General features: G+C 33.1%; 41 protein-coding genes (1 of these 41 running past the window's edge). 32 read left to right on the top strand and 9 right to left on the bottom strand.

Going from position 1 to position 57,671, the window contains the following annotated elements; genetic code table 11:
• From NH26_RS03170 to NH26_RS03265, 20 genes are all read left to right on the top strand, one after another.
• A partial coding sequence (locus tag NH26_RS03170) for a hypothetical protein (protein ID WP_206780196.1) occupies nucleotides 1-270 on the top strand: 270 nt, incomplete at its 5' end.
• Nucleotides 271-411: 141 nt separating this feature from the next.
• Nucleotides 412-1,242, top strand: coding sequence for a hypothetical protein (locus tag NH26_RS03175; protein WP_044225498.1), 831 nt, complete (start codon nucleotides 412-414; stop codon nucleotides 1,240-1,242).
• 53 nt (nucleotides 1,243-1,295) lie between these two features.
• Complete coding sequence (locus tag NH26_RS25780; RefSeq protein WP_262494260.1) at nucleotides 1,296-1,427, top strand: hypothetical protein; 132 nt, start codon at nucleotides 1,296-1,298, stop codon at nucleotides 1,425-1,427.
• Nucleotides 1,428-1,509: 82 nt separating this feature from the next.
• Nucleotides 1,510-2,145: a hypothetical protein gene (locus tag NH26_RS03180; protein WP_044225496.1), complete on the top strand. Its 636-nt coding sequence runs from the start codon at nucleotides 1,510-1,512 to the stop codon at nucleotides 2,143-2,145.
• A 200-nt stretch (nucleotides 2,146-2,345) separates the two neighbouring features.
• A complete protein-coding gene (locus tag NH26_RS03185) occupies nucleotides 2,346-2,879 on the top strand; it encodes a hypothetical protein (RefSeq protein ID WP_044225494.1) in 534 nt (177 codons plus the stop codon).
• 154 nt (nucleotides 2,880-3,033) lie between these two features.
• Nucleotides 3,034-3,498 carry a GNAT family N-acetyltransferase gene (locus tag NH26_RS03190; protein WP_044225553.1) on the top strand — a complete coding sequence of 155 codons (465 nt, stop codon included), beginning with the start codon at nucleotides 3,034-3,036 and terminating at the stop codon, nucleotides 3,496-3,498.
• Between the two features lie 457 nt (nucleotides 3,499-3,955).
• Nucleotides 3,956-4,489, top strand: a complete 534-nt coding sequence (locus NH26_RS03195) for a hypothetical protein (RefSeq protein ID WP_044225492.1) — start codon at nucleotides 3,956-3,958, stop codon at nucleotides 4,487-4,489.
• Between the two features lie 95 nt (nucleotides 4,490-4,584).
• Nucleotides 4,585-5,160: a YdeI/OmpD-associated family protein gene (locus NH26_RS03200; RefSeq protein ID WP_044225490.1), complete on the top strand. Its 576-nt coding sequence runs from the start codon at nucleotides 4,585-4,587 to the stop codon at nucleotides 5,158-5,160.
• 121 nt (nucleotides 5,161-5,281) lie between these two features.
• Nucleotides 5,282-5,905, top strand: a complete 624-nt coding sequence (locus NH26_RS03205; protein WP_044225488.1) for a hypothetical protein — start codon at nucleotides 5,282-5,284, stop codon at nucleotides 5,903-5,905.
• Between the two features lie 11 nt (nucleotides 5,906-5,916).
• Nucleotides 5,917-7,449: a S41 family peptidase gene (locus NH26_RS03210; RefSeq protein WP_044225486.1), complete on the top strand. Its 1,533-nt coding sequence runs from the start codon at nucleotides 5,917-5,919 to the stop codon at nucleotides 7,447-7,449.
• Between the two features lie 209 nt (nucleotides 7,450-7,658).
• The gene (locus NH26_RS03215) at nucleotides 7,659-9,917 is read left to right on the top strand and encodes an ATP-binding cassette domain-containing protein (RefSeq protein WP_044225485.1); all 2,259 of its coding nucleotides are present in this window, start codon (nucleotides 7,659-7,661) and stop codon (nucleotides 9,915-9,917) included.
• Between the two features lie 112 nt (nucleotides 9,918-10,029).
• Nucleotides 10,030-10,605 (top strand): Crp/Fnr family transcriptional regulator, encoded by a 576-nt coding sequence (locus NH26_RS03220; RefSeq protein WP_044225481.1) that lies wholly within the window; start codon nucleotides 10,030-10,032, stop codon nucleotides 10,603-10,605.
• A 73-nt stretch (nucleotides 10,606-10,678) separates the two neighbouring features.
• Nucleotides 10,679-11,767, top strand: a complete 1,089-nt coding sequence (locus NH26_RS03225; protein WP_044225478.1) for an SMP-30/gluconolactonase/LRE family protein — start codon at nucleotides 10,679-10,681, stop codon at nucleotides 11,765-11,767.
• Nucleotides 11,768-12,391: 624 nt separating this feature from the next.
• On the top strand, nucleotides 12,392-13,141 hold the full coding sequence (locus tag NH26_RS03230; protein WP_158021875.1) for a YARHG domain-containing protein: 750 nt from the start codon (nucleotides 12,392-12,394) through the stop codon (nucleotides 13,139-13,141).
• Nucleotides 13,142-13,327: 186 nt separating this feature from the next.
• A complete protein-coding gene (locus NH26_RS03235) occupies nucleotides 13,328-14,134 on the top strand; it encodes a ThuA domain-containing protein (protein ID WP_044225472.1) in 807 nt (268 codons plus the stop codon).
• Nucleotides 14,135-14,723: 589 nt separating this feature from the next.
• The gene (locus tag NH26_RS03245; protein ID WP_044225466.1) at nucleotides 14,724-15,239 is read left to right on the top strand and encodes a hypothetical protein; all 516 of its coding nucleotides are present in this window, start codon (nucleotides 14,724-14,726) and stop codon (nucleotides 15,237-15,239) included.
• Nucleotides 15,240-15,582: 343 nt separating this feature from the next.
• Nucleotides 15,583-16,791: a thioredoxin family protein gene (locus NH26_RS03250; RefSeq protein WP_084812045.1), complete on the top strand. Its 1,209-nt coding sequence runs from the start codon at nucleotides 15,583-15,585 to the stop codon at nucleotides 16,789-16,791.
• A gap of 483 nt (nucleotides 16,792-17,274) precedes the next feature.
• On the top strand, nucleotides 17,275-18,447 hold the full coding sequence (locus NH26_RS03255) for a dipeptidase (RefSeq protein ID WP_084812046.1): 1,173 nt from the start codon (nucleotides 17,275-17,277) through the stop codon (nucleotides 18,445-18,447).
• Between the two features lie 182 nt (nucleotides 18,448-18,629).
• Nucleotides 18,630-19,094 (top strand): hypothetical protein, encoded by a 465-nt coding sequence (locus tag NH26_RS03260; protein ID WP_044225463.1) that lies wholly within the window; start codon nucleotides 18,630-18,632, stop codon nucleotides 19,092-19,094.
• A gap of 26 nt (nucleotides 19,095-19,120) precedes the next feature.
• On the top strand, nucleotides 19,121-19,573 hold the full coding sequence (locus tag NH26_RS03265; protein WP_044225460.1) for a GNAT family N-acetyltransferase: 453 nt from the start codon (nucleotides 19,121-19,123) through the stop codon (nucleotides 19,571-19,573).
• A 79-nt stretch (nucleotides 19,574-19,652) separates the two neighbouring features.
• Here NH26_RS03265 and NH26_RS03270 read toward each other — a convergent pair whose 3' ends face one another.
• The 5 genes from NH26_RS03270 to NH26_RS03290 all read right to left on the bottom strand — a co-directional run bounded on the left by NH26_RS03270 (nucleotide 19,653) and on the right by NH26_RS03290 (nucleotide 42,232).
• Nucleotides 19,653-36,296 carry a PKD domain-containing protein gene (locus NH26_RS03270; protein WP_084812047.1) on the bottom strand — a complete coding sequence of 5,548 codons (16,644 nt, stop codon included), beginning with the start codon at nucleotides 36,294-36,296 and terminating at the stop codon, nucleotides 19,653-19,655.
• 208 nt (nucleotides 36,297-36,504) lie between these two features.
• Nucleotides 36,505-37,569: a PorP/SprF family type IX secretion system membrane protein gene (locus NH26_RS03275; RefSeq protein WP_084812048.1), complete on the bottom strand. Its 1,065-nt coding sequence runs from the start codon at nucleotides 37,567-37,569 to the stop codon at nucleotides 36,505-36,507.
• A 312-nt stretch (nucleotides 37,570-37,881) separates the two neighbouring features.
• Complete coding sequence (locus NH26_RS03280) at nucleotides 37,882-38,826, bottom strand: lysophospholipid acyltransferase family protein (RefSeq protein ID WP_044225454.1); 945 nt, start codon at nucleotides 38,824-38,826, stop codon at nucleotides 37,882-37,884.
• 72 nt (nucleotides 38,827-38,898) lie between these two features.
• Nucleotides 38,899-40,839: a DNA topoisomerase (ATP-hydrolyzing) subunit B gene (gene gyrB, locus NH26_RS03285; RefSeq protein WP_044225452.1), complete on the bottom strand. Its 1,941-nt coding sequence runs from the start codon at nucleotides 40,837-40,839 to the stop codon at nucleotides 38,899-38,901.
• Nucleotides 40,840-40,912: 73 nt separating this feature from the next.
• Complete coding sequence (locus NH26_RS03290) at nucleotides 40,913-42,232, bottom strand: tetratricopeptide repeat protein (protein ID WP_044225449.1); 1,320 nt, start codon at nucleotides 42,230-42,232, stop codon at nucleotides 40,913-40,915.
• A 154-nt stretch (nucleotides 42,233-42,386) separates the two neighbouring features.
• Here NH26_RS03290 and NH26_RS03295 point away from each other — a divergent pair, with 154 nt between their 5' ends.
• The 8 genes from NH26_RS03295 to NH26_RS03330 all read left to right on the top strand — a co-directional run bounded on the left by NH26_RS03295 (nucleotide 42,387) and on the right by NH26_RS03330 (nucleotide 50,530).
• Nucleotides 42,387-42,680, top strand: a complete 294-nt coding sequence (locus NH26_RS03295; protein WP_044225447.1) for a hypothetical protein — start codon at nucleotides 42,387-42,389, stop codon at nucleotides 42,678-42,680.
• A 135-nt stretch (nucleotides 42,681-42,815) separates the two neighbouring features.
• Nucleotides 42,816-43,619, top strand: a complete 804-nt coding sequence (locus tag NH26_RS03300; protein WP_052432103.1) for an OmpA family protein — start codon at nucleotides 42,816-42,818, stop codon at nucleotides 43,617-43,619.
• Nucleotides 43,620-43,664: 45 nt separating this feature from the next.
• The gene (locus NH26_RS03305; protein WP_044225444.1) at nucleotides 43,665-44,666 is read left to right on the top strand and encodes a tetratricopeptide repeat protein; all 1,002 of its coding nucleotides are present in this window, start codon (nucleotides 43,665-43,667) and stop codon (nucleotides 44,664-44,666) included.
• Between the two features lie 91 nt (nucleotides 44,667-44,757).
• The gene (locus tag NH26_RS03310; RefSeq protein WP_044225441.1) at nucleotides 44,758-45,534 is read left to right on the top strand and encodes an enoyl-CoA hydratase-related protein; all 777 of its coding nucleotides are present in this window, start codon (nucleotides 44,758-44,760) and stop codon (nucleotides 45,532-45,534) included.
• A gap of 69 nt (nucleotides 45,535-45,603) precedes the next feature.
• On the top strand, nucleotides 45,604-47,103 hold the full coding sequence (locus NH26_RS03315) for a lipopolysaccharide biosynthesis protein (protein ID WP_044225438.1): 1,500 nt from the start codon (nucleotides 45,604-45,606) through the stop codon (nucleotides 47,101-47,103).
• 8 nt (nucleotides 47,104-47,111) lie between these two features.
• On the top strand, nucleotides 47,112-47,546 hold the full coding sequence (gene dut / locus NH26_RS03320; RefSeq protein WP_044225435.1) for a dUTP diphosphatase: 435 nt from the start codon (nucleotides 47,112-47,114) through the stop codon (nucleotides 47,544-47,546).
• 19 nt (nucleotides 47,547-47,565) lie between these two features.
• A complete protein-coding gene (locus NH26_RS03325) occupies nucleotides 47,566-48,570 on the top strand; it encodes a sugar phosphate nucleotidyltransferase (RefSeq protein ID WP_044225536.1) in 1,005 nt (334 codons plus the stop codon).
• 193 nt (nucleotides 48,571-48,763) lie between these two features.
• A complete protein-coding gene (locus NH26_RS03330) occupies nucleotides 48,764-50,530 on the top strand; it encodes a tetratricopeptide repeat protein (protein WP_044225432.1) in 1,767 nt (588 codons plus the stop codon).
• 29 nt (nucleotides 50,531-50,559) lie between these two features.
• Here the strand turns inward: NH26_RS03330 and NH26_RS03335 are convergent, their stop codons facing one another.
• Nucleotides 50,560-51,600 (bottom strand): tetratricopeptide repeat protein, encoded by a 1,041-nt coding sequence (locus tag NH26_RS03335; RefSeq protein ID WP_044225429.1) that lies wholly within the window; start codon nucleotides 51,598-51,600, stop codon nucleotides 50,560-50,562.
• Nucleotides 51,601-51,923: 323 nt separating this feature from the next.
• On the opposite strand from NH26_RS03335, the gene ftsH reads away from it, so the two are divergent.
• The 3 genes from ftsH (at nucleotide 51,924) to NH26_RS03350 (ending at nucleotide 54,972) form a co-directional block, all read left to right on the top strand.
• Nucleotides 51,924-53,909, top strand: a complete 1,986-nt coding sequence (gene ftsH, locus NH26_RS03340; RefSeq protein WP_044225426.1) for an ATP-dependent zinc metalloprotease FtsH — start codon at nucleotides 51,924-51,926, stop codon at nucleotides 53,907-53,909.
• Complete coding sequence (locus tag NH26_RS03345) at nucleotides 53,902-54,126, top strand: hypothetical protein (RefSeq protein WP_044225424.1); 225 nt, start codon at nucleotides 53,902-53,904, stop codon at nucleotides 54,124-54,126. The genes ftsH and NH26_RS03345 overlap by 8 nt, the downstream gene beginning before the upstream one ends.
• Nucleotides 54,127-54,222: 96 nt before the next feature.
• Entirely contained in the window at nucleotides 54,223-54,972 is a 750-nt protein-coding gene (locus NH26_RS03350) for a phenylalanine 4-monooxygenase (RefSeq protein WP_044225422.1), read from the top strand.
• Between the two features lie 5 nt (nucleotides 54,973-54,977).
• Here the strand turns inward: NH26_RS03350 and NH26_RS03355 are convergent, their stop codons facing one another.
• From NH26_RS03355 to NH26_RS03365, 3 genes are all read right to left on the bottom strand, one after another.
• Nucleotides 54,978-55,406 carry a TlpA family protein disulfide reductase gene (locus NH26_RS03355; RefSeq protein ID WP_044225418.1) on the bottom strand — a complete coding sequence of 143 codons (429 nt, stop codon included), beginning with the start codon at nucleotides 55,404-55,406 and terminating at the stop codon, nucleotides 54,978-54,980.
• Between the two features lie 104 nt (nucleotides 55,407-55,510).
• Nucleotides 55,511-56,728 (bottom strand): bifunctional 3,4-dihydroxy-2-butanone-4-phosphate synthase/GTP cyclohydrolase II, encoded by a 1,218-nt coding sequence (locus NH26_RS03360; protein WP_044225415.1) that lies wholly within the window; start codon nucleotides 56,726-56,728, stop codon nucleotides 55,511-55,513.
• Nucleotides 56,729-56,903: 175 nt separating this feature from the next.
• The gene (locus NH26_RS03365) at nucleotides 56,904-57,173 is read right to left on the bottom strand and encodes a hypothetical protein (RefSeq protein ID WP_044225412.1); all 270 of its coding nucleotides are present in this window, start codon (nucleotides 57,171-57,173) and stop codon (nucleotides 56,904-56,906) included.
• A gap of 109 nt (nucleotides 57,174-57,282) precedes the next feature.
• Here NH26_RS03365 and NH26_RS03370 point away from each other — a divergent pair, with 109 nt between their 5' ends.
• Nucleotides 57,283-57,671 carry the 5' portion of a hypothetical protein gene (locus tag NH26_RS03370; protein WP_044225408.1) on the top strand. The gene runs 79 nt beyond the window's last position, so the window shows 389 of its 468 coding nt (coding positions 1-389); it begins with the start codon at nucleotides 57,283-57,285; its stop codon lies beyond the right edge, outside the window.

Raw genomic sequence — 57,671 nt, forward strand, 5'->3', positions numbered from 1 at the left:
TTGATGAACTGTAGCAAATTTGAGCTTGTAAATATTCAATCGACAGATAAAGTCAGGTTCAATGAGATTTTAAATGCTAAACTGGATGCAGGTTTTGATTTTGAAACTCTAAGAGAGAAGGAGATTCATAAATTGACTGATAAAGAATTATACTTTCTTATTGAAGAATACATAGAAAATGAAAAGAATTCAATGTATAATAAAGGAAGACGTTCAATTAAAAAATATCGGATTGAATTAGAAGAGGAATATGAAAAAAGGACTGAATAACGAGGCGACAACAATATATAAAAAATAATAGCCGAGATAGTAGTAAAATCAAGGGTCGTAACCCGCTTTAACTTTCTTGTAACTAGACAGGAAAGTGCCACGCAATTGTTACTATTAATATACTCACGTAACACAAATAAAATGAGACAGAAATACATATATATAATTCTAGTTGGACTTTTTTTAATTGCTTGTTCGATTAAACAGATACATAGAACATATATAGGTAACTGGTTTGAAAAATCTCTTGATTTCTCAGAGTCTATTATGTTTCATGACGATAACAATCTTTTTGATTTCATACTTGAATATAAATTTATTGGTTCAGGTGGATCAGACTTTAGACCAAAAGAATTTATTTGGTTGCGAAATTCAAATAACCTTTTTGACTTCTTTGAGATAACAAAGAAAATAGGTTTGCAAAGATTAATGAGTAAAGAACAGTATAATCGGATTCTTGTGGAGGAGGATTACTGGGGGAACGATTGGAAAGATAAATCGCTTAACATGATTGTTGATAGTTTAATTCTAACTTACAACTCAAAAAAAGATTCAGGTTATTATTATACAGATTTCTGGAAGAGACGTTGTTCAGAGCAAAATGACAAAATAGTTTTACAGATTTTAAAACAAACTGATTCATTTTACAATCTCGACAAGATTCAGTTTTCTGATAAAATAAATCGGAATGATTTGTATGAACTGATGTTATATAATGTGGAACTGAATGAGACAAAGGACAGTTTAGAATTGAGGTATTTAACTATAAATTATTTCGATTATCTTAAATCAAACGGACTTGAACATTCATCATACAATCTGATACATGAGACTTATCTAAATCGATATGTTCTTGATAAGAGAGATAGTCTTTTAAGGACTTTGAATTATGATACGATTCCAGAACAAAAGTATTGGGATACAAGAAATAATGCGAGTTGGATTAAAACATATATGGATAATGGACCATAAATTACGTTTACTAATAATTCGGGCTTAATTGAAGAAAGACGGTGGGTTGTACATTGAAAAATCAAATTGAAAATATGCTATTTGATTCTGATAATTATAAAAGAAGTCCTCATTATTCTGAGAAAGAAATTACTTTAGAACAAGCAGATAGTGTACTTTTAAGTTGGAATTTAAAAAGGTTATAATATCTACTAAACTCCAAGTCTCGGTCGACAGGACCTCACTCATAGTTTTGTATTGTATTAGGGATCAGCCACCAAATAAACAATGAAAGCATATTCAATCTTGATATTTCTCTTTTGTTTAATTTCATGTAATAGTGAAACTTATATTAAACTTGGTAAAGATTATAGAAAAACAATTCTTCAAATTAATATTGATACAATAGACAACTATAAAAGTTTATACAAGACAATAGATAGCTTATTATGTGATAATTATGAAAGTCAAATCCAACTCCTTATTAAGGATAAGAATGACAATTATAAAATTACTCTAGTAAATAGTTGCTCTGATGATATATTGTGTTTTAAATCTAAAAATCTTTTATTTATTAAAAACGATTCCATTTATAAATACAATATTGGAGTTTATGATTTAGATAGTTTAAGTAGTTTGATCATTTCTGATTTTACAAATAATGGATTAAACTCAAAATTAAGTGAATCTCCTCATAAATTTGTAATTTCAATCGCTCAGCCTAATTTACTGGATATGAAGATTTTTAAAGAGAGGTTATTAAAAATTCTTCATAGTTACATCCAAACGAAAATAGGTTTAGAAAACTTAAAAATAATGTTAGATGTAAACACCAATTATAAATTTGAAAGCATACCATATGAAGAAGATTCAATGTACTTAGAAATGGATTCTTTACTATGGGAATTTGAAAAAACACTATAACAACAGCTATACTCTATCCACCGGTAGACATGCCCACTAGTCGTAGTTAAAGCCATTCTGTTGTGTGTTTTTGATCCTATACCCCAGAAAGACCTTGATTTCTGAAGCTAACAGATATGATAAAATGTAGTAACACAATGAATTATAGAATAAAAATTCACCGTTAGTTAGGATGGCAAAATACGAAAGCCCGGACAAAAATGATAGAGAACAATTTTGATATAAAACTATTAAAACTTCATTGGACAAATGACGTTGATGACCCGACTGACCTTTGTGCACACGGACACGTTTTTGTGAAAATTGGAGACGAAATCGTTTCAGACAAAGACAGTTTAGAAGTGACCGTTAGTGCTACTGCCTTGTATTTAATGCGAACACTTAAAGACAACTATAAAAAAGATGACTATGCAAGTCAAATATTACCTTGCTGCGGACATTTTATTATTGCTGATGATGATAACGACTATGTGAATATTTGTGGTTGTCCGAGTGGTATTGACTGGACAATCATCCACACAGAGGACAATAAAATAAAACATATATCAGACAACGGTCAAGAAGCAATTATCGATAGAGAACAATACAAGAAATTGGTTTTGGATTTTGCGGACCAAGTGGAGAATTTTTACAAAACAAGTTCACCAAAGGCAATTCCGACTGACGACTTTGACAAGAAAGGTTACTTGACATTTTGGAAAGAATGGAAAAATTTACGAGACGAATATAAATAAAAACGTCACACAATAATGTGTATAAAACCAAGTGATTTATCGAGTTTTAGAACATTGAATCAGCTCAGTGTAACTTGACAAGTAAGAGCTTCGAATCACTTATGTTTCTTACACTAAACGTTAAGACAATAAAAAAAGGAATTTAGAAATAATGATGACAGAAATAAGAAACACGATTGAAAGCGACTTAGAAGGACTTAAAGATGTACTTGATTCAAGTGAACTTTTTCCTTCTGAATATCTTGATGAGATGATTTCGGACTATTTTAAGAATCCTGCAACAGAAGAAATTTGGTTCACAAATGTGTCCGATGGGAAAATTATTGGACTCGGATATTGTACGTCTGAAAAACTAACTGACGGAACATACAATTTGCTTGCAATTGCTGTTAGGAAAGACTTGCAAGGAAATGGTGAAGGTAAAAAGATGATTGGCTTCATTGAGAATCTTCTACTTGAAAAAGGACATAGAATACTAATTGTAGAAACGTCAAGCGACCCAGCATTTGAATTAACAAGGAAATTCTATGATCAACTTGGTTACAGAAAAGAAGCGACTATTCAAGATTTTTGGAAAGACGGAGAAGACAAGATCGTTTATTGGAAAAAATTAAAATAAAAGCTGCATATAATAATTAGAACTTATTTTGGTCTGAAAGACCTGAAATTAAGCCCGAGGATTATAAATTGAAGTCAGTTGGGTACTTAAGGAAGACTTTTTATTAATTTGAAAGGTCTTTTTTTGATTTCTTTTCTAATGCTATTTATCCAAAGAAACATGACCTCAGGAAGGTAAATGGAGTATATTTCTAAATACTTTCCTAAGCAAAATATAATTGATCAAGTAAAAAAGGGATCGAAAATTTTCATCAAAAGACATCACATTAACTTGATAAAAAAGACCATATCATTTATCTTGAAATTGTCTTTCAATCATCTAATAGCAAACTATTTTTTCTAATGAGGTTGGAAGTATTTTTTACAATTGATATGTGCCATATGGCCTATATCTGGAAAATTTGGATGGATAAACGCCATTGTGTTTATCCAATGTTTTAAAGCATTGAGCGCAGAAAATGAAAGAACTTTTAAAAAAGCTAAAACTTATAGATTATTTACATACAGAACTAATAATTCAACAGAATGACTTTGTAAATAAATTAAGAAATCATGTGGATGAAGGAAGTACAGGGATTTTCGCTGACACTTTTGACGTTTTTTCATCTAGCAAGAATGAATATAAAGGAGAAGTTAGCTTTAATGGATTTAAAATAAAAAGGAGAAGGAAATTCTTTGACACGAATATGAATATGGCTGTCGCTAACTGGACGTATAGTCAAAAAGAGGGCAAACTGATTATTAATACAGAAATAAATGGGTTTCATGGAATGGTGATTCCTTTTTACATTTTTTGCATCATCATTTATGGAGCCTTCATTGTTGGATTGTTGTCAGCTGATAAAATTGGTGGAAATGCCCCTGGATTAGCTTTACCATTCATTATCATACATGTTGCTTTTATGATGGGAATACCATACTTTATAATGAGAAGAGGTACTAAAAGGCTAAAACACGAATTAGCAAGAGAGTTCTTCTATTTAACAAAATGAAAACACTTTGGCTCAGTGCAAGATTGAAAGTTTATCGCTTTCTATTGTCCTATACTAAACGTTGTGCCTAATGATAAGCCGTCCAAGAAATCAAAATGAAAAATACAAAAGAAATAAATATAAAAAACAGACAAGAATGGAGAGAATGGCTTGAATTGAACCATTCAAAAAAGGATGCAGTATGGCTGATTTTTTATAAAAAAAGTTCTTCAAATTTTAACTTAAGTTGGAGCGAATCTGTTGATGAATCTCTTTGTTTTGGCTGGATTGACAGCACAAAAAAGACTATTGACAACGAGCGGTTTAAACAATATTTTAGCAAAAGAAAACCTAAAAGTAATTGGTCAAGAGTTAATAAAGAAAAAGTTAAAAATCTTATCGAGCAAGGATTAATGAGAGATGCAGGGTTCAAAAGTATTTCTATTGCAAAAGAAAATGGTTCTTGGACTATTCTAGATTCAGTTGAAAATTTAGAAATTCCAAATGAATTAGAACAAGCATTTAAATGTAATAAAGAAGCAAAAGAATACTTTGAAAATCTCTCGAAGTCTGAAAAAAAAATACTCTTATATTGGATAGTTTCAGCTAAAAGGGAAGAAACTAGAACCAAAAGAATTGTAGAGATTGTTGAAAATGGTAACATGCAGATGAAACCTAAACAATTTAGATAAAAACATCTTACAATACGGTTTACAGCAAATAGGGTGTTTTGTAGTAAAAGGTCTTGCATACTGTATGTTTTAAATTGGCCTTGAATGACAAGACGAATCATCTTAAACTAAAAATTAATATATGAAAGCATATTGTATAAGTGGTTTAGGAGCAGATCAAAGAGTTTATAATAACTTAGAAATCAAATATGAAAAGATATCTATAAGTTGGATAACTCCTTTAAAAAATGAATCGCTAAAAAATTATGCAATTAGATTATCTCAGAAAATAGATCAAGATGAAGAATTTATTCTTATTGGCGTTAGTTTTGGAGGTTTGATAGCGGTTGAAATTTCCAAAATACTGAAACCGAAATTTACAGTTTTAATTTCAACAATTGAAAAGTCATCAGAATTACCTTTTCTTTATCGTTTGGTAAGTAAGATGAATTTTGTGAAATACCTTCCATCAAAACTTTTTCATATGCCCTTCTTTATTGCCTCATTTCTTTTTGGGACAAAGAATCTATTATTAAAAGAGATCTTACAAGACTCGGATTTATCATTTACAAAGTGGGCAATAAACACGTTATTACATTGGAAAAATGAGACAAGTATAAATAATTGTGTTAAAATAAATGGAACATCAGATTTGATATTATCCTCATATGAGTCAGATTTTTATATAAAAAATGGACATCATTTTATGATTGTTGATAGGGCAGATGAAATATCAGAAATAATTAATACGTATACTAATCATTAAAAAAAATAAACATGAAATGTATAAACTTAATTTTAACTATTTTACTTCTAAATACTTTTTGTACTGAAGCCCAGAAACACCCTTTTGATGACTATTTTACAAGAGAACTAACTGTGGAACAACTTAATGAGGATTTGGATATATTGAAAATGGGATTGGAGAAAATACATCCTAGCTTAAACCAATATATATCAGAAAAGGAGTTTGCCAATTTGTTTGAAAATGAGGGTCTGCAGGTAGACTTGGATTTAAATGTACAGGAGGCTTACAGAAAAATATGTAAAATAGTAGCTAATGTAAAATGTCAACACACGATCGCCACACCACCGGATAACTTAGTCTATCGGATGCAAAAAAACGGAAAATTCTTCCCACTGAGAGTTTTTTGGGAATTTGATCCTGTAAGGGCTTTTGTGATTTTTGATTTTTCTAAAGAAGCTGATCTATCTCCAGGTACAGAAATATTCAGTATTAACGGAAAAAGTATTCAGTCTATTCATGATGAATTATTACCTTTTTTTCCTAGTGACGGTAACATATTAAGTAATAAACAGAGTAGATTGCAAGTTGGTGTTGACTTTCAGTTTTGGTATTACCTTTTGATAGAAAGACCCGATAGTTTTTTAGTTGAACTATCAGACAATAATAGACAGAGTTATACAAAAAGTTTTCAGGCGGTTACTTTTAAACAATGGACAAGAAATTACAGAAAGTATCTTTCCCAAAAGGATCCATTAGTTAGAGAATATACGGACTATTATTCTGCTAAAGAAAAGCTAAATAGGAAAGAACCAATTCGTTATAGATACCTTTCTGATAGTATTGCTCTTCTAACGGTGATGAATTTTGATGATTCTGAAAAGTTCAGTACAGTTATCCCTGAAGCATTTAGTGATTTTAATAAGCAAAATGTTCAAAACCTAATAATTGATGTTAGGTATAACGGTGGAGGAAACGATATTCTTGGTAGAAAACTATTTTCCTATCTGATAAACCAACCTAGTACTTATTTCGATTCACTTTATTCGAGTACAGGCATCTCCGATACTACATTTCTATTTAATAATACCGATAAAAACCGAGCTTGGTTTCAGTATACGTTACCATTGGTTGATAGTTTACCTGATGGAAGATTTGCAACAAAACCATCAATTAATGAAGGGTTATTGGTTCAACAACCAAACAAAGACAACTTTGAAGGAAATGTATATATTTTGATGAATGGCCGAAGTGCCTCTACCACAGCCGAATTTTTGGCCTCGGTACACTTTAATAAGTTAGCCACCTTTATTGGTGAAGAATCAGGAGGTGATTATCACGGAGGAAACGGAGGTGACTTTGCCAAATTAAAATTACCTAATTCTAATATTCATGTGCAAATACCACTGACCAATTATGTTATGAACAGTCAAGAAAAACAGTTTTATGGTCGTGGGACCCTGCCTAATTATCCAATCACTCCATCAATAAATGATTTTTTGATGATGAAGGACCCAGATTTGGAGAAGGCTTTAATGCTGATCGAAAAAGAAAAAAGAAGGTGATAATTAAGGTTTAGATTGTTTAGAATAATCAAAATTAAGCTCTATCTTGAATAAAAACATTAGAGTATTCAATACAGACTGTATAGAATTTCTAGCAGGCTTTTCATTTATTTGAAAGCTAAATGCAGTAAATATCCAAGCATCATTACATAAACGAAATGTAATAAAATAGGTACAATACAAGGTAGATTACGAATAAGAATCCCATCATGTCAAAAATCAAAATAAAAGGTGCTCGACAAAATAATCTTAAGAATATCAGTATTGACATCCCAAGAAATGAGATTGTTGTTTTTACCGGTTTATCTGGTTCAGGAAAGTCATCTTTAGTATTTGAAACAATAACAGCAGAAGCACAGAGACAGCTCTATGATACCTTTTCTACTTTTGCCAGAAGTAGACTCCCAAAATTTGATCAAGCCGATTATGATGCTATCGAAAACTTGTCTCCCGTAATTTTATTGGAACAAAAGCGAATTTCAGGCAATTCAAGGTCAAACGTTGGAACTCTTTCAGAAATTTCAAGTTTTTTAAAATTACTTTTCTCTCGGATTGGACAACCAGAAGTAGGTATGTCTAATCATTTTTCTCCCAACACACCAGAAGGAATGTGCCCCACGTGCGGTGGTTTGGGTAAACTAAACGATTTAGAGATTAACCAAATTATTGATTGGGACAAATCGTTAAAAGAAGGTGCAATTTTATTCCCAGATTTCAAAGTGAATTCATTGGCTTGGAAAATAATTGCCAATACAGGTTTTTTCGATTTAAACACACCTCTAAAGGAATACTCAAATGACAAAATTGATTTACTCTTTTATGCTGATGGGGAAAAGTTTCAGTTTGCAGGTGGAGAAGAAGGCATTGATGCAAACTTTAATGGGATTGTTACCAAAATAAAAAGAGGTTTTCTGAAAAAAGACTTTAACAGCTTATCGAAAGCTCGACAAAAGATTATCCAACAATTTGTAACTACAAAACCTTGCCCTTCATGTCAAGGAGCTAGGTTAAAGAAAGAGGTATTGGATTGCCGAATTAATGGAAAAAACATTTATGAATTAGGGAAACTTCAATTAACAGAATTACTTGATTTTTTCAATAGTGTACCCAATCAAACAGTTGAAACAGTCTTAGAACAATTGAAGCATCGGACAAAGAATTTGGTCAATATTGGCATAGGATATTTGAATTTAGAAAGAAGTACAGGCACTCTTTCTGGTGGTGAAGCACAGCGTGTTCAATTAGCCAAACAACTGGGCAATAGCTTAACAGAAATGCTCTATGTGCTAGATGAGCCAAGTGTTGGTTTACACCCAAGAGATGTAAAATTAGTAGCAGACCTTTTGATTGATTTAAAAGAGAAAGGGAATACCATTTTAATGGTTGAGCATGATCCAGATTTAATTAAGATAGCTGATCATGTTATAGACATGGGACCAAAAGCAGGACGTTTAGGAGGACAGGTGATTTTTCAAGGTAGTTATAATCAATTACTCCAATCAAACACCCTGACTGGTCAGTTTATGAAACAAAAAATTTATGTAAAAACTGAATTTAGAGCATGGACAGAGACCTTTGAGATTAAAAATGCCTCAGCAAATAACTTGAAGGGAATAGATGTTCAAATACCAGCAAAAATTTTTACTTGTATAACAGGAGTTGCAGGTTCTGGTAAAAGCTCTTTGATTCACAAGGAATTTTTAAAGATTCATCCAGAAGCGATTGTAATTGATCAATCTCCCGTCGGGAAATCTATTCGTTCTAATCCTGCGACCTATACAGGTGTTTTTGATGATATCCGAGATTTATTTGCTCGGTCTAATGAAGGAACAATTGCTTCCCTCTTTTCTTTCAATAAAGAAGGAGCCTGCGAAAATTGCAATGGTTTAGGTTATATCATGATGGATCTAGCCTTTATGGATCCAATTAAAACTACTTGCGAAAAATGTGGAGGACACCGATACAACAAACAAGTAGAATCATATTTGTTAGATGGAAAAACTATTGTTGATGTATTAAACTTAACAATTAGTGATGCACTTCAATTTTTTAAAGAACCGAAAATCTTAAAAAAACTTCAAGTTTTAGAAGAAGTTGGTCTTGATTATTTACAACTCGGTCAGCCTTTGTCAACTTTATCAGGAGGTGAATGTCAACGTGTGAAATTAGCCAGTGAATTACATAAAGAAGGTAACATTTATATAATGGATGAGCCTACAACCGGCCTGCACTTATCTGACATTTCCAAGATTATAGAACTGATAGAAAAGCTTGTAAAGAAAGGGAATTCTGTCATTGTAATAGAGCATAGTTTAGACATAATGAACAATGCAGATTGGATTATTGATATTGGACCTGAAGGAGGTAGTAATGGTGGGAAAATTGTATTTGAAGGCACTCCAATAAACCTTCAAAAGAAGAATAATGGCTATACTGCGAAGTATTTAAAAGAATACAATAAAAAATAAAATGGTATGCTATAATTAAGACTTAGTTTGGGCTGTAACTAATACTTAGAAAAATAGAGCTACTTGGAGAAACAGAAGATAAGTTAAAGACAATAAGGTGATAATTACTAAAATGGAAGAACTAAAAAACTATCTAAATCATATAAGCGTTTTAGGAGAGGAGACATTTAATATCTTACAGAATTACTTCGAACCTATTGAGTTGAAAAAACATGAGTTTTTCATTAAAGAAGATAGTTATGCTAAACAAATAGGTTTTCTACAAAAGGGAATTGTTAGAGCATTTTTTGTTAACAATGAAGGGAAAGAATATAATAAACAGTTTTTCGTTGGGCCATCTATAATCGGAGCATATTCATCGTTACTGACGAATCAACCTAATAAAATTGCACAACAAGCATTAACTGATTGTCAAATACTAGTAGCTGATTTTAAAAAGGTAGAAGCACTTTATGACAAGCATCATGATCTTGAGCGATTGGGTCGAAAAATAGCGGAGTATTACTTCTTAGAGAAAGAACAAAAGGAACTTGAAATGGGCTTGTTAGATGCCGACAAAAGATATGAGTTAATGAGAGAGAAATTTCCTAGCATAGAGCGTATCATCCCACAGTATTATATAGCATCATATTTAGGCATTTCTCCAACTCAGTTAAGTAGAATTCGAAAAAAATTAAGTCAACCTTAATTCGTTTACATATGTAAATGGAATCGAATATCTAATCCTTCAATTTTGTCAGGTAATTAAATCATAATTTATCATGACAAATAAGAATAAACTCTCAATCATAGTAGCAACATTCGCTTTTTCCTTTACATTATTTACTGGTTGCGCTATTCATCCGGTAGCTTGGACACCCCCTTTAAAGCCCCAGTTCGAAGGGAGTACAGCCTTAAACGAAAAACTAACAAAGGCTACACAAATAGATCTATTAGGATATTACGGAGCAGAAGAATTTGTTGCAGATAAACTAGGTAATCTTTATTGCGGTGTTCACATAGGAGAAAATGATTTCTCTTCAGGTGCGATTCTAAAAATAAAACCTGATGATTCTGTCGAAGAATATTTACAAACCGAAAACTGGGTTACCGGAATGCAGTTTGATAAAAATGGGGCTTTAATAGCCTTAATGAATGATGTTGGTTTGATCAGAATCAATCAAGATAAATCAATAGATACTTTACTGACAAAAACACCCGACGGTCAATCCATTCGAATGGGAACGGGTCTAAAAATTTCTTCTGATGGAATCATTTATTTTGTGAATATGTCCTCTACAGAGAAAACCTCTATGAAGTACATTAATAAATTGATTTTAGAAATGAAGCCTACCGGTGGAGTTTATGCTTATGATCCACAAAAAGGTATTACTACTACTTATTCAGAAGGTAATTATTTTGGAAACGGATTAGAAATTTCTTCTAATGAAGATTTTATATTGGTATCTGAAACGTCAAAGTATAGAATCTTAAAGTACTGGATTAAAGGGGACAAAAAAGGAGAGTCAGAAGTTTTTATGGACAACTTACCTGGCTTTCCAAACAATATCTCCAAAAATAATAATGGGAACTTTTGGTTAGGTTTTACCACAAAACGGAATGACCAATTGGATAAAATTCACTCTAAAGTAGGAATGAAAAAGTTTGTCTATGGTCTACCCACTTTCATTCAACCTCAACCGGAAAAATTTGGAATGGTGTTAGAAATTTCGGAGGAAGGTGAAATCATTAAATCTTTATTTGATACTAAAGGAAGTTATGTCTCTGAAGCAGGAGCTATTATAGGACATGAGGGATATTTGTATCTAGGCGGAGATGTTGTTTCGTATGTTTCAAAAATTAAAAATTAAAATAGAAAAAAGAGTTTAGTGTAGGGTTGTGAAATATGGCTAATAAATTTATTATATTATCAGTACACATTTTATGTTCCATATTAATGCAAGACTTAAGATCTCATAGTTTGTGAAGAACATTACAAGTTGGCTCCATTTAAGTTTGAAGGAGACATCAAAAAAGTAATTGTAGATTATACTAAATAAAAGTTTGCAACTCTTTCATATCACCTTAGGATTACTCTGATAGACTATTTCTAGGGTGATTTTTTATTTAGAATCCGAAATACTTATAATTTAACTTGTGTCAGTATATTCTAGTAGATTTTTTCATCTATTGATTTTCAAATATTTAAACTATAAATTAGTGCCATATTCAAAACAACGGATAGCAAACTATTTTTTAAAACTTTTGTGGATTTTTTATGGTATACGTCATTTCTCATTTAAAAAATGAATAGAATCATTTTACTAATTAAAGGTAATAATCAAGTCAAAATTATTACAGAACAAGTGGAAAAGTTTAGAAATGCTATTGAATATTGGTTTGAAAACAGAAGTTTCAAAATAAAAAAACGTGATATAACAATACCTTAGATGAAGAACTGCTTTAGGATACATCTAATGTTTGTAAAAAAATCGATGAAACATATATTTAATTTATTGATACTAATGGTCGCAGGTTGGTCTGTAGGATATGCTCAAGAGTCGAATTCGAATTCTGAAGCAAATTATATCCCGGCTGATTTTCCGAAAAACTATGTTGTGGTAGAGGAATGGATAAATTGTACAAAAGGAAAATATGTATTTAAGTCTACTAATGATTATATATTCATTCATGATTGTATTGGGGATAGTGAAATCTATGATTTAGGTAGATGGGAAAGAAAAGGTGATACGATTTTAATATTTATCACCCATACGATAGGAACAAGACCGATAGGTGAACCAACTAATCCTGAATATAAAAGTGCAGCGGTACCAGAGGATTACCTTACCTACAAGACTTATGTTCATTTTGAGTCTTGGGATGAAAAAAAGAAAATTATTAATGTGAATGACTTTCTACATTCTATGTGTACTATTAGTGAAGAAGAAAAGGCATCTCATATAAAAATTAATACAGATAATTATTTAATTCCCGGAGATTATAAATATGTTTCGTGTAAAATCCTGACGGAGAATGATATTAAGAACCATAGTAAGTCTGAGTTAAGGTTAATGAGAAATGAAGTATTTGCAAGATATGGCTATCGGTTTAAATCAGATGACTTGAGGATCTATTTTTCAAAAAAGGATTGGTATTTTCCCAAGTTGGATAAAGCTGACGAGTTTTTAACTGATATTGAGATAAAGAATATTGATTTAATTAAGAGACTTGAGAAACAATAATATTGTTAAAGTATTAAAGGTGAACCTAAAACCTTAATCAATTAGGTGTATAGAGTTTATGGAGAAAGACATCCACATAGTCGGTCAAAATATATAACGACACCTTATAAAATTGGATGGTGAAAAATTATAAACTGACCATAATTCACGTAGTTATTATACATTTTACTTCAACAAATTTAGGCTATGAATAGAAAAATACTTTTTACTTATACCATACTATTTATGAGTATGATTGCTTCATTTCAATCTCATGCTCAACAATTTCAAGTTTTATTAATTACCGAAACCTCAGGTTGGCATCATGAATCAATTGATGCAGGAGTAAGAGCCATTAATAAATTGGCTGCAACACATAATTTCAAAGCTGTAAGACAGCAAAATTCTGTTCCAATTACCCTTGAAAGGTTGAACCAATTTGATGCTGTCATTTTTCTAAGTACCTCTGAAGATATTTTTAATGAAAAAGAAAAGAATGCTTTTGAACAATACATTCAATCAGGTAAAGGTTATGTTGGAATTCATGGTGCTTCAAATACTGAATATAATTGGGAATGGTATACTAGACTAGTAGGTCGTATGTTTATTATTCATCCAACTGTTCAAACAGCACAAATAAATATCATTGATAAAAATTTCCCTGGGTTGGAGTCATCGCCAAGCAAAATGATTTTTACAGATGAATGGTATGAATTTACAGAGGCAAAAGTCGAAGGATTAAATTACTTGATCACGGTGAATGAAGAAACCTATAATCCTACTGCAGATTGGGGCTATAAAGAAGGTCATGGATATGTTAAAGGTAATGGCATGGGTGAATTTCATCCTATATCATGGTACCATGAGTTTGATGGAGGGCGATCATTTTATACTTCATTAGGTCATATTGATCTTATTTATGAAAACACATGGTTTTTAAATCATATATATGGTGGAATATATTATGCTGCTACTGGGAAAGGGATAAGTAAAACAAAGCAACCCTCAGAGTAATGTATAGGAGAGAAAGCTTTTGAAAAAAATCTATTTAAGTGTAATGGATTATTGATGGAAAGTTTATTTATACTTTAAAATAAAAAAGAATCTTTTGAGACTAAAATTTGGGGAAATCATACTTATCATGTTTTATAACCAGGATATTATGTAGTGGAATAATGAATATGAAGACTTAAATATTTAAATTAGTATGGTTATATGTCTTATGTTATATAACCATTCATAAAAATAAACGCCAAGAGGTTTATCCAATATTAGTATTCTTTAAAGCAACAGCACAGCAAATGGACTTTCAAAAATTTACACCTGCTCTAACACATATGATATTGAATCCTATAAAGTCAAAAAATACGGAATTATTAAAATTTGCTTTATATGATTTAGTTTTTATTGATATTTTAATCTTAGAACAGGAGTGGAAGTTCCCTCATGCAAGAAGCCGAAGTGAAAGTTTATACTTATATATATCCAGAGGAAATAAATTCAATCAATACACAAAAAAATACATCAAGATATTTTTATTGAACCATTCAAGATTAAGAATAAAAGGATACAGCTAGAGAGATTAATCAAAGAAGTATTTCCCATGTGTGGAAACGGTCAAGGATATAAAGCTTTACAATTAAGCCAAGAATTTAAATCATTCGGTATATTTTATCCAACATTTATTTTTAAGGATTTCAATATATTTTTTTTAAACGCTAAGGGCAGAGACCTAAAAAGTAAAATCAAGCTAAGTTTAGATCACTATAATACACGATTAAGATCTAAAGATTTAACAGCCAAAGAACTCAAAGAGATTCTTCAGGATATAGGTTCAAATATTTTTTTATTAGAAAATTTCAATGCTGATTTAATAGAAAAGTTAAATTTTAAGCTATCACTAGGCTCAAATGAGAAAGGTGCATTAGAGCATAATTTCAATTTTGAAAACATATATGATGTGATGTCACCGTCTTTATTAATGAATATGGATATAATAGAATCATTTTCTAGTTCCTTCGATCAAAATTTCCTTTTTGAGTCAGCTAATCATTATTCACCATTACCTTCTTCTGATGGTTATGACTCTAGTGATTTTGATTTTGGCGGAGATTTTTAACCCCACAACAATTATTTGTGCTAAACATCCAAAAAGTTTAGTCCTAACTGAACAAAGTTGGTGAGATATCCATTGTTGAAAGTATTGAATTTAGAGTAGACTTTTCATTGATATGAAGGGTCTTTTTTTCTTTACTTCAAAAGTGAATTTTATTTACTCATAAATTAAAACGAGAAGTATTAACTCTTGAACCATTACTTCTATAGCACCCTTTGCTGAATAGTTTAGTTGTTTTCTTGTTAAATTTAAATTGTTACTGTAACATTGTGGTACTCAACTAAAAACAGTAAGTCTCAATTCAATCAGACTCTCACAATTGTACTTATTTACAATCCAAACCAATATGAAAAACTTTCAAATACTACTATTACTATGCTTCATGTGTAGTTGTCATCAAACTTCAACAAATAAAGAAGACAATAATGCCACAAATGCACAAAAACTAATTGTTGTGGAACAAGATTATATAAAAGCCAAAGAATTAGCTTCCAAAGAAAGTAAACTACTTTTCATTGATTTTTACACCACTTGGTGTGCACCATGTAAACAATTAGACAAACTTGTTTTTGAAAATGACTCCATCAAAGAAATATTGAGTAATGATTATATTTTACTGAAATATGATGCCGAAAATGATACAGTTTTCCATTTATCCAAAAAGTATCATGTGAGTAGTTATCCAACTGCAATTGTCTTAAATCCAAAAGGCTATGTTGTAAACAGAAAATATGGGTTTCCTGGAAATGATTTTAGGACCTTAAGTCAAAGTGTATTGGAGTTTACAGAGCAAAGTGTCGCATTAAATAACCAAAATGAGTATATAAAAGGATATTCAAATACCATAAATAAGACCAAGTATCCTCAGTTTTATATCGATTTTGTGAATCGAACTAATATTAAACCAAAAACTTCTGATATAGTTAGTTTTATTAATAGCAAAGAAAATTTCTTTGTAGAAGAGGATTTTACCACACTATTTTACTTTGGTCGTAAAGCACCACCAAGTGTCGGAGATATCATTGCAAGAGATAAGGAAAGGTACTTTGACCTTTACGGAAAACAAGACGTAGAAGTACTTCTATACTTTATTGCATCAGCAAAATTTAATGAGGCGATCATAGAAAACGATCAAGAGAAATATAATCTTGCTGTAAAATTTACTAAAGAGACTCTTAGCCAAGATTGGATAGATGATATTTTACCTAGTTTTGAAATTGATTGGTTGAAATCTCAAAATAAGTGGCTTGAAGTCTTTGAAGTGTATGAAAAAAGGAAAAATAATGGAGATCTTAAAGAAGGAGAGATAAATTATATATGTTGGGATGTTTATAAAAAGTGTGATGATCAAGAAGTGATCACCAAATGTATTGATTGGATGAAAGAAGTTACTGATAGCAAACCTAATTATGCTTATTTAGATACCTATGCATTTCTCCTCTTTAAATCAGGCAATAAAAAAGAAACCAAAGAAATCGCTAATAAAGCTATTGAAATGGCTAAGCAAGAAAATGAAAATCCTAAGACATTAGAGGAATTGCTTGAAAAGCTATAAGTTTCAATTCAAAGTAGAACTTTATCTGACAAGAATTTCTTGACAATACGAATTTGCAAGGCTATTGATTCAATTAAATTAACGACAATGAGATTGAGTTTTCGGAGTAATTAGAAAATCTGAAACAAATTGACCATATGCTTTCTATCACTTTTTGATCATTCAACTCAAGATATTATCAAAAAATCTCAACGTATCTAAGATCCATATAAATGGTATTCAAAACTTTTATATAGCATTTGACTCAGTATTAAATGATACTCTAAATGCGATAAATATTTCAAATATTAAAAATTATAATGATTTTTATGTTCGTAGTAAAAAAGACAAGTATATTAAAGTCAATTACTCGAAATAAATTATATTTTTTACAATAATAACTAAACTCCACTTCTCGGCTGATGTGCCTCCTCGCTCTCAGTTTAACCATTATGTGGTATTAATTAAAAATAAAGACGCTTACATAATATTAAAAACTTAAAGATGAAAAATTATAAACTTGAAGTATTGTCACTATTTGCAATAGTTTTTACTGTAGCATCCTCTTTTTCACCGCTGAGTGAAGAAAGCAAAATCTGGAAAGCTACAGAAAAGGCCAAGAAATTTGTACATGAAACTATTGTCATTGGTTTTTTTGCAAGTCCTTATGGAGCAGGATGGACTGAAGATAAACATCTTCATGATTATCTAAATCGAGCAAGAGCAACAGGTATTACAGGACATGATATGACACTCGCTGCCGCGGGACACACTTGGGAGAATTTCATGAATGAAAATCAGAAATGGCGTTCAACTATGGCTCAAGATAAGGATAAATACATTTTTGTTCGAAGTGTGAGAGATATTGAAGAAGCACATAAAAGGGGGAATACTACTGCTGTGATCTGGAATTCGCAAACATCTACAATATTAGACGGTGATTTAGGTAAAGTGGCCACACTAAAAGAAATGGGTATCAGTAGTATGATATTGTCTTACAACGACTTATTCAGAGCAGGATCAGGATGCTTGGCCGAGTTTAACGGAAATACAACGGGTGTAACTTCTTGGGGCCTTTCAGTTATAGATGAAATGGTGAAGCACGGAATCATAGTTGATTTGAGTCATATGGGACCTATAATGACAAATGGCATTATGGATCATATGGACAAAAATCACCCAGGTGTTCCTTATGTTTTTACTCATTCATTACCACATGGATTATATAAAGACGAGGCTAATGCTACGCCTAGAGGGTGTTATCGAAACATTACTGACGAAGAGGCGATAAGAGCAGCAAAATCAGGAGGATACATATCTCCGACATTTACAGAATGGATGATGGATGGTGTTTGGCCTGAAGATATAACGCCTCAACAGTGTGCCGATATGATTGACTATTATGTAAAACTCGTTGGTATAGATCATGTAGGTATTGCCACTGATGATATGTTTACGACTAAACCTACTATGGACTTTGTGGCTAAGAATAGTGCAATGTATGCTGACGATGGTTATATGGTGGATGCTTTCAATAAAGGAGCATCTGGCTGTGGTGAACTGGCTAAAATATTACCTGCTATTACAGATGAACTTTGGAAACGAGGATATAAAGATAAGGATATCGCTAAAATTTATGGAGGAAATAAAATGCGTGTCTTTAACAAAGTATGGTAATCTCAATAATCTAATTCTAGCAATAAGTATGGTGCATATCCTTAGACATATGCACCATACACTGAACGTTGTGTATAATGTAAATGACCAAAGCGATTACAATTAATCTTTCAGTGGCCTAATTTTTTAAGAGATTGGAAGTGTTTATCTAATATTGTAGTCAATAAAAATTCGAGAAATACATGAGCCTTGAAGTACCAATAATTATTCTAATTCTAGCTATTCCTACTTATTTCATTTGTTTATGGGGATTGAAAAAACGAAAAGCTGGAACTGATAGTAACAGGAAATGGCTAGCTTTAATTCCTACATTCATTTTTAGTCCATTAATTTATGTTGGGCTAATAATGATATGGATTTTCTCAATATCATATTATCCAACTAACGACTTTAACCAAACAGAGTGGAATTCGAATGTCGAAGAAAGATATAAAATGTCTGAAGACATTATTGAAAGTAAAATATTGATAGGAAAAACTAATACTGAAGTAATTGAGATACTAGGAACAGATTTTTTATCCAATAATATTAGAAGTATTACCTACGAATTAGGTCACGTTCCTAGACTTTTTAATATCGATCCTGATTATTTAGAAATTAAGCTGGAAAATGGAATTGTAGTAAGCGTACACCAATATGAAGGGTAATAGAAAACTACCCTAAAAAATAAAACATGAACTTTGAATTAAAATATATAGATCATCAAGATGAACTTTATGATCAAGCAAAGAAAATAAGAATTGATTGTTTTTTTTCTGGTATGACGAATGCAGAAGAATTAATTAATGATGCGTATGAAAGGATTGGAAATCATCTAGTATTAATTAATAATAAGGGGCAAGTTATTGGAACTGGACGCTTTCATACAATGAATTCAATAGGGATAATCTCTCAAATGGCAGTTAGGAAAGAAAATCAAAAAACAGGAATTGGTGCTATACTATTGAATGAACTCATTAAAAAAAGTAAAGCTATTGGAATGAACCAAATTGAATTAAGTGCTAGAGAAACCGCGATCAGTTTTTATAAGAAAAAAGGATTCAAAACTTTGGGTGATAAATATCCTTCTATTAAAACAGGAATCATACATCAAAAAATGATCTTGATAACAGAAGACCTTACTTAATATATTTATGCATGAACTATTTATAGGATGTTAAATGAAAAGGTTGTCTCATAAAGAAATGTGACAACCTTTTCTATTGCTATCTTATCAATAAGATACTTCCTTGTTTTTCTAAAACAGAACCATCTTTTTCTGAAGTATATCGGACGGTGTAATTATAATTACCCGACATCATTAGTGCATTTTTATAGGTACCGTCCCATCCATTTCCAACAGTACTTGCTTCAAATGAATTGGTATATTCTCTATGGAATATTGATTCGCCCCAATTGTTATAGATATGTAAATCGATATCAACCGCATAAGCAGGTTCTAATAAGAACTCATCATTATTACCGTCTCCATTTGGAGTAAATGCATTAGGAGCAAATAATCTCGCTGGACAAATTTGATTCACATGAATAGTATCCACAGTAGAACATCTTGTGTCGTGTGTTTCATCAATGACCATGACAGTAAATACACCCGATCTATCTTTTGTAACTACTCTAGTTGATTCCCCTGTGTTCCAAGAGTAAGTGAAATTATCACCTTCAACTGCGGCTATTTCTAAAATATCACCAAATTCAAAACAGAAAGTAGTGTCTTGTAATACACGTTTAGGGTTAGGATAGAAGGTAGCGGTATAATCATGGCTATACTCACATCTAGTTCCAGATTCATGTTCTACAATTGTTTTTAAAGTATAAGTACCACTTTCCAATACTTCTATGGTCGGTGTGGTTTCACCAGTACTCCATTCGTAAGTCTGAACCACTCCAGGATATTCTGGTACTCTACCATCAAATGTAACAGGGTCTGTTTCACAAGACTCGAAGTTAAATCCATCAACAACATCAGGAACAATATGTATAGTAACATCTTGCGTTGTTGTACATCCAATAGTATTGGTAACGGTTAGTGTATACGTGGTCTCCTCAGATGGACCCACATTTATAGTTGCTGTGGTTTCTCCGGTAGACCAAGCGTATGTAACAGGTACATCCGTTGTATTTGTGATTTCTGTAGTGCCCTCAGTACAAATCCAAATATCTGTTGGCATAGTAAGTACTGGCGGAGCAGTAACCGTAATACTGTCTACATAAGTATTAGTACATCCTCCTGCATTGGTTACTTGCATTAATACGGCAAAGGTACCTGCTTCAGGGAATTGGTAATTCGCATCAGTGGTTCTTGTATTGTATACCCCAAAGTTAGGTCCGGCATTTTCATCATAGTTAAAGTCCCACTCAACAGTTTGTATTGCATGGTTTCCACTAGAGGCTAATTGAGGGGTAGTATTCATAAATGAAGCAATATCACCAAGACAAATATCATTCACTGTAAACCTTGGGCTAGGAACTTCATAGATCTCTACATTATAATTTGCAATATTTGATACACAACCTGATGGAGTTGTAATTCTCAAGTTAACGGTATGTGTACCTATAGCGTTGAACGTATAAGTGATATCTCCATTCGATGAATCATCATACACACCATCATTATTAAAATCCCATTCGTATAAACTATTTGGCTCAGGAGAGATAGAATTTTCAGTATTAAAAGTAACTACTTGACCCTGGCAACCAAATCCTCTATCAGGAACAAAGCTTGCCGTAGGTGTTCTATAGAAAGTGATTAATGTTGTATCGCTTGCACTACAAGTACCATCTAACTTATTACTTACCTCTAAGACGGCTTTTGCAGTTACCTGATAAGCACCATCATTAAATACAGGATCCGCAAAGGTAGCTCTATGAGAAACTAATCCCGTTTGAGTACTTACCGAACCTCCATTAATATCAATTAATTGCCATTGATAATCCATTCCACTCCAATTGACTTCAGATGGTTGAATTGTAAAGATTTGGTTATCACAACCCGTCAATCCTGTTTGAGGAAGCGTCACTTCAGGTGTTCTTAAGAAAGTGATAAGTTGTTGATCGGTTGATGTACCACAGTTATTAAATGTATTTGTAGTAGTCAAACTGATATGTGCTTTCACATAAGAGGCATCCGAAGGTATGGTATTGATCGTGATATTAGGAGCATAATCACCGTTACTGTTGATACCCACTGAGGCTCTTGTATCATTATTTTGTATATCAGTGTCCAATTGATCGACTGTCCAATTGTAATTGAAATTATTGATGTGCTCTTCATTAATAGGATCAACGATTGCTGTTGTTGTATTACAACTTAATAAAGAATCGTTGCCTAATAATGCCATCGGTGTTCTAAAGAAGGTAATGTCAATAGAATCTGATGCTGAATTACAATAAGGATTACTTTGGTTACCGATCGTCAGTTTATAACGAGCAGTTACTTGTGCAGCTCCTTGTGGGAACTCAGGTGCAGACAATACCATTTGATAATTAGAAACAGTAGGTGTTTCAACTAGGTTGATACCAGAGTGATCAGAAACATCACTAATTAACTGCGTTCGTTCCCAAGTATAATTAAAATTGTTGACTTCACTTTGAGTAGGTCTAATGGTAATGCTTCCACTTTCACATGAGGTAATAGGAGAGGCAATTAAACTAACTGTAGGTTGCTTATGGAAACGCACCGTTGTGGTTTCAGTATCTGCACAACCGCTCACTCTATGTGTGGTTACTAATGTTAAAGCAACTTCGATATACGATGCACCTGTTGGGAAAGAAGGATTATTTAAAGTGAATTCATGCCCTCCAGTTCCTAGAGAAGTAGTATCAATGGTACCTGAATTTAATCCTAAGTCATCTGTAATAGTATAAGACCATACATAATCAAAGTCGGCGACTAATTCCTCACCTGTTTGGATCACTATATTTTGATCTTCACAAATATCGCTAGCACTAGCGGTTAATGTATTTACAGGAACTCTGTAGAATTCAACTACATCATTCTGAACGGTAAAACAAGAATTGGTTTGATAAGCATTTCTTGCAGTAACATCAACATTTACCTCTACAGTACCAGAACCACTATCAAAAGTGAGCCTATTCATTTCTAGACTATCGTAATTTGATAAGGTATCAATTGTACCGCCATTTACAGCATTTAATGTCCATTCAAATACATAGTTACTTCTTTGATCAGCCGTTATTGGGAATGTTAATGCCTTAAACATCGCTTGAGTACCACATCCAATAACATTGGTATTAAGGGTAGAGGCCAATATTGGAGTTTTGAAGAAACTAATCGTAATTTCTTTAGTAGTTACACAGCTATTTGTCGCCAAAGGATTCATATTGGTGATCTCTAATTCATAGGTCACATCAATTTGAGTTTCTCCTTGGTTGAATATCGGAGTATTGACTACTAAGTCTTTTACATTAGGATTTACTTCAGTCACCGTACCATTGATTTCAGTAAGCTTATTCCATCTATACTGATAATCGGATACTACTTCTGCAAAAGGAGAAATACTAATTTCAGTCGCACAAGAATCATTACCTGCTTTTGTTGCAGTGAAATCAATATCAGGAACTCTAAAGAAAATCAGAGTATGTTGTTGATTGTCTCCACAGGTAGGTCCGTTAGGGTTATTAACGGCTAGATCGAATGTGATTTCAACTTGAGAACGACCGTTCATGAAATCATCATCATCAATATGTAAACTGATATTTTGATTGTTATCCTGACCGTTGATAATATCTGCAGTAGTACCATTGAACCCATCGATTGAAGGAATAGTCCATGTATAATCAAATCCATTGATGGTCTCATTTCCAAACGGACGAATCGTAACAGTATCTAAAGCACATTCCGCATGATTATCTGTAAACGATATCATTGGCTTTCTTGCTAAGGTAACGGTGTAAGATGTATCAGCACTACAGTTATTATTTAACTGATTTTGCGCATCAAGATCTATTTTTGCAGTGATAAGTGCCGCTCCATCAGGGAAATCATTTGGATCAGTATCAATAGTTAATGCTCCTGGAATTGAGGTATCGAAATTCATCAGATTACTGATACTAGACGCATTATCTGTATAAATACTATCGATACTCCAATTGAAGGTGTAATTGTCAGGTCGTTGTTCAACGGTCTGAAGAGTAAGATCAGTATCATCACAGACATTAAAATTAGAAGACGTAAGTCCCAACATTGCTTCACGATCAAAAACAACCGTTACCTGATCGGAGGTAATACAACCATTATCCATATTCATCACTTGCAATTCATAAACTGCAGTAACTCTCACTCCCGTATTAGGGAAGGCAGGGTTGTGATCTAATGTAATAGTGTGTGTATTTAATCCGCTCTCAATTGGAAAAATACTTCCAGCTAATAAATCAATACCATTGTCAGTTAGAATACTTATTCTATTCCAAGTGTATTGATAACCTGGGTTGTTAGCTTCAGTAGGGAATAACACCACTTGAGTACCTCTACAGACAGGACTTAGGTTTAACAAGGAAAGATCCGTCTGTGGTGTTCTAAAGAATGTAAAAGTAAACGTTTCCGTATCTGTACATCCTCCCAACTGATTACTAACATCTAATTGATACGTCACATCAATTCTATGACTTAAAGAATCGAATGCAGTGACAGAGAATTGTAAGTCTTGGCCAGCATTGGTACTTAATGTATCAATACTACCACCATTAATAGCTACTTGCGACCAAGTGTAACCGAAATTTGGAATTACTTCTGTTCCAAAAGGACGGATAATGTTGATTTGCTCACAGGCAGAAGAGTCTAAACTTTGAGTAGCCGCTATGATTGGTATTCTATGGAAAACAGCATCAATAGTATCTCTACTTGCACAGCCCATTGAGTTATTATTTTCGACAACAACTTCATAACTATACGTCATCTGACTTGCCCCTGTAGGGAAGAACCCTGTTTGATCTACTGGAGTATTCAACACCAATGCATTATTTAAAGGACTAATTGCTGGAGCAGTCAAAGGTTCTGCATTAGGATTATGATCTGCTAATGAACCAATCAAATTCCAATTATAAGTGAAATTAGGAATGTGATTTTCTATGGTGTTAAGAGTTAAACTACTGCTAGAACAAGTAGGGCTAATGCTTGCAATTGTGGCATCAGGTGTTCTGTAGAAAGTAAAGCTGACTGTTTCTGTATCATTACAAGTTGTCGATTCTGAGTTTTCTACATAAACAGTATAGGTAACATCTATTTGATTTGAAGTTGGATCAAAGACAGGTTGATCGAAAGTAACCGTTTGATCAGTGGTTGATGAAAGTGAAACAGTACCACCATTCACACTCACAGCCGTCCAAGTTGTGGTGAATCCGCTAATGTCTTCATTATCAAATAAAGTGATGGTATTGGTGTTATTACAATCTAAAGCTCCTAATGATTGAATTACATTAATATATGGAGTTCTAAACATGCTAAAGTTGATATTTTCAATATCATTACAAATGAAGTTACCGAGCGTATCTTGGTTACTTACTGTTAAGGTATAATCAGCAACAATTTTATGACTTCCAGAATCATAGAGAGATTTCGCAAATTCTATATTTTGTGTTGATGCTGTATAAGGTCCGTTAATAACGATATCACCACCAATAACACTGATACTATCCCAATCGTAATCGAAACCATTGATTGTTTCAGTACCAAGACTGCTAATCAAATTCACCGTATCACAACCCACCATATTTTGGTTGATTACAATATCAGGCTGACGGTAGAAATAGAATCTAAACGCAGTATCTTTCTGACAAATGGTATTGGCATTGTTTTGTACATTCAAGGTCACATCAACTAAAACAGTATCACTTCCTGCATTAAATACTGGATTGTTTAAAGTAAGATCTTGACCTATAAGGCTAGTGTTGGTAATACTACCTCCGATAGGATTTATAGTCCAATTAAAATCAAAATTTCCTGAAACGTTTTCACTGCCATATGAAGTGATGATATTTTCAATTCCACATGCTGTTAAACTTTGTTGGATATCAATAGTGGCAGGGCGATAGAAAATAAGATTTGTATCTAAAGAAGCGACACAAGAATTCTGATCTGAATTTTGAATCTCAATGGTCATAGGAATAACAATCTGATTACTTCCATCAGCAAAAGCATTCATAGGAATATCAAGAGAGAAATTCTGGTCGTTCACTTGGTTATTGATACTATCAAGAACGGCTTGTGGAAGGGTAGCCCCATCTGCACCTGCTCCAGTTATATTGAGAGCATCCAACGTCCAAGTATAATCATAACCCATAGTATGAGGAATGTTTTCAGTCAATCCTAAAGGATAGAAATCGATAGATAACCCACAATCACCATTTGTTCTTTGTTCAACAAAAGCAGTGAAATCAGGTTGACGGAAAAGGGTAGTCGATAAACTCGAAGAATCGGTACAAGCAGCACTATTTGTATTGAATGACTTGAAACCATATTGAGTATCGATACGGGTAGCATTCGTTGCAAAAGTATCCACCGTTATGGTGAGATCTTCATCTGTTAAACTAGAAGTTGTAATACTACCTCCGGTAATTGATAATTGCGACCACTGATTGGTGAAGCCAGTAATGGATTCTGAAGCAAAAGGTATCATGGTTAATGCATTACTACAACTATCATTGGCTAATCTTGTGTAGGTAAGATTGACAACTGGTTCACGGAACAAAGTGAAATTAAATGTAGTATCATCATCACACATAGAAGCACCGGAGTTGAGCATCGTAATGGTATAATTAGCATCAATTTGAGAAGCACCCGGGCTAAAGCTTCCTACATTAAACGTCACATCTCTATTACCATCGGGCGAGGCAGGGATTGTAGCTACAGTACCTCCACTAATTGTATTCTGATTCCAATCAAAATCTACATCATTCAACATTTCATTATGAGAAGAAACATTGATAGAACTTTGACAAGCGCCTGTTAAGTTGGTCAATTGTATTTCAGGCGTTCTATAGAAAATAAAACTCACTGTATCTTCATCATAACAATCGTTCGATAAAGTATTGATCACTCTCAATTTGTAATGCACATACATGATAGACTCTAAGGTGTTGAAGCTATCCACTTGTACATTTAATTCCCTTTGCGCTAAAGCGGAATTGTCTGTAATTGCACCATTTCTAATAGAGTCAATAGACCATACATAAGTGTACCCATTGACATCCGTAGGGAAAGGAGAAGCACTAGCTATCCAATCACATTGATTGGCCTTTTGTGCTAAGAAAGGATTTTGAATATCAGGTGTTCTGTAGAAATGTATATCAATAGTTTCAACATTAGTACATGACATATCTGCTGGAGCTAATTGATTTTCCACTCTTAATTGTAAGCTGATAACAATATGAGATCCTGCATCATCAAAATCAGCATCAGTGACACTAAAAGTTGTGTTTTGAGTAGAGTAAGTATCACCTGCATTATAAGTACTACCATCATATCCAGTAATACTTGTGATGTCCCAATAGTAATTATAGCCATTGATTACTTCCGTATCAAAAGGCTGAACAGTAGTTGCTAAGTCACATGAATCCGTACGAGTTTCTGTTAGGTTGATATCAGGGTAACGAAGGTATTGGAATAAGATCGTAGTATCGGTTGTTGAGCAAGCTGCTAAATTTGGATTAGAGTGTTTCATTTCCAAAGTCATATTGAACTGAATCATGTTACTGCCATCAGCATAAGCAGCATCAGGCATTCTCAATTCCATATCTTGTCTATTAGAATAATAGCTAATAGAATCCATCACAGAACTAATTAATACTCCACCTGTAGCTCCTATAACAGACCCAGGATCTAATGTCCACTGGTAATCAAACCCACTACCGTGATTAATGACTTCATACATACCTAGAGGCTGAGCTCTGAATAACCCTCCACAAAGGCCAAATGGATCATTTTGACCATACATTGAAAAATCAGGATTTCTATAAAGAATAAACTCAACTGTATCTGTATCTAGACAAGTAGTGGAAATAGTATTTTGAGCAATCAATTCATATTGAACAGTAATTTGAGTAGAGTGGAGAGCAAATGTATCTACCACCACTTCCAAGACATCAGCATTGGCCGCAGAATTTTGGGTAACTGCACCACCCGTTACAGATAATTGTCGCCATTGTCTATCAAAAAGTGGTAATGCCTCACCATTGAAAGCTTCTATTGTTTCTATTTGAGCACAAGAATCAGCCCTTGTCGATAAGAATTCTATTTCAGGTTGACGATAAAAAGTCAAATTAAAAGTGGAATCATCATCACAAGTATGTGCAGAACTATTGGTAATGGAAACAGTATATTGAAGATCAATCTGAACAGCATCGGCAGTCCAAGTGTCAACATCCACAATAAATTCACTATTGTTATTGGTAGAATCAACCGTACCTCCAGTGATGTTATCTAAATGCCATATGAACGATTCGCCATTATTCGTAAACGCTTCATTCATTGTAGAAAGAGTAATACTAGAATTTTCAACAGCACAAGCAACTGACATATTAGAGAAGGTAATCTCTGGCGTTCTATAAAACTCAAAGTTGACATTCTCTTCATCATAACAAGAAGGAACTTCTGAGTTGAAAACTCTTAACTTATAGGTTCCATCAATTTGTAAACTATTCGTTGCGAATGAATCTACATCTAAAGTAATCTGACGGTTGGCTAAAGAAGTATTGTTAATTGCACCTCCGTTAACTGTAACAGGAGTCCACACATACATAAACCCATTGATATTGGTAGGGAATGGTTCAATGGTACCTATATGATCACAATTAGACAATTTATGAAAGGCAAATCCAGGGTCAATAATTGGCGTACGGTAGAAAGTCAAAGTATCATAAGAGACATCCTGACAAGAAGTGTTTCCAGCATCTAAAGCATTATTGACATCCAATTGTAAGGCTATCGTAATTTTAGATTCCGTATCAATAAAATCATCATCAGAAATAGTAATACTAATATCTTGTGTATTGGCTAAGTTACCAATGCTTAAATCATTGGCAGGGTTTCCATCATTTCCGTCATACCCTGTAATGTCAGTAATCTGCCATTGATAGTTGAAACCTGCAATTGTTTCTGTGCCAAAAGGTTGTAAAGTGGAAGCGTAGGCACAACTATCTACTTTCACTTCTTGCATATCAATTACTGGAGGACGCTTAAAGCTTAAAGTAATGGTGGTGTCTTCTGAACAAGTTACATTAGTGTCTGTATGTTCCATATGAAGATCTAAAGACAATAAGATCTCATTACTACCATCTGCAAAAGCAGTAATCGGCATGATTAATCCAAAGTTTTGATCATTTACTTTATTCGTAATTGAATCCATAATGGCAGTTGGAAGGGTAGTACCATCCGCTCCGGCACCAGTAACATTATCAAAGGTCCAAGTATAATCAAACCCAGTGGAATGATTGATAATTTCGGTCGTTCCTAAAGGATATGCAAAGGCATATAATCCACAGGCATCTAAAGGAGTTGTAGCGGTGTAATTATCTACATTAGGTGTTCTATAGAACTTAAATTCTATGGTATCAATATCAGTACAACCAAATGAATCGGTATTTCTAGCAGTTAATTCATAGGCCACCACAATGTAGGCGGTATCTTGATCGAAGGTATTTGCAGTAACCGTAAGGTTTTGATCACTTAAAGATGATGTAGATACCGTACCACCTCTTACATATAACTCTTGCCAAGTATAGTTGTAACCTGCAATTACTTCTGTGCCGAATGGTTGTAAAGTATTGACTAGCGCACATGAATCTGTTCTTGTTTGCACAAAAGTAATATCAGGTGTTCTGTAAAATGTAATATCAAAAGTAGAATCGTCATCACAAGCACTCATGGTACTATTCATAATCTGGAGATTATACTGAGCATCCAATCGGTGTGAGCCAACATCAAAATTATCTACTTCAATAATGTATTGATTTCCATTGTTGGTTGAATCGATAGTACCACCGGTTAAGCTATTGACATTCCAAAAGAAGGTCGCACCACTTAAAGCTTCACTATTCGCTGTTATAGTATCCGTTAAAATACAATTGATAGATGACGGAGTGTAATCAATTTCTGGTGTTCTAAAGAATTGAATGGTATAAGATTCTACATCCACACAAGTAGGAGAATTAGTATTACTCACCGTTAATTCATAAGTGGCAGTAATAATAGTTTGATTCAAATCCCAACTTGCAACTGTTAGGTTGATATCTTTATTATTTAATGCATCTTCAGATAAAGTACCACCAGAAATAGAGGTTTGATTCCAAGAATAGGTATACCCAGAAATGACTTCGGTTCCCGATGAAATTTCTGCTTGAGCTGCACAAGCATTTCCTCCTAATTTTGTTTCCGAAAAGTTGATGTTTGGTGTTCTATAAAAAACTAAATCAAGATTACGATTTAGTCCACAATGAGGATTAGCATCTGAACCGTTATTAGGATTCTGTTTCCTGACTCTGTTATTCATCCTAACAGTAAATTCAGACGCTCCATTTGTAAAGTCAGCATCTGTAAATGCCAGGGTTCTTGTTTGATTGTATGAATCGGCAATAGCAGCACCTGAGTATCCAGAAGTTACACTCACCGATCTCCATCTATAATTGAAATCTAAAGTTTCTGTATGATGGTTTAAAGTCACAGATAAATTACATGGGTCTACTCTAGGATCAGTTAAAGTGAAGTTTCTAGGTATTCTTTCTAAATTGATCGTTAGCGTAGTATCCTCCTGACAAGTAGAACTATAAGTGTTTTCTACTAATAAAGTGATTTCAAAACTTAGATTCACCGAATCATCAACAAAGTAATCTTCCGTTAGTGTTAAACTTAAATTTTGATCACTTGTATTTGTAGTAACTTGATTGACTAAATCCCCTAAAAATGCAGGATCAACATTGTGATCAGCTACATTACTTGTCATACTCCAAGAGTAGTTGTAGCCATTGCCGTGAGGTAATGATTCTGTATCAAAAGGAGTGAAACTAATTGTGTATTCATTTCGATCAGCAGTACTACAGATAGGTACATTTTGTCCCCAATCAGAATAATCAGGTTGTCTGTAGAAATAGAATTCAATACTGTCTCTATCAGCACCTCCAATTGAATTGGTTACATCAATATAATATTTAGCATGAATACGTGTACTTCCTGCATCAAAAGTATTTGGGGTGATCGTGAAATCTTGTAAAGAAGGATCAGTGATGTTCACTGTACCGCCAGAAGTAACAACATTACTCCAAGCATAATTAAAGCCGCTAATTATTTCCGTACCAAAAGGTTGAGCGACATAGGATGCTGAAGTGCCACAATCTACTAAAGTAGTATCTAAATCAATTCTCGGTACTCTATGGAATTGTACATCTACCGTATCATAAGTAGTACAGGCAGTAGGGAAGTTATTATCAATAATTTCTAATTGATAACGAATGTCGATCACACTTTCTCCATTATTAAAATCCGTTTCGTCGGTATCTACTGTAGCATTATGAATATTTAAAGCTGATTGGGTTACTGTACCGTTGGTGGGTCCTGATAAGACAGACCATTGATAAGCAAAATTGGTCATGTTATTGGCAACTGGCCTTAATTGAACGGTTACATCATCATTGACAATTATACTATCTTGACCAATTTCTGGATCTGGATTTTCTCTAACATTAACGGAGATATTGTCAACGTCATTACAACCTCTTGCCGTAGTCACAATAAGACTAACATTATAGGCTCCTGCTGTTGCATATGTATGTTGTGGATCTTGTGCATTAGAAGTGTTTCCATCTCCAAAATCCCAATACCATGCAATGATGTCGTTTACATTGGCAGGAATATCACCTGCTCCAATAAATGTAGCTAAGTTGGTATTATCTACTGTTGAACGATCTCTGAACTGCATGGCTTGACCCAAACAAACTTCATTTGGAACACCATCAGACAATCTTTCTGCTTCTAATTCAGAATCTGGATTGTTAAACATGTACACCAAAGTGTTATTGGAGTTGGCTACAAAAGTATGAGTACATCCTTTATTGGTAGTAACAGTCAAACTTGTTGTTAATACTTGGTCATTACCAATTAAAGAGCCATTGCCATCTAATTGAGTAGAAAAATCGATGGTTGGAAAACGGTGGGCTAATGTGTCTGTACCACCAAAATCAATAGTACCATTGGAATTGAAATCCCAATCCCAACGTACTATTTCATCATCGGTTACAGGAGTAATAGTCGAATTATCAACAAAGGCTACATTACTGGTTTGACAGACATTTTGATAAGTAAAATTGGCTGTCGGATTTGCATTAATCACTACATTATTTTCAGTGAATGTATCAATACATCCATCCGCAGATGTGGTTCTTAAATTGACAATGTAAATCCCTTGATTAGGGAAAGTATAAGTAGTCACACTATCAGTTGTGGTAATGTCGTAGGTTCCATCGTTATCAATATCCCATTCAAATTGAGCAATGGGAGCATCATTATATATACCAAAATCGGTAGGTCTAGCATCTAATGTTGTGGGAGATCCTTCACAGACTTCAGTATTGGTGAAGTTTGCCACAGGAGTAGCGTTGTAAATAACACGTATATCATCGGACATCATACATTCTGTCTGACCGGTACTATTATTTGTGGGATCAATTTTATCAATATAATTGGTTACAATTCTAGCTTCAATTCTATAAAGCCTTCCTGTAGCTACATTAGGATTTACAGTCCAAGGAGTAGAGTAACTAGGTCCATGTATAAAAGTGACATCAGGATCAGTACCACCATCAGCAGCACTAATTAAAGTTCCATCCACATACCATTGGTATTCTAAATCCCAATAGTACATGTATTCTGTAGTTTCAATGGTATCTGAAGTATTGTATGAGCTATTCCAAGCCATATCCTCTACATTCAAATTGTAGCTACCAATATCCGTACATAAAGTAATGTCATTGGATGATATATCAGGACAACTTAATACCGTCATATCTCCTGAGTATGCTGCTGGATAAGAACAGCCGTTTTCATCAATGAAAGTCAAATTAGGAGTGAACGTACTAATAGGAGCCCCTCCCAAAGTAGAGCTATAAACGAAAGTATTTAAACTATCTGTACCCAATTGACCATCACCAGAAGACCATTGGTAAATTGTATTGGTAATATCAGTATTTGGATCATCAACAGGGAAGGCAACCATCTGAGTAGTAGCGGGAGCAAATCCTATTTTCTTAAGAATTTCATAACTACCTGAAGTACCGCCAACAGTAATAGATATAGGAACTGCTGTGTGCTGACATCCGTGATCATCAGTTACAGTTACTGTTGCATCATATGTACCTGGCGAATCATAATAATGGGTTACTGCACCTGTGGTTGTGGTGGCATCTGTACTTCCATCGTTATCAAAGTCCCATTCCCAAAGTGCTATATCTACATCATATAAATTATTTGAAATATCTAAATCATCTCTTCTTTGAGTGTTCCCAGCAGTTTCATCGGCATTATCCCTAAAACTTACAAAACCAGGACAAACCAAATTAGTTACGTTAGGAGTGAATCTCGCCTCTAGTTCTCTCATTGTAGGTACTGTGAAAACAAGGTCTTCATTATCAGAACAACCATTTTCATCAGTTACTTGCACAGTTAATGTATAAGCACCAGCAGGAAGAGATAATCTAGCTTGATCATTAGTTAAAGTGTTTGGGGTAATTTGACCAACTCCAACACCACCCGTAAAGAAATCAATAGTGGCAGTATTTAAATTGTATACTTCGTTTGCATCTAAATCTAAATCAAGTACTGTGATTACTTCATCACAGATATAATCAAAAGAAACGAAATTACTATGAGGATTTGGGAATGTGAACTCAGGTTTAGTAACCGTTATGTCATGTGTGTAATTGGCAGAACATCCATTAACAGTTAATACTAAAGTAATGGTATGAGCAAGGCTTTGTGGTGAGTTTGGTGTGGTAAATACTACTCCTGTTAAATCAGGAACAATACCACTTCCAGGAACAGTACCTGATGCTTGAGAAGCTCCATCAACAAACCATTCATAGGTGGGGTTGGTAGGAGAAAACATCAAATTAGTACCTTGGAAGGTGAGACTTTGATTAACACAAGCGGTAGCAGCCCCAGTTACGGTGACTGATCCACCTGTGATTTGAATTGGTCCTAAAGTTTCAGAGAAAGTACATCCACCAGCTGTTGTGACGGAAACTGTTCCATTATAATTACCTGGTATGGGAAATGAAGTATTGACAATACTCGTATTACTAGCAAAATTAAATTGTATTGTAGGGTCTGCAATTTGAGTGAAATTCCAATTATAAACGGCTCCTAAATTGCCATCACCTGCATCAAAAGTTAAATTTTGATTGATACATGTGCCTGTTGATGTAGAAGGGGTTGGAGCAAGTATCGGAAGTGGTCCAGGCATGACTATCGTCGTGTCTTCAGCATCCGAACAACCATTACTAGGTTCTGTAGCCGTAATTCTAACATCTACGGTCGAACTTTCAGGAATTTCTCCTTGAGGATACCCCACAAATGTAGGGAAGGTAGGTTCAGCTAAGAAATTATGATTTTCATCTTTAGTGACAACTGATGACCAAGTAACTGCGTCAGTAGCACCATTACCGGGTGGGTCAATAATTAAAGTCCATTGATAATCAGTATCTGCTGTACCTAAAGAATTATTGATGAAATTTAATACAGTAGGAGTACAATCATCGGTAGTCAATTCATGTTCAGCTTCCGATGGATTAATCGTCACAGTTCTTGTTGTTGGTTGACCTGTACATCCATTAATTACAGCTCTAATACTTACTTGAAAAGTAGCAGGTAATGCAACACGATTATCATCTACAATATCTCCATAATAAAATGAGCCATTTCCACTTGGTCCGACAGTGACCCAGTTTAAATTACCAGCATATTGATATTCATAAATAATAGGGTAATCACCAGACAAACCAAGTCCGGCTGTATCTGCGTTGGTTGTAGTAGAAAAATTGACAGTCGTACCAATACATATCGTAGTGGGGTTGACATTTAACGTAGGGAAATCAAAGACTTCACCTACTTGATAATTATAAGGAGTAGAAGTATAAGAACATCCAGCATTATCACCAATTGGATCTAAAGTGACTGTATGTTCAATTTCGTAAAGACCATGTGGAAGGTTTGTAAAAGTTAATGGGTTATTGGTGTAGTTAGTAGATACACCTGTATTCGTATTTAATACATCCCATGATTCTGAATTAACGGTAAAAGGATTTGCAATTGTCGCTCCTGTACGGTCTGTCCAAGTAACGGATGGTGTAAATGTATCGCTTGAAGGTTCACAAGCAATGATAGGACCTGTTACATTAATATTTAGCGGAGCAGAATAAACTTCGATAGTATTTAATGCACAATTATCATTAGGATCACCTGTTTGAGCATCAAACCAAAGTTCTATATTATGAAGACCAAAACCGGATACATTCAATGTATCGGTCATTTGATTGGCGCCTTCAGGAATACCACCATCTACTACCCAATAAAAATCAGTTACATTTTGTAGATTGATCGCATTGACAATTACTGAAAAGTTATTGCTACAATAATCAACATCATTAGCATTGATTGAAATACCAGCTTGAGGTAAAATAGGGATCGATTGAGTGTCAGTAAAAGAACAACTATTATCGACAATACCATTTATACTAGCATCAATATTGACAACAATAGGAGTAGGAGTTGCATTACTATAAGTATGGCTGGCTATATCACCAACATTTATTGTTTCAATAGTTCCATCTCCCCAGTCCCAATCAATAGTACCTCCTGTGAATAAAGGATCAATTGGATTAGGATTGTAAGTAATTACATGAGTATTACATGTACCTGAAATAACAGCAGCTTGGTAAAGAGAACTTACATCTCTAAATGAAATGGTTTCTGTATCTGTAGATGTTCCATCACAATTGTTCAAAGAAGATGCTAAAGAAACAGTAAAGTCTGATCCACCTCCTGAATTAAAAGTATGTGAAATGGTAGCGGTATTGGTGGTGTCAAGGGTGCCATCACCAAAGTCCCAATAATACGTAGGACTTACAGAACTACTATTCACATCAATAGATGAAGCTGTAAAAGTAACTAATTGGGAGGCAGCACAACTTATAGTTTGTGAGGCTGTGAATGTGGATGTAAAAGGAGCTTGGACAGTTAAAAAATTAGTTTCACGATAGATGAATGAACATCCATCAGAACTTGTACCACTAAGTGCAACTTCAAATTGACCAGGGTTATTTACGGTAATGACTGCGGAATCACCGTTGACAGTGTATAATTGATTATCAACTAAGAATTCCATGGACGAAAATGTACCTGGAGTGGTATTGTAGAGGGTTACATTATCATCTACACATACATTTGTTCGATCGGCATAAAAAGACCCACTAGGTTGATTGTAAACTACTATAGAATTAACGGCTGTACTCAATGTTACGGTGCCGTCAACATCATCATCATAAGTAACAGAAACACTATATAACCCAGGTGTGTTAAACTGTTCGAATGGATTAGCTAAGCTTGAAAAAGGCGTAGGAGTGCCTCCTGAAATGATAGACCATGAATAATTAGAGTAGTTATGCCCAGACTGAGGGCTTACACTAAATTGAATAGCGAGACCGCCACAACCATTAATAATTTGATTGGGATCAGAATAAGTAGTGCTATTATATTCTCTAACAATAGTTTGTCCTAAAAGATGATTACTCAATAATAACAGTGTACATGTTACCATAAAGAGCAATGATCGTAATAACGACTTGTTCATAGCAATTAGTAGTTCTTGTAATTATACAAATAAGAATGTGGGTCGTAGATTCTCTTTGTATCCTGGGTTAATAATTTGCTTTAGGTGGTTTAATAGTTATACGGGTACATACTATCAAACGACTATATAATAATTTACAAAAAACTACTAATTGTAAAGATTAGATGTAAGAAATGTAAAGAAAGAAAATATATAAATTGCACTATTCTTATAGAATAGGGGATGGACAAGGTAAATCCATAGGTTTACGTTTTGGTTTTTTTCGATAGTCCTTGTACAAATTAAAAGTATATTGAAGACTTATTTCATGAGAATTAGCATGTTGTTGTGGTAAGTCTGACATGGTTATATCATAGCTATATCCAAAGTTTAAGTTTCCCATTTTGATACCTGTGAGAAGTACAATCGCATCATGATTGACAGCATTATCCTTTTCTGCTGATTTAATAAATGGTAGACCTCTATACCATACTCCTAGGAGTAATGGTTGGTAATGGAAGTAAGCACCAAGGCTTAACTGATCACTTTTACCTTGTGATTGATAATGCATAGCAAGAGTGATAGACTTCTTTTTATAATTGGGGATATGGGTACGATGTCCTTTATATTCTAATGGTATCATGTAGCCACCTTCTATCGTTAATCTTGAAGGTAAGAAACTACGTTCACCAATAAATGAAATGTTTGGTCTGTTCATGTGATAATAACCAATACCAACCCAGTATTTCTCTCCATATAACATGACTCCCGAATTTACATCAGCGTATCCTTTTTGAGATTGAATAAATGTTTCGTTAGAAGCTCCTCCAGTAAAACCAAACGAATCTAACTGATCATTAAAGACTAGCGCTGAGACATCTAAGTTATTTTGGCCGTACCCAACTTGTAGTCCAATGTTCAATCCCATGTATTTATTAATAGGGATCGTATATGAACCCGATGCTGTAAAAGAAGAGTGTTTTAAGGGTGTTCCCTCGTTTACACCATAATTATCATTTTTGATGATAGCCCCTAAAGAAAATCGTTTGTATTTGAAATTATGATCAAAAGAGGCAATAAAAGATTGAATCCCAGCGGGAAGTCCAACCCATTGATTTCTGTAATTGACAATGGCTCTCGTTTCGCCGGTACTACCTGTAAGTGCAGGGTTTAGGTACAATGGTGTTGCGTAGTATTGCGAGAATTGTGTGTCTTGGGCATTAATGTTACTACTAATTATTAGGCAAATTGTAGTAAGCAAATAGCTGCAATAGTTTTTCAAATTAGGTCTCATTTTAAAAGTAGGTGGTTTTTATATGGAGAACATAATCAAGAAAAAAATCGTTTCTTCTAAAAACAGAAAACTATTACATGCATTTGGATATTGAGTGTACTTTATTTTGTGTTTTGAGTTCCTTGAAAATTAGATTATTTATAGATGATATTACTTTTAGTAATTTTAGAGTAAATATAAATATATTGATATAATAGGGGTTTGTGATTTAGATTTCTTTCAGTTTTGCCTCAATTCTTACTATATAAAAAAACTGCTGATAAATACTTTAAAGATCTATCAACAGTTATTTATGATTAAAAGCTAACGAGTTTAGCTATTACTTACATCATTTTCAGGTTTTGTCTTCCATCTTTCATGAAACCAAACCCATTGATCGGGTGCTTCTCTTATGAATTGTTCTAAAGCCAAAGACATATTTTGAGTATTTACCTGTATATCTTTCTGATTATCTCCAGTTCTAACCAAAGGAATTTCCTCACGTATCTCAAGAACATGTTTGCCATTCTCTTGCATTTTTACAGCTGCTGGAATAACAGCGGCATCCGCTTTTAATGCTAGCATTGCAGCACCAATAGGAGTGGCAGCAGGTTTGCCAAAGAAGTCGACAAATGTATTCTGTACTTTATTAGTGTCTTGATCAATCAAAAGAAAAGCCATACCGCCATCTTTCAACATCTTAAACATTTTAATACTTCCTCTAGGATCCGTTCTTTCAACAAAATCGGCTCTACCGTTTCTATTACTTCTTCTATTGTTTACTACTAGTTCATTCAATTTGTCATCATGAAGTTTTGCTCCAATAGCAATACAAGGGTAATCATTTAGATTGATATAATAACCTACCATATCAAAAGCTCCTCTATGACAAGTTAAAAAGACAACGCCTTTTCCTTTATCTAAAGCATTTTTTAAATGTTCTTCCCCTTCGATATCCATAATTTCTTTAATATCCTCTACATTATTCATAGAAGGATACCTTATGATATCTGTAAAGTTTCTTCCTAAATTTTTAAATACTCTTTTGGTAATCGATTTAGCTTCTTGATCTGTGATTTCATCACCATAAGCATATTTAAGATGTTTGATAGATAGATCTCTTGTTCCGGGCATAACACGATAGGCTATACTTCCTAGGACAGAGAATTCCCACATCAAAAGTTTTCTTGGAATTAAATTGGCCACTTTTAGAAAAAAGATCACTCCCCAATAGATGAGTTCGTATTTCACTTTTTTCCAACCTTTATGTTGACTCATATTAATGTAATTCTAGTAAAAAAGGCAACGAATAAATTATTCGTTGCCCTAAATATAATGTATGTTTTCGAATTAAACGTCTACTTTAGCGTAGCGTGCGTTCTTTTCGATAAAGTCTCTTCTTGGAGCAACTTCATCACCCATCAACATAGAGAATAGGTGATCAGCTTCGGCAGCAGATTCAATATCTACTCTATTCATACTACGGAATTCAGGATCCATAGTTGTGTGCCATAACTGCTCTGGGTTCATTTCACCAAGACCCTTATAACGTTGAACGTTAACTTTTCCTTCATCGCCACCAAATTCTTGGATAGCACGGATACGATCTTCTTCTGACCAACAGTACTTTTCTTGCTTACCTTTCTTCACTAAGTAGAATGGAGGTTGAGCAATATAAAGGTAACCTTGTTCGATCAATGGTTTCATGTATCTGAAGAACAATGTCAAAATTAGAGTTCTAATATGAGAACCATCGACATCGGCATCGGTCATGATGATAATTTTGTGATAACGAAGTTTTTCAAGATTTAACTCTTTCTCATCATTTTCAGTACCAAAACGAACACCAAGTGCAGTAATGATATTTTTGATTTCTTCGTTGTCGTAGATCTTGTGCTCTTGCGCTTTTTCAACATTCAAAATTTTACCTTTTAATGGTAAAATTGCTTGGAAAAAACGATCACGACCTTGCTTAGCAGAACCACCTGCGGAGTCGCCCTCCACTAGATATAATTCACATGCTGCAGGATCTTTTTCAGTACAATCAGAAAGTTTACCAGGTAAACCAGTTCCTGTAAGAACGTTTTTACGTTGCACCATCTCTCTTGCTTTTCTAGCAGCATGACGAGCTTGTGCAGCTGTAATTACTTTTTGTACAATATTTTTAGCTTCTCTTGGGTGTTCCTCTAAGAATGTCTTAAGAGTTTCAGTTACTGCAGAGTCTACAGCACCAGCCACTTCAGAGTTACCTAATTTTGTTTTTGTCTGACCTTCAAATTGTGGTTCAGGAACTTTCACAGAGATAATAGCAGTAAGACCTTCTCTAAAGTCATCACCAGAGATATCTACTTTTACTTTATCTAAAAGACCTGTATTATCAGCATATGATTTTAAAGTTCTAGTTAAAGATCTTCTAAAACCTGCAACGTGAGTACCTCCTTCATATGTATTAATATTGTTCACATAAGAGTAAACATTTTCAGAATATGAAGTATTGTAAGTCATTGCCACTTGTACTTGGATATTTGACTTTTCACCTTCCATGAAGATAGGATCAGCAAGAAGCGTTTGTCTCGTACTATCTAAATACATTACATATTCGCTCAAACCACCCTCAGAGAAAAATACCTCTTGTACAACTTGTCCCTCTTCGTCTTTGTGACGTAAATCTTTAAGATGAATACGGATACCTGCATTTAGGTAAGCCAATTCTCTTAAACGAGTAGCAACTGTATCATAATTGTAAACACCAACTGTAAAAATGCTTAAGTCAGGCCAGAATTGAACAGTAGTACCTGTTATATCTGTCTCACCAGTTTGTTTTACATCATATTGAGGAATACCTGTTTTATATTCTTGTTGAAATATCTTGCCAGCACGATGTACTGTAACTTTAAGGTCTTTAGAAAGTGCATTTACACATGATACACCTACACCATGAAGACCACCAGATACTTTATATGTGTCCTTATCAAATTTACCACCAGCGTGAAGTACAGTCATAACAACCTCTAAAGCAGATTTTTTCTCTTTAGGGTGTAAATCAGTAGGGATACCACGACCGTTGTCTGATACTGTAATAGAGTTATCTTCGTTTACAGTAACATAAATATCTGTACAATAGCCAGCCATGGCTTCATCAATAGAGTTATCTACAACCTCCCATATAAGGTGGTGTAAACCCTTAATACCAATGTCTCCAATATACATGGCTGGTCTTTTACGAACAGCTTCCAAACCTTCTAAGATCTGGATATTACCGGCTGAATAATTGTCTTTTTTTTCTTCCATATCTTCATTAAAAAATATCTGCGAAACTAGCTTTTTTTATGCTTATAAACAACTAGAACAAGAGTTGATACTGTTACTTACTCGCATTCAATGTGTTTAATCTTCTTTTAGCTTCTGCATCTATACTATTTTTGTAAGGATGTTTAGGGTAGTTTAAAGCTTTTTGATAAAATAATATTGCATTTTGCTTATCATTTAGCTCTTGATAAAGTTTTCCTAAATTTAAAGCTGCATTAGCCGGGTAATAAACTTTAGGTTTTTCACCAGCAAATTTTAGCACCTCAAGATAACACTTTATTGCTAAATTTCTATTTTTTGACTCTTGATTTGATCGCCCTAAACGATAATAATATTCTAATTTATCATCTTCGTTAAGCGTATCAATTTTAATAGCGTTTAAAACCTTAATTGACTTCTCATAGTTTCCTCCATCAAATAACATTCTAGCATAGCTAATTGATCGATTAGGGGCCGTTTCTTCCTGTACAAATTTTAGAGCATAACGATCCAAATTCATATATTCTCCACCTAGTTGAATAACACTATCTAAATAAGGGTTTCCCTCGATAGGTTTATTGTATTGTAACCAGCTAATCATCAGTTTTTTGTAATAAATATCTTTGACGTAATCTGTGTGGTATTCTTTGAGATATCTATTAAAATAAATTGTAGCATTTTCATAGTTTTCAACATAGAAATAGGCACTACCTAAAAGGTAATTGTAATAGCCAAACCATTCAATTTTTTCTGAAATAGATTTCAACTCTTGAAGGGACAATTGCGGGTAATGCATTTTGATATAAACCCAACTTAAAGCCACTTTTACATATTCATTATTGGGGAACTTTTTTTTCACTCCTTCTGCTAATACATAAGTCAAATCTCTGTCTTTGAGTAGAAAAGACGTCATTAGTAATTCAGTAATGTGAGCTTGAGAACTTATAATTTCAGAATTGTGGTTTTTAGCTTCATTCAAATATTGATACTGAAGTTCTATAGACAAGGGGTTAAACCCAAGGAAATTTCTTAGCCAATGATATTCATTGGGAACTTCTTTAATGGCAATCGAAATAATACATGCATTTAGTTTAGAGACAACATCTGTACTGTCTTTCTTTAGGTTTTTTACCGAAGATTGATAACTCTTTTTTAAATCCCAATATGCTCTCCAAAAGTTCCCTTCTTTAATTTCTGTGAGACCTTTAATTATTAATAAATTATTCTCGAAAACTGAATTTTTTGAGGTGCTAGGAATTTTCACATCAGCTTGTGGAGATAATAATATTTTTAAGTAGGTTTCTACATCATCTTTTGGATAGGTTTGATCTAACGTTTGTGAATGTACATCACAAAAGAAAATAAGGAGAACAATTAAAAAAAATGGTAATTTCAAAATAGGTTGATTAACTTAAAAATAGCTCACCATAAAGGTGTTTTTACCTTATTATCAAAAAAAAATTTTAATAACTATCATCGAAGTAAACTAAAAAAAATTGGAAACGTTATTTTTTTTAGATAATCTTGTTCTTTATCACTAATAAAAAAATATGAAGTTTATTGTTGAAATCATTTTACCTGAAGTTTTAGATCAAGAATTAATTGATTTATTACCATCACAATATCAAGAGATAGGTGAGATGATGAATGAGGGGATTATATCATCTTTTATGTTGTCAGATAATGCTCAAAGAGCTTGGATAACTATAGATGCTACATCTGAAGAAGAGGTTGATAATATTCTTGCAGCGTTCAAATTATATGATTTTGTTGATATGAAAATTATGGAGCTAAGTATCGCTGAGATGGCTTCTCCAACTGTACCGACATTTTCATTAAACTAGAAAATAAATATTTTCATAATACAAGCCGTTCATATTGAATGGCTTTTTTTATTGTTTTACTTCTTGTGGATCTATTTAATGTAAATTGCACGTATTTTGCTATAAGATTAGAAATCCAAATAAAAAGATATTCTAATGCAGAAAAAGAATTTACTAAGCATATATTTTTTATTACTTACTCTATCAGCATTTTCTCAAGGGGTAGAATCTAATCCTATGATTTTGAAATTGGGAGGATATGAAATGGTCTACAGTGAAGAGAAACCAGACGAAATTGAGTTTCCAATGAGTGATGTAGATATCATACCTCTTAGTGGTGATAAAACTTTTGCTACTTTTAAATATCAATCCAACTCAAAACACCCTAATAACCAACAAATACTTCAAACATATTTTGATAAAGTAAGATCACTAAGAGGAAAACCTTTATATAAAGGAGATAATTTTGGTTCTTTTCAGATAAAATCTAACTCCAAAAAGTTTTGGTGTGTTATAGAAACTCACCAAGGAGGAGAGTCTTATACTGTAACGATAATCGGGCAAGATAAAATTCAAGAGGCAGAAACAGCACAAGAGATGCTAGAATTATTGAAATCAAAAGGTACAATAGATTTGTATTTTCAGTTTTCAACGGGTTCTGCAACATTATCAAAAGCTTCTCAGCAGACGGTAGACGAATTAGCCAAGTTATTAAAGCGATATGCTCCTAAATTAAGACTTAGTATTGAAGGACATACCGATAATGTAGGTAGTGTGTCAGCAAACAAGAAACTTTCACTTAATAGAGCTATATCAGTGAAAAAACAATTGGTAAGACAAGGAATTGATCCAAGTAGATTAGAAACTGTAGGATGGGGTTCTGAAAGACCAATTGATACAAATGATACAGAAAAAGGAAGGACAAAAAACAGACGTGTTTCCATAAAAGCATTAAACTAGATATATTTACAACCGACAAATTTTTGTCGGTTTTTTTATTACCATATGAGATACCTACTTTACACATTATTTTTATTGACTCTATCTTCTTGTATTCAAGAAAACAAAAGAAATACAGCATTTATTAAAGGAAGAGATGCTCTCAAACAAAAAGAGTATAAAACTGCTATAACACAACTTGAAATGTGCTTGTCTCATGATAGTACTTTTTCAGATGCATGGAATAATTTAGGAGTAGCTTATTACGCTACAGAAAATCTTCAAAAAGCAGAAGACGCCTATAAAAATGCATTGATATACGATTCTTGTTTTATTGATGCTTATCATAATTTAGCTAATTTATATTATGATAAGAATAACTCAACGGAGGCCATCAATTACCTTAATCTTGGTTTGGAATGTGATCCTTCTAATCACGATTTATTAATGAATAGAGCAACACTGTATCAAGATCAGGATGCTTATGATAATGCTTTAAAAGATTTACATAAATTGAAATCATTCTCCACACAGAATGATGTTTTATATACCAATTTGGGATATACTTATTACAAGATAGATCAGTTAGATTCAGCTTTTCATTATTCTTTGATGGCAATAGAAATTAACGAAAATAGGCATGAAGCCTATAATAATCTTGGGATGATATCAATGAAAAATAAATCCTTAGTAGAGGCATCAAAATATTTTAGTAAAGCAGTTTCTATGTCTTCTACTAATTCGTTGTATCGTTTTAATTTGGGAGAAGCTTGGTTTTTAAACAAAGAATTTGAAAAAGCGAAATCGGCTTTCAATATGGCGATCTATTATGATGAACGAAAATATCAAAATAATTCATTGGTATTTGCCAACTCAATTATACTTCATGATCAAAAATCGTCTGATAAAATATTAAATTCTTTAGGGAGTGATAGTGATAATTTCTTTTCAAAGACCTATGATCAACTAAAATTAGTAGGACATAAATCAACATTTTGTCAATATTTGAATAGCATTAAAGAAAAAAACTATAAATTTGACGATCGTATTTATCAAAAATGTAAATAAGTTTATACATTTAGAGATGAATAGAGTTTGAATAAGATTTCAAATCTGAAATATTTCCTCAAACGCTAACAAAAACTGAAATTACAACCATATGGATTATAAAAATCTTCTTTTAGAAAAAAATGAAGGTTTGCTTGTTGTCACAATCAACAGAGAAAGTAAGCTTAACGCACTTAATGGAACAACATTAGAAGAGTTGAAGAGTGCTTTTGAAATGGCCTATGACGATGAAGACATTAGAGCGGTAATCATTACTGGAAAAGGAGAAAAAGCTTTCGTAGCAGGTGCAGATATATCTGAATTTAAAGATTTAAATGAACTAAATGCTAGGAAATTCTCTGAAGAAGGTCAAGAGATCTTTAATGGTATCGAATCTTGTCCTAAACCTGTCATTGCAGCTGTTAATGGTTTTGCCCTCGGTGGAGGTTGTGAACTTGCTATGGCTTGTCATATACGAGTAGCTTCTGATAATGCTAAATTTGGTTTACCTGAGGTTTCTCTAGGAATTATTCCTGGTTACGGGGGAACACAACGTTTACCACAGATAGTAGGTAAGGGAATTGCTAATGAAATGATCTTTACTGGTGAAATGATTTCTGCGCAAAGAGGTCATGAAGTAGGTTTGGTTAATCACGTAGTTCCACAAGCAGAGTTAATGGATAAAGCTAAATCTTTAGCAAATAAGATTTTAGCTAAAGCACCAATTGCTATCTCACATGCTATTGATTGTGTAAATGCCTCATATACTAATACAGCAGGGTATCAATCAGAAGCCAATGCTTTTGCAAGTGCAATTAAAACAGAAGACTTTACAGAAGGAACTTCTGCATTTTTAGAAAAAAGAAAGCCTGATTTCCAAGGTAAATAATTATTTATAAATTGATTTAGACCTCTTTGTACTTCATTTAAAGTGCAAAGAGGTTTTTCTATTCATATAATGTTTAAAAAATTATTATCTGATACTATTATTTATGGACTAACAACAATCTTAATGAGGTTGATTAATTATTTGTTAGTTCCTATTCATACTAAAGTTTTTGATGTAGAAGATTTTGGTATCTTATCTTTATTTTATTCTTATGCTGTAGTGTTTAACGTAGTCTATACTTATGGTATGGAAACTACTTACTTTAGGTTTGCCACGAAACATAAAGACAAAAAAGAAAAGGTATTCTCTCAGATTTTATCATCTGTAATCATCACTTCATTAATTTTCTCTGGGATTTTATGGGCAAGTACACCTTACATTTCAGAGTATCTAAATTACGAAAACTCCTCATCATTTGTTAAGATATTTGCTACTCTTTTTGCAGTGGATGCAATTCTTGCCATTCCTTTTGCAAGTCTTAGAGTAGAAGGGAAAGCAAAAAGATTTGCCGCCTTAAAAATCATTGAGGTGTTTTTAACAGTAGGATTAAATTATTTATTCCTTGTTACCTTTCACGATTTATACCAAACAGCTGAAGCGGGGAGTTTTCTTACAAAATTCTATGACCCAAGTTTTGGTCTAGGATATTCATTTGTTGCTAACCTAATATCAAAATCGATTATTTTAGTTTTACTATCGGATAAGTTACTCAAAGTAAAATTACAATGGTCTTGGAAAGCGATGAAACCTTATTACAAATATGGTTTTCCTTTACTTTTTTCAGGATTAGCCTTTGCAGTAAATGAGGTTTTTGATAGAATATTGATTCCAATATTATTACCTGATGACTTTTATTCATATGGTAATGCTGAATACGCATTAGGTGTTTATTCTGCGTGTTATAAATTATCAATATTTGTCACATTTACAGTGCAGGCATATAAATACGCTGCAGAACCGTTTTTTTTTAATCAAGCTGAATCCAAAGAATCTCCTAGAGTTTTTGCCAAAGTGATGTATTACTTTGTCATAGTATTAATGCTTATGGTAGTAGGTGTTACAGCCAACTTAAATTGGTTAGCTTCGATATTTATTAGAAACAAAGAATATTTAATTGGATTGCCAGTAGTACCAATATTACTTATGGCAAATATATTTTTAGGAATGTATTATAACCTGTCAGTTTGGTTTAAAGTGACGGATAATACAAATTATGGTGCAATGATTAGTTTTGTAGGTGCGGCAATCACACTTTCATTAAACTTTTTATTGATACCACTATTAGGATTTTATGGAAGTGCCGTTGCTACATTCATTTGTTACTTTACAATGATGCTTTTGGCCTATCTATTAGGAAATAAGTACTATCCCATCCCATATAATGTAAAAATGATCTCTTTTTATTTGATATTGGGTGGTGCATTTTTAGTTTTGTTCTTCCAACTGCCAAAACAAGATTTTTGGCCGCAATTGATTACTCAAAATGTATTGTTTATCGTATTTTCACTAATTATTGTAATCATTGAAAGAAATTTTTTTATTAAGATTCTAGGTAATCGAAAGAAGTAGTTATTAACATGAAAATTAAAGTAATAAATAAAGGGCATCATTCATTGCCAGAATACCAAACAGTTGCTTCAGCTGGTTTGGATTTACGTGCTGTATTAAATGAATCGATCATCCTTAATCCTCTAGAAAGAAAATTAATTCCAACAGGTCTTTTTATTGAATTGCCCGTTGGATATGAGGCTCAAGTACGACCAAGAAGCGGTTTGGCATTCAAATATGGTTTAACTGTTTTAAATTCCCCTGGTACTATTGATGCTGATTATAGAGGTGAAGTAAAAGTACTTTTAGTAAACCTATCTAACGAACCTTTTGAAATTAAAGATGGAGAAAGAGTTGCTCAGATGGTAGTGGCTAAACACGAACAAGTTGAGTGGGAAGCAGTAGATGAATTGTCAGATACTGATAGAGGTGCTGGCGGATATGGAAGTACTGGAAAAAAATAACAAAAAAATATTTAATAATATGAAAATTATTGTACCAATGGCAGGTCGTGGTTCAAGACTACGTCCTCATACTCTTACAACTCCAAAACCATTAGTAAAAATTGCTGGTAAGCCAATCGTTCACAGATTAGTAGAAGATTTAGCAGCAATGTCTGATGAAAAATTAGATGAAATTGCTTTCGTTATTGGTGATTTTGGTGAAATTGTTGAAAAAGAATTAATTGGTATTGCTGAGTCATTAGGAGCGAAAGGTACTATTTATTATCAAGATGAACCACTAGGAACGGCACATGCCATTCTTTGTGCAGGAGATAGTATGGACGGTAACATTATCGTTGCTTTTGCAGATACCTTATTTAAAGCAGATTTCTCTATTGATAAGTTTGAAGACGGTATTATTTATACACAAAAGGTAGAAGACCCTTCTGCTTTTGGTGTCGTAAAACTTAATAACGATGGGTTTATTACAGACTTTGTAGAAAAACCTCAAGAGTTTGTTTCAGATCAAGCGATTATTGGTATTTATTATTTTAAAGAAGGGGAGCGCTTAAAAGCTGAACTTCAATATTTAGTAGATAACAAAATCATGAACGATGGCGAATATCAGTTAACTGGAGCTTTAGAGAATTTGAAAGCAAAAGGAGCTAGATTAAAGCCAGGTACGGTAGAAGAATGGTTAGACTGTGGTAATAAAGATGCCATTGTAAATACTAATCAGAGATATCTTACCTATATCGAAGATCAAGAATTAGTACATGATTCTGCAGAAATGGATAATGTAGTTTTAATCAGCCCTGTTTATGTAGGAGCAAACGTTAAGATTAAAAATGCAGTAGTTGGTCCTTATGTATCTGTAGGGTCTGACACTATTATTGAGAATTCTGTTGTGCAAAATTCGATTGTTCAAGAATACTCAGATATTAGAAAAGTTAATATAGAAAACTCTGTGGTAGGTAACCATGTTGTCTACAGAGGGCGATCAAAAGATTTAAGTATTGGTGATTTTACATCAGTAAAAGAATAATATTTATCTTATTATATACTAAAACAGCGTATAAATTAACATACGCTGTTTTTTTCATTTAGTAATTTTGTAGATTTAAGTAAGATTTAAATTATCTTTATTGATATACTCTTATATTAGTAAGGTATAATTTGACATCCACCTGTATTTTCAGGTGATAACGGATACTAGATTTTTTGGGATATCAAGAAATATGAAAAAATACTCTTTTAGCTTATATACATTTATTGTTGTGTTTCTTCTTGGATTATTATCGTGTGATGTAGCTTTTGCACAAAAGAAGAAAAAGAAAAGAAAAAAGAAGGCTAAAGATACCATGGTGGTTTCTATTGAAGAGCCCTCTAAAAAAGATTTAAGAAAAGCTGAAGAGTTATTTGTTTATGCAGTAAACGAATACTTATTAGAGGAATACAATCAAGCTATTGAACTTCTTGATAAATGTAATAAGCTTAATCCTAAAGATGATGGTATTAAATACCAAACAGCTTTAGCTTATAATAAACTTCAGATTTATCAAAAGTCCAATCAGTATGCTAAAAGAGCTTTAGAATTAGATCCTGATAATAAATACTACTATAAATTAGTGGCTCAAAACTTTGAGATGCTTTCTCTTTACAAAGATGCACTTGGTGTTTTGGAGAAGCAAATTGAAGTAACAGGAGACGATGAAGAAGCATATTTTCAAATTGCAATGTTGTACCTTCAAATGGGAGCCCCAAGAAGTGCCATTGAATATTTTGATATTGGTGAAGAGAAATATGGTATTAATGATGTCATCGTTAGACAAAAGCAAAGAATTTATATTCGTTTAGGAGATCTTGATGCTGCTTTAAACGAAGGTGAAAAACTTATTAATGCTTACCCTGATGAGTTAGAATTTAAATACTCTCAAGTGCGTCTTCTTCTTGGAAATAATAAAACAGATGAAGCTGTAGAAATTTTAGAGCCAATATTAAAGAACCATCCTAACGAGGGGACAGTTCACTTTTTATTAGCGAATATTTATAGAAATAGAGGGGAGTCAGAAAAATATTATGAGGAATTAAAAGTAGCATTCAGTTGTGATGATACTTTAACAGATGAATCTTATAATATATTGAATGGTTATCTTCAGTTTACTTACAATGATAAAAAACGTCAGGAAGCGGAAGAGTTAATCAATATTGCTTTGGAGTCACATCCTAATGATGATAGAATTCTATCATTAAATGCTGATTTCTTAGTCTCTCAGAAACAATACGATCCTGCAAGAACATTCTATTTGAAATCACTTAAAAAAAATCCGAATAATTTTAAGTTATGGAAACAGGTGATTTCAATTGATTGGGAATTACAGCAATTTGATTCAGTAGAAGTACATTCAGATTTAGCCATTGAATATTTCCCTAATCAGCCAATTTTATATTTATATAGTGGTACAGCTAAAATAAGTAAAGAAGATTATGAAGAAGCTGTTGTTATGTTTAACCAAGGTTTAACTGTAGTGGTTGATCCGAGCTTAAAAACAGATTTTAATGCTCAACTTGGAGACGCTTATTATAAATTGGATGAAGTTCAAAAAGCATTTAATAAATATGATGAGGTATTGAAAGTAGATCCAGTAAATGTCTACGTTCTTAATAATTATGCATATTTCTTATCCTTAAGAAAGGAGAAGCTAGAAAAAGCAGAAGAAATGTCTCATCAAACGATTTTAGCCGAACCTGAAAATGATACCTTCCTAGATACTTACGGATGGGTACTTTTTGTCAAGGGCGATTACGAAAAATCAGCAATACATCTTAAAAAGGCTGCAGATATTTCTCAGTCAGCCACTGTAATAGAACATTATGGAGATGTTCTTTACAAACTAGGAAAGGTGGATGAAGCTGTAGATCAATGGAAAAAAGCAAAAGAAATTGGTGGTGAAGTTTCCGATCATTTAGAGGAAAAGATCAACCAAAAGAAATATGTAGAATAGGAAAAAGAGATGTGAAAGCATCTCTTTTTTTATTCATCATCATACGGATCATCTTCATCAGTAAATTGTTCTTCATGGTTTCCTGATTCTCCAGTTGAGGTATTCTGAGATGTAGTATTAAATGTCTGTAGTAACTCTGGGTTTAGCTTTTCTTTTTCAGCTAAGTATTTCAATATTTTAATTGTTGGGTAATAATTACTACAGCCCTCTAAAGATTTTTGAAAATACCTTTTCGCAAGATTTAGATTATTGGCATGTAAATAAGTGATAGCTAAATTATAATGCAATGCAGGGAAATAGGGTAGTCGCATCTGCATTTTAGTATATAAATCAGCTGCTTCTTTAATTTCTCCACATCTGCTCGAAAAATTAGCTTCAGCAAGTTCGGTGAAATCAGGATGATGTCCTTCATTCGCTTTATACCATTCCATAAACGTTCCGGGAACTCCAATAAAAAACATGAAGTTTTTTAAGAAATTCTTGTGGAAAAATTCGATGCCTAAATTATCACCACCATAAGAAGAGGTCGTTTTCCAATAGAATTTCTTTTTCCAATAGTAATATTGATATTGTTTTCGTTTTCGTAAACGATCATAGTATCCAGTTTCTGGACAAATATCAAATTCTTCTCCATTAGAAATTAGTAAACCATGTTTGTCGCTTATAGAATTACATTCTTCACAATATTGATATTGAGTTTCTAATTGATTATCCCAATCAATAGGGTTGTCACAATGCCCACAAATTCTTTTTTTCTTTGCATTTCTTGTTTGGAAAATATCAAATGCTAACTTTATATCTTTAATCATATCAGAAGAGATAACCAAACAGTTATTTTTCTGTATTATCCATTCAGATGTGGTTTTACCTACTAAAGGGTAATTAACAAATGTGATTACAAGATAACCCTTATAGTAATTTATGCGTAAAATATCATGATATGTGATTAACTCATTGTTTAACGTAATCCCTTGTTCATTCACATTACCAAGCTTGGGTATTAAGAAATTTCTTTTTCTTTTCTCATTGTATGTTCTGAAAGAAAATGCAAATGGAGTTAATTCATTCATAAAACTTAAAAATCATTTTAATATGATTGTTCTTTGCAAAAAAATATTGGTTTGATATAAACTTTTAATATTTTTGCATTACGAAAGATATAAAAAATCAAAAGATATATACAACGTAGAGATACGTTTTAAAGATAATTAATTTGACACTAGTAGAAAACCTGTCGCTCATGGCGTCAGGCTTTTTTATTTTCAAAATTTCTATTTAATTTCCCATAATAAAGTAGATGTCGGGATTCAAATTTGATAAATGTCTCACAAATCATAACAGACGACTACATTTCACTATGTGCCGATTGTATCAACTATAACTCATCCGTTTAATGAAAAACACAACCAAATTCTCCATATGGTATTTTTTAAGTATTCTTGGAGGAATGCTATTTTTAGAGACTCTATTTTTTTCAGGGCCAAATGTAAAGGAAATGTCTTACAATCAATTCAGAGAGAATTTGACTGAAGGCAAGATCGAACACATTGTCATTTCTGATGATAAAATATATGGTAAAATGATTAAGACAGATGATTCATTGTCTGTTGAAAAAGAAACGCCTCAACTTACAGAGTCTGATACCACTAAATCAAGACTAGAAAATAAAAGCGAATTATGGAAAGTAAGCCCTGAAGGTAAATCAACACCTTGGAGTATGAGGCTAAGCTATGAAAAGCGTAAGGAAGAACTAGCAAGACAATTTTATGTGATCAAGTTAGAAGATCAAAATCTTATTGGTGATCTTCAAGACAAAGGCATTGATTATAAAGGTGTAATTGAAAATGATTGGTTAGGTAACTTTTTCTCTAATTGGTTAATACCTTTTTTAATACTCATCTTTATTTGGGGATTCTTTATGAAAAGAATGTCTAAAGGCGGCGGAATGGGAGGAGGTGGAAATAACTACCTTAATGTTGGAAAGAGTAAAGCAAAAATATACGCAGCCGATGCTGAACATCTTCACAATTTTGATGATGTAGCTGGTTGTGATGAAGCGAAACAAGAATTAACTGAGGTGGTTGATTTCTTAAAAAATTCTGAAAAATATACAGATCTAGGAGCGAAAATCCCTAAAGGTATTTTACTAGTAGGCCCTCCGGGTACAGGTAAAACTCTTTTAGCAAAAGCAGTAGCTGGAGAGGCAGGTGTTCAGTTCTTTGCTCTTTCAGGTTCTGATTTTGTAGAGATGTTTGTTGGTGTAGGGGCAGCTAGAGTTAGAGATCTATTTACGCAAGCCAAAGAAAAGTCGCCTTGTATTATTTTTATTGATGAACTAGATGCTATTGGTAAAAGTAGATCTTCTAATGGCATGTCTGGAAACGATGAGAGGGAGAATACCTTAAATCAATTGTTAGTTGAAATGGATGGTTTTGCTGCTGATCAAACTGTTATTGTACTTGGAGCAACCAACAGACCTGAAATTTTAGATAAAGCTCTCTTAAGACCAGGAAGATTTGATAGACAAGTTCAAGTAGATCGTCCAGATTTAAATGGTCGTTTGATGATATTAAAAGTGCATTCTCAAAAAATTAAATTAGGAGAGGATGTGAATTTAGATGAGATAGCAGCACAAACTGCTGGTTTTGTAGGAGCAGATCTAGCTAACCTTTGTAATGAAGCTGCATTATTAGCAGCAAGAGAAGGAAATACAGAAGTACAACATCAAAATTTCTTTGATGCTTTTGAAAGAGTGGTAGCAGGATTAGAGAAAAAGAATGCTGTTATTAATAAAAACGAAAAAAGAACTGTGGCATACCATGAAGCAGGTCATGCTATTGTGGGTCACTTTACTAAAGGAGCAGATCCAGTGCGAAAAGTATCTATCGTACCAAGAGGATCGGGTGCTTTAGGATATGTTCTTCAGGCTCCAACTGAAGACCGCTTCTTAATGAGTAAAGAAGAATTGATTGGAAAAATTAAGGGACTACTTGGAGGACGAGCGGCAGAAGAAATTAAATTTGGCGTAGTTTCTACAGGAGCATCCAATGATTTAGAAAAAGTAGCATCTATCGTGAGATCAATGTTAACAGTTTATGGTATGAGTGATCACTTTCCTAATTTATCTTTGCAGAAAGAAGGACAAAGTAGTTTCTTAGGAAATGGTGGACAAAGTGTTAGAAGGTCTGAAGATTTAGAAAAACAAATTGACCAAGAATCATTGGCCATCATCGCTAGATGTTATGAAGAAACCAAAGATTTTTTAAGAGAAAGAAATGATGATCTTGAAAAATTAGCAGGTATTCTATTAGAAAAAGAAATATTGGATGAAAGTGATGTGAACCGAATTCTTGGTCCAAGATTAGTGACAAATGATTAGAAAAGAAGAAAAAATTAATCAATTAATTGAGAGAGAAGTAAAGAAATTAAAGAGGTCAATAAAATCTGGACAAATACCTATAGAGGTAATTTCCTTTGATATTTTTATTGATAATTTAATTGACGATTTTCAATTTGATGAAACACAAATGGATTATGTGAAAACTAAATCTCGTGAATTATTAACTGAAAATAGTGTGAAAATAAAAGGGATTTAATTGATAAATCACATGTTTTTTTACATATTGAAGGATTGGGACTTGGTTCCAATCCTTTTTTACTAACTATATTTTTACCAATTCAACACATATAACATGTTTTTTGTAAATAGTCAGGAGTATAATAAATATACTCAAGATGACCTCTCAGTATGGAGTATTCTATTTGAGAGGCAGATGAAAATGCTACCTAATTTGGCCGAGAATGAATTCCTACATGGAGTTAAAACAATTGAATTTACAGCTACGAAAATTCCAAACTTCAATGAATTAGATCGTATTCTTGGAAATCAAACAGGATGGGGGATTACTCCTGTAACTGGGTTAATTCCAAACAAAGAATTTTTCGAGCTTCTAAAAGCGAAGAAATTTCCTTCTTCGTCATGGTTTAGAAAGCTGAAAGAACTCGATTATTTAGAGGAGCCTGATATGTTTCATGACATTTTTGGACACGTACCTCTATTAACGAATAAAGACTTCTGTGCTTATCTAGAAAAAATGAGTGTTATTGCTTTAAAATACATAGAAAATGAGCATATCATAGAACTCATTTCTAGATTATACTGGTATACGGTAGAATTTGGTTTGATTCAGACAAAAGAAGGCCTTAGAATTTATGGGGCAGGTATTCTTTCTTCAAAAGGGGAGTCAGAATATAGTTTATTTAGTGATGTTCCTGAAAGAGCAGATTTTAATGTTTTAGAAATATTAAAAACACCTTATATCAAAGATAAATTCCAAACCAAATATTGGGTAATTCATCAATATAGTGATCTGACAAACTCCTTAGAGGAATTAGATCAATTATTAAAACAAATTTCTGAAGGCAGTTTAGTTGTTGAATAAGGATTCTATTTCAATAGATTTTCTATGAATTCAATATGTTTTTCAGGAGAGGACATAAAGGTAAATCTATCGATTTCTTGAAATGATTTTTGATATACCACAGTACTTCGTTGAACCAACGATAGCTGTGGTATTTCTATTTTTAGGTATTTTGATAATCGCCTTTTTGGGTCAGATAGTATAGGATAGGGGAATCGTTTCTTTTTTAGTTTATCACTGATTTTTAATTCAGATAATGAACTAATTAATAGCAGTTGAACTTCTTGTTCAATTAAACTTGAGTAGATTTCTTTTAGGGCTTGAAGATGTTGTTGATCTCTAAGTGTATCGACATCATTGATGAAAACCAATAGGAATGTTTGTTTTTCTAATTGGCTAAATTTAAAGACTTTTTGATTGTAGTCTCTTAGTTCAAAATTTTGAAAAAAATGCATGTAAGAATAATTCTCTAACTCGAAACTATAATTTATGTTGAAGCAGAAAATGGGTCAAAGAAAAAAGGCTATTTCAATGAACTTTGAAATAGCCTTTCTCTGAATTACTTAAGAATATTATGTCCAAGTTTATCTCTCTTCGTTTCTAAATACTTTTGATTGTATTTATTTGGAGAGATTTCAATTGGAATATTTTCTACAATCTCAAGACCGTAGCCAATTAAACCGGCTCTCTTCTTTGGATTGTTTGAAATCAATTTCATTTTTGTGATGCCTAATTTTCTTAAAATTTGAGCACCAACACCATAATCTCTTTGGTCTGATTTGAATCCTAATGCTTGATTCGCCTCTACAGTATCCATACCTTCCTCTTGAAGTTTATAAGCTTTTAGTTTATTAATTAAACCAATGCCTCTTCCTTCTTGATTCATATATAGTATTACCCCACGACCTTCTTTTTCGATCATTTCCATTGCAGCGTGTAATTGTGGTCCACAATCACATCTACATGAGCCAAATATATCGCCAGTAACACAAGATGAGTGTACTCTTAACCAAACAGGATCATCAGTATCGATATCACCTTTAATTAAAGCTAAGTGAAGTTCACCTGTATTAGTTTGTCTAAAAGCTTTTAGATTAAAGTGTCCGAATTCTGTTGGCATATCAACGCCAATTTCTTCTTCTACTAAAGTGTCTTCTAATTTTAAACGGTATTGAATAAGATCTTCAATACTAATCAGTTTTAAATCGAATTTCTTAGCCACTTTCACTAAATCAGGAAGACGTGCCATAGTACCATCATCATTAATGATTTCTACCAAAACACCTGCAGGTTGAAGCCCAGCTAAACGAGCTAAATCAATTGCAGCTTCAGTATGACCAGCTCTTCTAAGAACACCACCTCTCTTTGCTTTCAAAGGGAAGATGTGACCAGGTTTACCCAATTCACTTGGATCTATAGAAGGGTCTGTTAAAGCACGAATAGTTTTAGAACGATCACTTGCAGAAATACCTGTAGTACAACCGTGTCCAATTAAGTCAATTGATACTGTAAAAGGAGTTTCAAATGCAGCGGTGTTTTTACCAACCATTAATTCAAGCCCAAGATTTTCGCATTGGTCCTCAATTAAAGGAGCGCAAATTAAACCACGACCTTCTTTAGACATGAAGTTGATAATTTCAGGTGTTACTTTCTCAGCAGCACAAACAAAATCACCTTCATTTTCTCTATCTTCATCATCAACAACAACTATAATTTCGCCGTTTTTGATAGCTTCAATAGCTTCCTCGATAGAGTTCAGTTTAAAATTTTCTGACATTGTTATAAGTGAGTAAGGACTCTTAATCCAAATAAGTATATATGTGTTACAACAAAGTTATAAAATTTGATGAAACTACATACATAAACTAGTTAACGTTAGTGTTTGTTTATAGGAATTGTCCAACTAATTTTTGTTGGAGTTAAATATTAAAATTCTTGTATCAATTTTACATCTAAATAAATGATGTCAAAACAATACTTCCTATAAAAATCAAACCTCCTATCATGTACAATAAAATCATACTTGCCTGAAGCCACTTCTCGTCTTTATTTTTACTAAATTCATAAAGACGTGTTCCAAGAAAAATACAAATCATACATGCAATAAATATCGTAGTTTTATGATTTAGTGGGTCTCTAGGTATAACCGAATAATTTTTATAAATAATATCACCTAAACCTAATCCTATGAGAGCACCAATACCAATAAATCTCTTTAACATGATAAATTTGATATATTTTTTTGCAAAGGTAGAATGATTCTACATAGTTCATAATTTTCTTACCTATTTTTGGCAGTAATCCTATCACCACCCCTTAAAATATTTATAAATGGTCCTATCAAAAGGTATATCAGGCTTTGATTCATTTGATAATAATAAAATTGAAGAAGAACTTTGGAAACAATCTATTCAGTCATTTTTCTCTGTGAAAGCAGAAATTAACTTCTCTGAAAGGTATAGTTATAATTATCATATAATTGAATATCAAAACAGTCTTTACTTACTCTTAAAAAATAAGTATTCAGACTTTTATGCCGTAGCAGAAGTTATTGATGATGAAGAAGAATATCATAAAATACCGAAACATAGATTTATTAACCATTCTGAAATAGTTTCTTTTTTAGATGCTATGGGCTTCCAATCCATAGAAGAAAAGCTTTTAAGTTTAAATATTGATACTGCTAATCCTCTAATAACAAGTTTACTACAAAACTTATC

It is taken from the genome of Flammeovirga pacifica (genome assembly GCF_000807855.2).
GTDB classification, from domain to species: domain Bacteria; phylum Bacteroidota; class Bacteroidia; order Cytophagales; family Flammeovirgaceae; genus Flammeovirga; species Flammeovirga pacifica.

What these genes read in the sequence shown, in the direction of transcription:
- NH26_RS03335 (WP_044225429.1), bottom strand. Translation starts at nt 51,600, where the DNA reads ATGAATGAATTAACTCCATTTGCATTTTCTTTCAGAACATACAATGAG.
- NH26_RS03310 (WP_044225441.1), top strand. Translation starts at nt 44,758, where the DNA reads ATGGATTATAAAAATCTTCTTTTAGAAAAAAATGAAGGTTTGCTTGTT.
- NH26_RS03215 (WP_044225485.1), top strand. Translation starts at nt 7,659, where the DNA reads ATGTCAAAAATCAAAATAAAAGGTGCTCGACAAAATAATCTTAAGAAT.
- NH26_RS03205 (WP_044225488.1), top strand. Translation starts at nt 5,282, where the DNA reads ATGAAAGCATATTGTATAAGTGGTTTAGGAGCAGATCAAAGAGTTTAT.
- NH26_RS03190 (WP_044225553.1), top strand. Translation starts at nt 3,034, where the DNA reads ATGACAGAAATAAGAAACACGATTGAAAGCGACTTAGAAGGACTTAAA.
- NH26_RS03360 (WP_044225415.1), bottom strand. Translation starts at nt 56,728, where the DNA reads ATGTCAGAAAATTTTAAACTGAACTCTATCGAGGAAGCTATTGAAGCT.
- NH26_RS03230 (WP_158021875.1), top strand. Translation starts at nt 12,392, where the DNA reads ATGAAACATATATTTAATTTATTGATACTAATGGTCGCAGGTTGGTCT.
- NH26_RS03300 (WP_052432103.1), top strand. Translation starts at nt 42,816, where the DNA reads ATGCAGAAAAAGAATTTACTAAGCATATATTTTTTATTACTTACTCTA.
- NH26_RS03245 (WP_044225466.1), top strand. Translation starts at nt 14,724, where the DNA reads ATGTGTGGAAACGGTCAAGGATATAAAGCTTTACAATTAAGCCAAGAA.
- NH26_RS03200 (WP_044225490.1), top strand. Translation starts at nt 4,585, where the DNA reads ATGAAAAATACAAAAGAAATAAATATAAAAAACAGACAAGAATGGAGA.
- NH26_RS03265 (WP_044225460.1), top strand. Translation starts at nt 19,121, where the DNA reads ATGAACTTTGAATTAAAATATATAGATCATCAAGATGAACTTTATGAT.
- NH26_RS03295 (WP_044225447.1), top strand. Translation starts at nt 42,387, where the DNA reads ATGAAGTTTATTGTTGAAATCATTTTACCTGAAGTTTTAGATCAAGAA.
- dut (WP_044225435.1), top strand. Translation starts at nt 47,112, where the DNA reads ATGAAAATTAAAGTAATAAATAAAGGGCATCATTCATTGCCAGAATAC.
- NH26_RS03225 (WP_044225478.1), top strand. Translation starts at nt 10,679, where the DNA reads ATGACAAATAAGAATAAACTCTCAATCATAGTAGCAACATTCGCTTTT.
- ftsH (WP_044225426.1), top strand. Translation starts at nt 51,924, where the DNA reads ATGAAAAACACAACCAAATTCTCCATATGGTATTTTTTAAGTATTCTT.
- NH26_RS03305 (WP_044225444.1), top strand. Translation starts at nt 43,665, where the DNA reads ATGAGATACCTACTTTACACATTATTTTTATTGACTCTATCTTCTTGT.
- NH26_RS03235 (WP_044225472.1), top strand. Translation starts at nt 13,328, where the DNA reads ATGAATAGAAAAATACTTTTTACTTATACCATACTATTTATGAGTATG.
- NH26_RS03345 (WP_044225424.1), top strand. Translation starts at nt 53,902, where the DNA reads ATGATTAGAAAAGAAGAAAAAATTAATCAATTAATTGAGAGAGAAGTA.
- NH26_RS03255 (WP_084812046.1), top strand. Translation starts at nt 17,275, where the DNA reads ATGAAAAATTATAAACTTGAAGTATTGTCACTATTTGCAATAGTTTTT.
- NH26_RS03180 (WP_044225496.1), top strand. Translation starts at nt 1,510, where the DNA reads ATGAAAGCATATTCAATCTTGATATTTCTCTTTTGTTTAATTTCATGT.
- NH26_RS03260 (WP_044225463.1), top strand. Translation starts at nt 18,630, where the DNA reads ATGAGCCTTGAAGTACCAATAATTATTCTAATTCTAGCTATTCCTACT.
- gyrB (WP_044225452.1), bottom strand. Translation starts at nt 40,839, where the DNA reads ATGGAAGAAAAAAAAGACAATTATTCAGCCGGTAATATCCAGATCTTA.
- NH26_RS03175 (WP_044225498.1), top strand. Translation starts at nt 412, where the DNA reads ATGAGACAGAAATACATATATATAATTCTAGTTGGACTTTTTTTAATT.
- NH26_RS03350 (WP_044225422.1), top strand. Translation starts at nt 54,223, where the DNA reads ATGTTTTTTGTAAATAGTCAGGAGTATAATAAATATACTCAAGATGAC.
- NH26_RS03325 (WP_044225536.1), top strand. Translation starts at nt 47,566, where the DNA reads ATGAAAATTATTGTACCAATGGCAGGTCGTGGTTCAAGACTACGTCCT.
- NH26_RS03275 (WP_084812048.1), bottom strand. Translation starts at nt 37,569, where the DNA reads ATGAGACCTAATTTGAAAAACTATTGCAGCTATTTGCTTACTACAATT.
- NH26_RS03355 (WP_044225418.1), bottom strand. Translation starts at nt 55,406, where the DNA reads ATGCATTTTTTTCAAAATTTTGAACTAAGAGACTACAATCAAAAAGTC.
- NH26_RS03315 (WP_044225438.1), top strand. Translation starts at nt 45,604, where the DNA reads ATGTTTAAAAAATTATTATCTGATACTATTATTTATGGACTAACAACA.
- NH26_RS03270 (WP_084812047.1), bottom strand. Translation starts at nt 36,296, where the DNA reads ATGAACAAGTCGTTATTACGATCATTGCTCTTTATGGTAACATGTACA.
- NH26_RS03220 (WP_044225481.1), top strand. Translation starts at nt 10,030, where the DNA reads ATGGAAGAACTAAAAAACTATCTAAATCATATAAGCGTTTTAGGAGAG.
- NH26_RS03250 (WP_084812045.1), top strand. Translation starts at nt 15,583, where the DNA reads ATGAAAAACTTTCAAATACTACTATTACTATGCTTCATGTGTAGTTGT.
- NH26_RS03280 (WP_044225454.1), bottom strand. Translation starts at nt 38,826, where the DNA reads ATGAGTCAACATAAAGGTTGGAAAAAAGTGAAATACGAACTCATCTAT.
- NH26_RS03365 (WP_044225412.1), bottom strand. Translation starts at nt 57,173, where the DNA reads ATGTTAAAGAGATTTATTGGTATTGGTGCTCTCATAGGATTAGGTTTA.
- NH26_RS03330 (WP_044225432.1), top strand. Translation starts at nt 48,764, where the DNA reads ATGAAAAAATACTCTTTTAGCTTATATACATTTATTGTTGTGTTTCTT.
- NH26_RS03210 (WP_044225486.1), top strand. Translation starts at nt 5,917, where the DNA reads ATGAAATGTATAAACTTAATTTTAACTATTTTACTTCTAAATACTTTT.
- NH26_RS03185 (WP_044225494.1), top strand. Translation starts at nt 2,346, where the DNA reads ATGATAGAGAACAATTTTGATATAAAACTATTAAAACTTCATTGGACA.
- NH26_RS03195 (WP_044225492.1), top strand. Translation starts at nt 3,956, where the DNA reads ATGAAAGAACTTTTAAAAAAGCTAAAACTTATAGATTATTTACATACA.